The sequence below is a fragment of the Microbacterium jepli genome (genome assembly GCF_047237905.1).
Lineage (GTDB): Bacteria > Actinomycetota > Actinomycetes > Actinomycetales > Microbacteriaceae > Microbacterium.
Window position 1 is genome coordinate 1,141,389 of record NZ_JBDFLW010000005.1, and the last position, 56,328, is coordinate 1,197,716.

Annotated in this window: 53 protein-coding genes and 1 tRNA gene (2 of these 54 running past the window's edge); 31 read left to right on the top strand and 23 right to left on the bottom strand. The window is 70.5% G+C overall.

Going from position 1 to position 56,328, the window contains the following annotated elements; genetic code table 11:
• Nucleotides 1–318, top strand: partial view of an NAD(P)-dependent oxidoreductase gene (locus ABC304_RS09610; RefSeq protein ID WP_412930386.1) — the 3' end only. Its footprint begins 324 nt before the window's first position; 318 of the gene's 642 nt are visible here — the last part of the coding sequence; the start codon falls outside the window, past its left edge; its stop codon occupies nucleotides 316–318.
• On the opposite strand, the gene ABC304_RS09615 is transcribed toward ABC304_RS09610, so the two are convergent.
• On the bottom strand, nucleotides 315–1,628 hold the full coding sequence (locus tag ABC304_RS09615; RefSeq protein ID WP_412930387.1) for a DUF4032 domain-containing protein: 1,314 nt from the start codon (nucleotides 1,626–1,628) through the stop codon (nucleotides 315–317). The genes ABC304_RS09610 and ABC304_RS09615 overlap by 4 nt on opposite strands.
• Nucleotides 1,629–1,696: 68 nt before the next feature.
• The gene (locus tag ABC304_RS09620) at nucleotides 1,697–2,800 is read right to left on the bottom strand and encodes an ABC transporter ATP-binding protein (RefSeq protein ID WP_412930388.1); all 1,104 of its coding nucleotides are present in this window, start codon (nucleotides 2,798–2,800) and stop codon (nucleotides 1,697–1,699) included.
• Nucleotides 2,801–3,158: 358 nt separating this feature from the next.
• Between ABC304_RS09620 and ABC304_RS09625 the strand changes: the two genes are divergently transcribed.
• Together ABC304_RS09625 and ABC304_RS09630 are read left to right on the top strand one after the other, a co-directional pair.
• Nucleotides 3,159–4,070 carry a DsbA family protein gene (locus tag ABC304_RS09625; protein WP_412930389.1) on the top strand — a complete coding sequence of 304 codons (912 nt, stop codon included), beginning with the start codon at nucleotides 3,159–3,161 and terminating at the stop codon, nucleotides 4,068–4,070.
• Nucleotides 4,071–4,109: 39 nt separating this feature from the next.
• Nucleotides 4,110–4,185 (top strand) — tRNA-Thr (locus tag ABC304_RS09630).
• 10 nt (nucleotides 4,186–4,195) lie between these two features.
• Here ABC304_RS09630 and ABC304_RS09635 read toward each other — a convergent pair.
• Complete coding sequence (locus ABC304_RS09635; RefSeq protein ID WP_412930390.1) at nucleotides 4,196–4,546, bottom strand: DUF7882 family protein; 351 nt, start codon at nucleotides 4,544–4,546, stop codon at nucleotides 4,196–4,198.
• 162 nt (nucleotides 4,547–4,708) lie between these two features.
• Between ABC304_RS09635 and ABC304_RS09640 the strand changes: the two genes are divergently transcribed.
• Nucleotides 4,709–4,999: a hypothetical protein gene (locus ABC304_RS09640; protein ID WP_412930391.1), complete on the top strand. Its 291-nt coding sequence runs from the start codon at nucleotides 4,709–4,711 to the stop codon at nucleotides 4,997–4,999.
• A 38-nt stretch (nucleotides 5,000–5,037) separates the two neighbouring features.
• Here ABC304_RS09640 and ABC304_RS09645 read toward each other — a convergent pair whose 3' ends face one another.
• The 3 genes from ABC304_RS09645 to msrB (ABC304_RS09655) form a co-directional block, all read right to left on the bottom strand.
• On the bottom strand, nucleotides 5,038–5,391 hold the full coding sequence (locus tag ABC304_RS09645; RefSeq protein ID WP_412930392.1) for a hypothetical protein: 354 nt from the start codon (nucleotides 5,389–5,391) through the stop codon (nucleotides 5,038–5,040).
• A gap of 114 nt (nucleotides 5,392–5,505) precedes the next feature.
• The gene (locus ABC304_RS09650; RefSeq protein WP_412930393.1) at nucleotides 5,506–6,045 is read right to left on the bottom strand and encodes a nitroreductase family protein; all 540 of its coding nucleotides are present in this window, start codon (nucleotides 6,043–6,045) and stop codon (nucleotides 5,506–5,508) included.
• A complete protein-coding gene (gene msrB / locus ABC304_RS09655; RefSeq protein WP_412930394.1) occupies nucleotides 6,042–6,449 on the bottom strand; it encodes a peptide-methionine (R)-S-oxide reductase MsrB in 408 nt (135 codons plus the stop codon). The genes ABC304_RS09650 and msrB (ABC304_RS09655) overlap by 4 nt, the downstream gene beginning before the upstream one ends.
• A gap of 87 nt (nucleotides 6,450–6,536) precedes the next feature.
• Here msrB (ABC304_RS09655) and ABC304_RS09660 point away from each other — a divergent pair, with 87 nt between their 5' ends.
• From ABC304_RS09660 to groL, 5 genes are all read left to right on the top strand, one after another.
• Entirely contained in the window at nucleotides 6,537–7,520 is a 984-nt protein-coding gene (locus ABC304_RS09660; protein WP_412930395.1) for a DUF2332 family protein, read from the top strand.
• Nucleotides 7,521–7,529: 9 nt separating this feature from the next.
• A complete protein-coding gene (locus ABC304_RS09665; RefSeq protein ID WP_412930396.1) occupies nucleotides 7,530–7,778 on the top strand; it encodes a DUF3263 domain-containing protein in 249 nt (82 codons plus the stop codon).
• Nucleotides 7,779–7,822: 44 nt separating this feature from the next.
• Nucleotides 7,823–8,395 carry a LytR C-terminal domain-containing protein gene (locus ABC304_RS09670; RefSeq protein ID WP_412930397.1) on the top strand — a complete coding sequence of 191 codons (573 nt, stop codon included), beginning with the start codon at nucleotides 7,823–7,825 and terminating at the stop codon, nucleotides 8,393–8,395.
• 126 nt (nucleotides 8,396–8,521) lie between these two features.
• Nucleotides 8,522–8,725: a cold-shock protein gene (locus ABC304_RS09675; RefSeq protein WP_412930398.1), complete on the top strand. Its 204-nt coding sequence runs from the start codon at nucleotides 8,522–8,524 to the stop codon at nucleotides 8,723–8,725.
• Between the two features lie 169 nt (nucleotides 8,726–8,894).
• Nucleotides 8,895–10,514 carry a chaperonin GroEL gene (groL, locus tag ABC304_RS09680; RefSeq protein ID WP_412930399.1) on the top strand — a complete coding sequence of 540 codons (1,620 nt, stop codon included), beginning with the start codon at nucleotides 8,895–8,897 and terminating at the stop codon, nucleotides 10,512–10,514.
• Nucleotides 10,515–10,610: 96 nt separating this feature from the next.
• On the opposite strand, the gene ABC304_RS09685 is transcribed toward groL, so the two are convergent.
• The 10 genes from ABC304_RS09685 to ABC304_RS09730 form a co-directional block, all read right to left on the bottom strand.
• Nucleotides 10,611–10,898, bottom strand: coding sequence for a WXG100 family type VII secretion target (locus tag ABC304_RS09685; RefSeq protein WP_127096120.1), 288 nt, complete (start codon nucleotides 10,896–10,898; stop codon nucleotides 10,611–10,613).
• A gap of 163 nt (nucleotides 10,899–11,061) precedes the next feature.
• Nucleotides 11,062–12,753, bottom strand: a complete 1,692-nt coding sequence (locus tag ABC304_RS09690) for a sensor histidine kinase (protein WP_412930400.1) — start codon at nucleotides 12,751–12,753, stop codon at nucleotides 11,062–11,064.
• A gap of 94 nt (nucleotides 12,754–12,847) precedes the next feature.
• Nucleotides 12,848–13,540, bottom strand: a complete 693-nt coding sequence (locus ABC304_RS09695) for a response regulator transcription factor (protein ID WP_412930401.1) — start codon at nucleotides 13,538–13,540, stop codon at nucleotides 12,848–12,850.
• Between the two features lie 180 nt (nucleotides 13,541–13,720).
• Nucleotides 13,721–14,929 carry a saccharopine dehydrogenase family protein gene (locus ABC304_RS09700; RefSeq protein ID WP_412930402.1) on the bottom strand — a complete coding sequence of 403 codons (1,209 nt, stop codon included), beginning with the start codon at nucleotides 14,927–14,929 and terminating at the stop codon, nucleotides 13,721–13,723.
• A gap of 10 nt (nucleotides 14,930–14,939) precedes the next feature.
• A complete protein-coding gene (locus ABC304_RS09705; protein WP_412930403.1) occupies nucleotides 14,940–15,713 on the bottom strand; it encodes a hypothetical protein in 774 nt (257 codons plus the stop codon).
• A complete protein-coding gene (locus ABC304_RS09710; protein ID WP_412930404.1) occupies nucleotides 15,713–16,549 on the bottom strand; it encodes a class II fructose-bisphosphate aldolase in 837 nt (278 codons plus the stop codon). Before ABC304_RS09710 ends, ABC304_RS09705 begins: the two co-directional genes overlap by 1 nt.
• Nucleotides 16,546–17,502, bottom strand: coding sequence for a 1-phosphofructokinase family hexose kinase (locus ABC304_RS09715; RefSeq protein ID WP_412930405.1), 957 nt, complete (start codon nucleotides 17,500–17,502; stop codon nucleotides 16,546–16,548). The genes ABC304_RS09710 and ABC304_RS09715 overlap by 4 nt, the downstream gene beginning before the upstream one ends.
• Nucleotides 17,481–18,605 (bottom strand): N-acetylglucosamine-6-phosphate deacetylase, encoded by a 1,125-nt coding sequence (locus tag ABC304_RS09720; protein WP_412930406.1) that lies wholly within the window; start codon nucleotides 18,603–18,605, stop codon nucleotides 17,481–17,483. The genes ABC304_RS09715 and ABC304_RS09720 overlap by 22 nt, the downstream gene beginning before the upstream one ends.
• Nucleotides 18,602–19,471, bottom strand: coding sequence for an ROK family protein (locus ABC304_RS09725; RefSeq protein WP_412930407.1), 870 nt, complete (start codon nucleotides 19,469–19,471; stop codon nucleotides 18,602–18,604). The genes ABC304_RS09720 and ABC304_RS09725 overlap by 4 nt, the downstream gene beginning before the upstream one ends.
• A complete protein-coding gene (locus tag ABC304_RS09730) occupies nucleotides 19,468–20,343 on the bottom strand; it encodes an SIS domain-containing protein (RefSeq protein ID WP_412930408.1) in 876 nt (291 codons plus the stop codon). Before ABC304_RS09730 ends, ABC304_RS09725 begins: the two co-directional genes overlap by 4 nt.
• Before the next feature lie 121 nt (nucleotides 20,344–20,464).
• Here ABC304_RS09730 and ABC304_RS09735 point away from each other — a divergent pair, with 121 nt between their 5' ends.
• From ABC304_RS09735 to ABC304_RS09760, 6 genes are all read left to right on the top strand, one after another.
• The gene (locus ABC304_RS09735) at nucleotides 20,465–21,259 is read left to right on the top strand and encodes a DeoR/GlpR family DNA-binding transcription regulator (protein WP_412930409.1); all 795 of its coding nucleotides are present in this window, start codon (nucleotides 20,465–20,467) and stop codon (nucleotides 21,257–21,259) included.
• Nucleotides 21,260–21,502: 243 nt separating this feature from the next.
• Nucleotides 21,503–22,720 (top strand): Gfo/Idh/MocA family protein, encoded by a 1,218-nt coding sequence (locus ABC304_RS09740; protein ID WP_412930410.1) that lies wholly within the window; start codon nucleotides 21,503–21,505, stop codon nucleotides 22,718–22,720.
• Nucleotides 22,717–24,024 (top strand): ABC transporter substrate-binding protein, encoded by a 1,308-nt coding sequence (locus ABC304_RS09745; RefSeq protein WP_412930411.1) that lies wholly within the window; start codon nucleotides 22,717–22,719, stop codon nucleotides 24,022–24,024. Before ABC304_RS09740 ends, ABC304_RS09745 begins: the two co-directional genes overlap by 4 nt.
• A complete protein-coding gene (locus ABC304_RS09750) occupies nucleotides 24,021–24,974 on the top strand; it encodes a carbohydrate ABC transporter permease (RefSeq protein ID WP_412930412.1) in 954 nt (317 codons plus the stop codon). The genes ABC304_RS09745 and ABC304_RS09750 overlap by 4 nt, the downstream gene beginning before the upstream one ends.
• 4 nt (nucleotides 24,975–24,978) lie before the next feature.
• Nucleotides 24,979–25,869, top strand: coding sequence for a carbohydrate ABC transporter permease (locus ABC304_RS09755; RefSeq protein WP_412930413.1), 891 nt, complete (start codon nucleotides 24,979–24,981; stop codon nucleotides 25,867–25,869).
• Nucleotides 25,870–25,979: 110 nt separating this feature from the next.
• Nucleotides 25,980–27,680: a DUF4832 domain-containing protein gene (locus tag ABC304_RS09760; protein ID WP_412930414.1), complete on the top strand. Its 1,701-nt coding sequence runs from the start codon at nucleotides 25,980–25,982 to the stop codon at nucleotides 27,678–27,680.
• 129 nt (nucleotides 27,681–27,809) lie between these two features.
• Here ABC304_RS09760 and ABC304_RS09765 read toward each other — a convergent pair whose 3' ends face one another.
• The 3 genes from ABC304_RS09765 to ABC304_RS09775 all read right to left on the bottom strand — a co-directional run bounded on the left by ABC304_RS09765 (nucleotide 27,810) and on the right by ABC304_RS09775 (nucleotide 32,130).
• Nucleotides 27,810–29,462, bottom strand: a complete 1,653-nt coding sequence (locus ABC304_RS09765; RefSeq protein ID WP_412930415.1) for a DNA repair helicase XPB — start codon at nucleotides 29,460–29,462, stop codon at nucleotides 27,810–27,812.
• Between the two features lie 651 nt (nucleotides 29,463–30,113).
• The gene (locus ABC304_RS09770; RefSeq protein ID WP_412930416.1) at nucleotides 30,114–31,862 is read right to left on the bottom strand and encodes a helicase-associated domain-containing protein; all 1,749 of its coding nucleotides are present in this window, start codon (nucleotides 31,860–31,862) and stop codon (nucleotides 30,114–30,116) included.
• A 1-nt stretch (nucleotide 31,863) separates the two neighbouring features.
• On the bottom strand, nucleotides 31,864–32,130 hold the full coding sequence (locus ABC304_RS09775; protein ID WP_412930417.1) for a multidrug ABC transporter ATPase: 267 nt from the start codon (nucleotides 32,128–32,130) through the stop codon (nucleotides 31,864–31,866).
• A 106-nt stretch (nucleotides 32,131–32,236) separates the two neighbouring features.
• Here ABC304_RS09775 and ABC304_RS09780 point away from each other — a divergent pair, with 106 nt between their 5' ends.
• The gene (locus tag ABC304_RS09780; protein WP_412930418.1) at nucleotides 32,237–32,620 is read left to right on the top strand and encodes a cold-shock protein; all 384 of its coding nucleotides are present in this window, start codon (nucleotides 32,237–32,239) and stop codon (nucleotides 32,618–32,620) included.
• On the top strand, nucleotides 32,604–33,581 hold the full coding sequence (locus ABC304_RS09785; RefSeq protein ID WP_412930419.1) for a DUF3027 domain-containing protein: 978 nt from the start codon (nucleotides 32,604–32,606) through the stop codon (nucleotides 33,579–33,581). Before ABC304_RS09780 ends, ABC304_RS09785 begins: the two co-directional genes overlap by 17 nt.
• Nucleotides 33,582–33,648: 67 nt before the next feature.
• On the opposite strand, the gene serC is transcribed toward ABC304_RS09785, so the two are convergent.
• A complete protein-coding gene (gene serC, locus ABC304_RS09790) occupies nucleotides 33,649–34,761 on the bottom strand; it encodes a phosphoserine transaminase (protein WP_412930420.1) in 1,113 nt (370 codons plus the stop codon).
• A 129-nt stretch (nucleotides 34,762–34,890) separates the two neighbouring features.
• Between serC and ABC304_RS09795 the strand changes: the two genes are divergently transcribed.
• From ABC304_RS09795 to ABC304_RS09805, 3 genes are all read left to right on the top strand, one after another.
• On the top strand, nucleotides 34,891–35,592 hold the full coding sequence (locus ABC304_RS09795; RefSeq protein WP_412930421.1) for an iron-dependent transcriptional repressor DtxR: 702 nt from the start codon (nucleotides 34,891–34,893) through the stop codon (nucleotides 35,590–35,592).
• Between the two features lie 272 nt (nucleotides 35,593–35,864).
• On the top strand, nucleotides 35,865–36,797 hold the full coding sequence (locus ABC304_RS09800; protein ID WP_412930422.1) for a M23 family metallopeptidase: 933 nt from the start codon (nucleotides 35,865–35,867) through the stop codon (nucleotides 36,795–36,797).
• Between the two features lie 422 nt (nucleotides 36,798–37,219).
• Nucleotides 37,220–37,717, top strand: coding sequence for an HNH endonuclease (locus ABC304_RS09805; protein ID WP_412930423.1), 498 nt, complete (start codon nucleotides 37,220–37,222; stop codon nucleotides 37,715–37,717).
• Between the two features lie 227 nt (nucleotides 37,718–37,944).
• Here ABC304_RS09805 and msrA read toward each other — a convergent pair whose 3' ends face one another.
• On the bottom strand, nucleotides 37,945–38,505 hold the full coding sequence (msrA, locus tag ABC304_RS09810; protein WP_412930424.1) for a peptide-methionine (S)-S-oxide reductase MsrA: 561 nt from the start codon (nucleotides 38,503–38,505) through the stop codon (nucleotides 37,945–37,947).
• Nucleotides 38,505–38,984 (bottom strand): peptide-methionine (R)-S-oxide reductase MsrB, encoded by a 480-nt coding sequence (gene msrB, locus ABC304_RS09815; RefSeq protein ID WP_412930425.1) that lies wholly within the window; start codon nucleotides 38,982–38,984, stop codon nucleotides 38,505–38,507. The genes msrA and msrB (ABC304_RS09815) overlap by 1 nt, the downstream gene beginning before the upstream one ends.
• 468 nt (nucleotides 38,985–39,452) lie before the next feature.
• On the opposite strand from msrB (ABC304_RS09815), the gene ABC304_RS09820 reads away from it, so the two are divergent.
• From ABC304_RS09820 to ABC304_RS09860, 9 genes are all read left to right on the top strand, one after another.
• On the top strand, nucleotides 39,453–40,025 hold the full coding sequence (locus tag ABC304_RS09820) for a cysteine hydrolase family protein (RefSeq protein WP_412930426.1): 573 nt from the start codon (nucleotides 39,453–39,455) through the stop codon (nucleotides 40,023–40,025).
• 90 nt (nucleotides 40,026–40,115) lie between these two features.
• Nucleotides 40,116–40,874 carry a hypothetical protein gene (locus ABC304_RS09825; protein WP_412930427.1) on the top strand — a complete coding sequence of 253 codons (759 nt, stop codon included), beginning with the start codon at nucleotides 40,116–40,118 and terminating at the stop codon, nucleotides 40,872–40,874.
• A gap of 310 nt (nucleotides 40,875–41,184) precedes the next feature.
• Nucleotides 41,185–42,744 (top strand): DNA polymerase Y family protein, encoded by a 1,560-nt coding sequence (locus ABC304_RS09830; protein ID WP_412930428.1) that lies wholly within the window; start codon nucleotides 41,185–41,187, stop codon nucleotides 42,742–42,744.
• A gap of 21 nt (nucleotides 42,745–42,765) precedes the next feature.
• Complete coding sequence (locus tag ABC304_RS09835; protein ID WP_412930429.1) at nucleotides 42,766–46,470, top strand: error-prone DNA polymerase; 3,705 nt, start codon at nucleotides 42,766–42,768, stop codon at nucleotides 46,468–46,470.
• Between the two features lie 94 nt (nucleotides 46,471–46,564).
• Nucleotides 46,565–47,122, top strand: coding sequence for an SOUL family heme-binding protein (locus ABC304_RS09840; protein WP_412930430.1), 558 nt, complete (start codon nucleotides 46,565–46,567; stop codon nucleotides 47,120–47,122).
• Nucleotides 47,123–47,471: 349 nt separating this feature from the next.
• On the top strand, nucleotides 47,472–48,554 hold the full coding sequence (locus tag ABC304_RS09845; protein ID WP_412930431.1) for a LacI family DNA-binding transcriptional regulator: 1,083 nt from the start codon (nucleotides 47,472–47,474) through the stop codon (nucleotides 48,552–48,554).
• 245 nt (nucleotides 48,555–48,799) lie between these two features.
• On the top strand, nucleotides 48,800–50,116 hold the full coding sequence (locus tag ABC304_RS09850; RefSeq protein ID WP_412930432.1) for an MFS transporter: 1,317 nt from the start codon (nucleotides 48,800–48,802) through the stop codon (nucleotides 50,114–50,116).
• 41 nt (nucleotides 50,117–50,157) lie between these two features.
• Entirely contained in the window at nucleotides 50,158–50,955 is a 798-nt protein-coding gene (locus ABC304_RS09855) for an alpha/beta hydrolase family protein (protein ID WP_412930433.1), read from the top strand.
• Nucleotides 50,952–52,193 (top strand): GDSL-type esterase/lipase family protein, encoded by a 1,242-nt coding sequence (locus ABC304_RS09860; RefSeq protein ID WP_412930434.1) that lies wholly within the window; start codon nucleotides 50,952–50,954, stop codon nucleotides 52,191–52,193. The genes ABC304_RS09855 and ABC304_RS09860 overlap by 4 nt, the downstream gene beginning before the upstream one ends.
• 309 nt (nucleotides 52,194–52,502) lie before the next feature.
• On the opposite strand, the gene ABC304_RS09865 is transcribed toward ABC304_RS09860, so the two are convergent.
• The gene (locus ABC304_RS09865) at nucleotides 52,503–55,205 is read right to left on the bottom strand and encodes a hypothetical protein (protein ID WP_412930435.1); all 2,703 of its coding nucleotides are present in this window, start codon (nucleotides 55,203–55,205) and stop codon (nucleotides 52,503–52,505) included.
• A 151-nt stretch (nucleotides 55,206–55,356) separates the two neighbouring features.
• Here ABC304_RS09865 and ABC304_RS09870 point away from each other — a divergent pair, with 151 nt between their 5' ends.
• Nucleotides 55,357–55,548 carry a hypothetical protein gene (locus ABC304_RS09870; protein WP_412930436.1) on the top strand — a complete coding sequence of 64 codons (192 nt, stop codon included), beginning with the start codon at nucleotides 55,357–55,359 and terminating at the stop codon, nucleotides 55,546–55,548.
• Nucleotides 55,541–56,328 carry the 5' portion of an AraC family transcriptional regulator gene (locus tag ABC304_RS09875; protein ID WP_412930437.1) on the top strand. The gene runs 157 nt beyond the window's last position, so only the first 788 of its 945 coding nucleotides appear in the window; it begins with the start codon at nucleotides 55,541–55,543; the stop codon falls past the right edge of the window. The genes ABC304_RS09870 and ABC304_RS09875 overlap by 8 nt, the downstream gene beginning before the upstream one ends.

The following is a 56,328-nucleotide window of genomic DNA, read 5'->3' on the forward strand; positions in this document are numbered from 1 at the left end:
GCCCCCGGCGGACCGCGCCTCATCGACACCGAGGGCTTCGCCGACGAGTACAAGCCCGAGGCGTCCGAGGCCATCGGCATCCTCGAGGACCTGCAGGCGGGTCCCGCCGCCCGCGACTGGTTCTACGTGCACCCGGCCGGCGGCTTCGGCGAGTGGGCTCCGGGCGAGCGCACCGGCACCTACCGCGACGGCGGCGACGTGCTCGTCGTCGGCGAGGACGGCCAGTCGTTCATCTCCGGACCCGACCTGGCCGTCGCGGTCGTCGACGAGATCGAGGAGCCGAAGCACTCGCGCGAGCGCTTCACCGTCGGCTACTAGACCAGATCGCGCCAGTCGACCCCGTCCTCGCCGTCGCCGTCGTCGTCGGCCGGGGCGGGGTCGCTCATCACCGGCAGGGACATCGTCTCGGTCGGTGGGCCCATGACCGTGGCCTCATCGCGGCGGTGGCTCAGGACGTCCTCGATGTAGGACGTCAGCACCTCCGCGAGCGGCACGGAGCGGCTCTGCGCCTGCGACATGTACCAGCGGTGCTCCAGCACCTGGTGGAAGACCTCCGCGGGCTCGAGCTTGGCGCGCAGGTGGAACGGGATCGCCATGACGACCGGCTCGAAGACGCGCGTGAGCCACTCGTGGGCGACCATCTCCTCGTCCGATCCGAGCCGCGAGATGCGCGCGCGGAACTCGTCGAGGTCGTTGAGCAGGCGGCGGGCCTGGTTCTCCTCGACGTCGAGGCCGGTCAGGCGGATGAGGCGCCGCTGATGGTGGCCGGCGTCGACGACCTTCGGCTGGATCGACACCTTGGTGCCGTCGGCGGTCGCCTCGATGGACATCTCGCCGATGTCGAAGCCGAGGTCGTTCAGCCGGCGCACGCGCTCGGTCAGGCGCCATGACTCCGCGGCGGCGAAGCTCTCGCGATCGGTGAGCGCGGCCCACAGCGACCAGTAGGAGCTCATGATGCCGTCGGCGATCGCGATGGCGTCCACGCCGCCCTCCAGGCGTCCACCGGCCTCGAGGTCCATGATCTCGCCTGCGATGTTCGTGCGGGCGACGTCGAGGTCGTGCATGCGCTGGCCGCGGGTGAGGCCGGCCTCGTGCAGCTCACCGGTCTCGGCGTCGACGAGGTAGGCCGCGAAGGCGCCGGCGTCGCGACGGAACAGCGTGTTGGACAGCGACACGTCGCCCCAGAAGAAGCCGACGTTGTGCAGGCGGACGAGGAGCGCCGCCAGTGCGTCCACCAGACGCGTCGCCGTGTTCGGGCGCAGCACCTGGGTGAACAGGGCCCGGTAGGGGAGCGAGAACCGCAGGTGCGCGGTGACCAGGGCTGCGGGGAGCGGCTCACCCGCAGCATCCGTCCGTCCGGCGATGACGGCGACCCGGTCGACGCACGGGGCGTCGAGGCGTGTGAGGTTGCCGAGCATGTCGTACTCGCGGCGGGCCATCTCCTCCGTGGTCTCCTTGATCGCCACGACGCGTCCGGACAGGTTGGCGAAGCGCACGAGGTGCCGCGAGATGCCCTTGGGCAGCGACACGATGTACTCGTTGGGCCACTCCGCGAGCGGCGTCGACCACGGCAGGGTCAGCAGACCCGCGTCGACGGAGCTGGCGGTGATGCTGAGGGCGTGCGGCATGTGTTCCTCGGGAAATGCCGCGGCGCGGACAGGTACGAGACCTGTCCGCGCCGCGGGATGGACCGTTGTCAGGCCGAGACGACCGGCTTGTCGTTCAGGCGCTCGCCCGACTCGACGTCGAAGGCGTGCACGTGACCGGCCGTGGCCGCCAGCGTGACCGTCTCGCCGGCGTTCGGGTGCGAACGACCGTCGACGCGCGCGACGATGTCGGTGCGCTTGCCGCCGATCTCGGTGTGGCCGTAGAGGTAGCCGTCCGCGCCGAGCTCCTCGACGAGGTCGACGACGACCGGGAGGCCCCGGCCGTCGGCGGGGCCGACGACGATGTCCTCCGGACGCACGCCCACGGTGACCTGGCTGCCGTTGGCACGGCCGACGGTGTCGCGGTCGAGCGGCACGATCTCGGTGCCGAAGCGGATGCCGCCGTCGGCCAGGTCGGCCTGGAACAGGTTCATCGCGGGGGAGCCGATGAAGCCGGCGACGAACACGTTGTTCGGCTTCTCGTACAGGTCGCGGGGCGTGCCGACCTGCTGGAGGAGGCCGTCCTTCAGCACGGCGATGCGGTCGCCCATCGTGAGCGCCTCGGTCTGGTCGTGCGTGACGTAGACCGTGGTGACGCCGAGGCGGCGCTGCAGCGACGCGATCTGGGTGCGGGTCTGCACGCGCAGCTTGGCGTCGAGGTTCGACAGCGGCTCGTCCATGAGGAAGACCTGGGGCTGACGCACGATGGCACGGCCCATGGCGACGCGCTGACGCTGGCCACCCGAGAGGGCCTTCGGCTTGCGGGTCAGGTAGTCCTCGAGGTCGAGGAGCTTCGCGGCCTCGAGCACGCGGGACGCACGCTCCTCCTTGCCGACACCGGCGATCTTGAGCGCGAAGCCCATGTTCTCCGCGACGGTCATGTGGGGGTAGAGCGCGTAGTTCTGGAAGACCATCGCGATGTCGCGATCCTTCGGCGGGATGTCGGTGACATCGCGGTCGCCGATGAGGATGCGGCCGGAGTTGACCTCTTCGAGGCCGGCCAGCATGCGCAGCGAGGTGGACTTTCCGCAGCCGGAGGGGCCGACGAGGACCAGGAACTCGCCGTCGGCGATGTCGAGGTTCAGCTTGTCGACCGCGGCGCGGGTGCCGCCGGGGTAGAGGCGGGTGGCGTTGTCGAACGTGACGGAAGCCATGTGTGTTCTCCTTCACCGGCAGGTACGTGCCGGACGATCCGTAGTAAAGAAAGCGGGAATCGCACCCGCACGCCCATCGTCGGACGCGGAACCAGTATGTCAGATCCGCCTGGGAGTGCACCCGGTAGGATGCCGCGGCGCTCCGGCCAAAGCGCGCTGTTCGCACACCGCCCGAACGGGCCATGTCTGGGCATTTCCCAGACTGCCTGGTTAGCATCGGATCCGTCGCCTCACCCGTGCGGCCCCGCCGGACATCCGGCTGTCTTTCTCCATAAGAGGTTCCATGTCAGACGACCAGTCACCCCCCGTGTCTGGGCCGCGCGACCGCCGTGAGGCCGTGCGCGAAAAGGCTCAGCAGGTGCAGGCACGGCAGAGCCGTGTCCGCCTGATCCGGCGCATCGCGCTGGGGATCGGGGCCGTGGCGATCGTCGCCGTCGCCGCCGTGGTGGTGACCTGGGCCTTCACGTCGAGCGCGTCGCGCCCTCAGCTCCAGCCCGCCACCGTCGACGACGACGGATTCGTCGTCACGACCGTCACCGGCGTCTCCTCGGTTGCCGAGACCGACGCGACGGCGCCGGACGCCGGCACGGTCCCCTCGACGGAGCCGTCGGCCACCCCGACCACCGAGCCCTCGCCCGACCCGTCGGCCTCCGACCGTCCGGCCGTCGACATCCGGGTCTACGTGGACTACCTCTCCGCCAGCTCGCGCGACTTCCAGGCCGCCAACGCCCAGCAGCTGTCGAAGTGGGTCAGCCAGGACGTCGCGACGCTGACGTACTACCCCGTGGCGATGCTGACCTCGAAGTCGAACGGCACGAAGTACTCGCTGCGCGCCGCCAGTGCCGCCGCGTGCGTCGCGACGCACTCGCCGGACGCGTTCTTCACGTTCAACAACGAGCTCCTCAAGAAGCAGCCCGACGTCGACTCCGACGGCATGTCGGACTCCGACCTCGCGGCCCTCGCCGTCGCCTCCGGCGTCAAGGACCCGAAGATCGTCCGCTCCTGCATCGAGGACGAGTCGTTCTCCTCGTGGGCGAAGAACGCCACCGACCGCGCGCTCAAGTCGCTGCCGAACACCGACGGCATGTCGCTGCAGGGCACGCCCACCGTCCTCGTCAACGGCACGCCGTACGTCGGCGCCCCGACCGACTCCAAGGAGTTCGCGCAGTTCGTGCTGACCGTCGCGAGCGACGCGTACTACAGCACGCCGACGCCCACCCCCGGTGCCGCGTCCGCCACTCCGGCGGCCACACCCACCCCCGCCGGCTGATCGGCGGCGGCCCGGGCGCCTCGATAGACTGAGCGCCTTGCCGACTTGGCGCAATTGGTAGCGCACCGTACTTGTAATACGGGGGTTACGGGTTCAAGTCCCGTAGTCGGCTCCAGAGGCCCGGGTCATTCCGGGCTGGGGGCGTGGAGTGCTTCGCCTGTCAGACGGTCGACGCCTCCCTGGCTGGGCTCGGGGACGACGTGCAGGCCGCCGGGACTGTTGGCGACATACGTGAGCGCTTCGAGCCACGGCTTGCTGAGTTGTGCGATCCGGCTGCCGTGGTACTTGAACATGATGCTGGACGCGGGGGAGATCCAGACGCTGGTGCGTCCGCCGCCGACACTGGTGTCCTCGCGCCAGGTGAAGAAGAACGCTTCCCCACGTCGGAGCTTCGACCCGATGACCGTCTGCAGGTGCAGCAACAGCCGGTCCTCGAACTCCGTTCGCTGGGTCTGTTCGAAGATGAATTGGCCCACGATGACTACCGCCGTATGCCGCTACCCGGGAAAGAATGGCGAGGGCCACGGCGGCAGCGACACGGGACCGCGGCAATGTTGGGGGCCCCATCAACGTCGCATGTTTCGCCGTGCGAGGCAACCCCGGCAGTCTGACCACGGAACGTGGGTGAAAGTGCTGTCATGGTGGACACCCAGAAGTCGATGGTGCGGCACTCGATCGCCATCGACGACGTGACCTTTCTGCTCGCACAAGAACAGGACGTGCCGGCTCTCAAGACTGCAATCGAAGGCGCGGCCGGCACGTCCGGCACCTTCGTCAACTTCACCGTCGTGGGCGACCGTGGCGTCTCCGTCCTCGTGACCGGCACCTCGCGCGTCGTGATCGCGGAAGAGACGGTCGCGTTCGACGCTCGGGACACCGGCGATATAGAAGCCCTTTTCGGCGACTTCTTCGACATTCCGATGGAGTAACCTGGCGCGTCCCCAGGTGTCGGGCGCGGCGGTCGGTGCTACTCGCCCGCTCCGACGGTCCGTTCGTGATCCCTTGCAGCAGACCGTGCTTCGAGGAACGCGCAGAGGTCAGCCGCGAGGACGAGCTCGGCAGCCAGGGCACGCACTCGCTCGCTTACGAGCTGCACCGGCTCAGACCGGGCCTCAAAGGTCACCTGCCAGCGAGCCTCACCGACGTCGATTGGCTGGATGTAGACCGTGGTGGCGGCGTTCAAGAGCGGCACGATGACCAGGCCGGCGTCTGCGCCGTCGAGCTCGTCCTGGAGGGCGACCTGCGAGGAGGAGCTGGAGGGGTGGTCGGCGACGAACTCATCGACCCATTGCTGGAGGAGCGCTCGGCTGCGAGGGACCATCGGCGACCTTCCCGGGTGGTCACGACGCCAGCCCGGCTCAACGATATAGGTATACGGTGTAAGCCTCCACGCGCGGCCGGTACATGAGTCGCCAAGACCCATGGATGCTTCGTGTCAGCGCGGCATGGCGGACAGGTGCCGCGTCGCGTCGATCGTCTTGATGCGGCTCGGCCGGCCGCGGGTCGGCTTGCCGCCGACGTAGAGCCAGCCGAGCAGCTCCTCGTTCTTCTTCAGCCCGTGCGCCTTCGCCACGGCCTTCGCGCGGGTGTGCTCGCCGCTGGTGCGCCAGAACACGCCCCAGCCGGCCTCGTCGAGCAGCAGGCTGAGCATGTGCGCGACGCCCGAGGCGACGGTCTCCTGCTCCCACCGGGCGACCTTGCTCTTGCGGTAGCTGACGACGACCGCGATCAGCAGCGGGGCACGCTGTGGCTTCGTCGACGACCCCTTCTTGCCCTCCGCCTTGTGGAGCGCGCGTCCCAGCCGGTCGCGGTCGTGTCCGCGGAGCTCGATGAGGCGCCACGGCGCGAGCGCGGAGTGGTCGGCCACACGGCCCGCCGCTCCGATGAGCCGGACGAGCTCGTCATGGCTGGGCGCGGCATCCGTCACCTTCGACAGGGAACGGCGCGTGCGGGCGGCCTCGTATGCGCTCGTCACGCAGAGGCCTCGGGGGTGAACTCGAGCGACAGCGAGTTCATGCAGTAGCGGTCGCCGGTGGGGGTGCCGAAGCCGTCGGGGAAGACGTGACCCAGGTGCGAGCCGCAGGTGGCGCAGCGCACCTCGGTGCGCTCCATGCCGTGCGAGCGGTCTTCGATGAGCTCGACGGCGTCGGGGCGCACGGACTCGTAGAAGCTCGGCCATCCGCAGTGGGAGTCGAATTTGGTGCCGCTGCGGAAGAGCTCGGAGCCGCATCCGGCGCAGGTGTAGAGGCCCGCTCGGCTCTCGTCGAGCAGCTCGCCCGTCCAGGCGCGCTCCGTGCCCGCCTGGCGCAGCACGGCGTAGCGATCGGCGCCCAGCTCCTCGCGCCACTGCGCGTCGGTCTTGGTGACTTCGTAGCTCATGACCTTCTCCTCGTTGCTCCCCTCTATTCAACCCGACCCGGGCACGGCGGGGCTCCTCGCGGAGTCGTCGTGGGCGAGGATGGCCGCATGATGCAGGATTCCGCGGCCGCCGTCGCGGAGCGATACGACCGCTTCGCGCGCGAGGAGGCGCCCGGCAGATCCGCCCTCTACGAGGAGTGGGCGCGCGGGGTCGCCGGGGACCCGGCGGTGCAGGCGATCCTGAGCCGGGTCGCGGCGAACCACCGGCAGCCGCCGCTCGTCTTCGCCGTCACGCGGATGCTCGGCGCCCCGGAGGGCCGCTACGCCGCCTGGGCGCGCTGGGTTCGGACGCACGCGCACGAGGTCGTCACCGAGTGCGGTGGCCGCAGCATCCAGACCAACGAGCCGCTGCGGTGCGCGGCGCTCCTCCCTGCGCTGTCGCTCGTGCCCGGACCGATCGCCCTCCTCGAGATCGGGGCCAGCGCGGGTCTGTGCCTCTACCCCGACCGCTACTCCTACCGGTACGCGGGTGAGGAGGCGGCGCTGGATCCGGTGGACGGAGTGTCGGACGTCGTGCTGCACTCCGTGCTGCGGGGGAGTCCAGAGCTGGGGATGCCGCACGTGATCTGGCGGGCGGGCATCGACCTCAGCCCGCTCGACGCCGGCGACCCGGACGACCGGCGCTTCCTGACGGCGCTCGTGTGGCCGGGGGAGGAGGGCCGCGTGGAGCGCATCGAGGCCGCGCTCGATGTGGTCGCCGCCGATCCGCCGGTGCTCGTGGCGGGCGACGCCACCGACGAGACGCTGTTGAGGAATGTCGCGGCTCGGGCGCCCGCGGGGGCGACGCTCGTCGTGACCACTCCAGGGGTGCTGCCGCACATCCCCCGCGCCGGTCGCGACAGGCTCCTCACCGGCATCCGCGCCCTCCACGCCCGCTGGATCACCGTCGACCCCGTCGGTCTCCACGACACGTGGACCGAGCGCGTCGGCTCGGGTTTCGCACTCGCCCTCGACGGGCGGCCGCTGGCTCGCGTCGATCCATTGGGAGGTTCCGTGGAGTGGCTACCGGAGGCGACGGTGTCCGCGGTCTAGCGTGACAGCGTGCCTCTGACCGACCGCGACCGCGCTCTGCTCGACTTCGAAGCCGCGTGGAGCCGCCATGCCGGGGCGAAGGAGGAGGCCATCCGGGCCGAGTTCGGCCTGTCGCCGGCGCGTTATTATCAGCTGCTCGGGCGTCTGCTCGAGACGGCCGAGGCGCTCGCCTACGACCCGATGCTGGTGAAGCGGTTGCGGCGCATCCGCGACGCGCGCGAGAGCGCCCGTCTCTCCCGGGCCGCTGCGGCGCAGTGAGCCGCGCGGCGGTCGGTCACAGGGCTGCTGGGTAGGATCCAGGGATGCCGAGACCCTCCTTCCCCAAGGATCGCTTCGACGACCTCCCCTCGCCGCACGGCCGGGTCGGCGCGCACCGTTCCGAGAACCCCCACATGCGCGGGTGGGTCATCTTCCTCTGGGCGGCGGTGGCGACCATCGTCCTCATCGCGCTCGGCATCTTCGGCACGCTCGTCGCGTCCGGCCGCGTGACGCTCTTCCCGACGCCCACCCCCTCGGCGACACCCACGCCCGTCGTGACGCCGGTCGTCGACACGAGCTACAACGTCAGCATCCTGAACGCGACCCCGGAGGACGGACTCGCGACGCAGGTCAAGGACGTCGTGGTGCAGGCCGGCTGGGCGAGCGACGCCGTGCTGGCCGGCGGTGCGGGCAGCTCGGACTTCCCGCAGACCACGGTGTACTACCTGCTCCCCGCCGACGAGCCGGCCGCCCTGGGCCTCGCCCAGGTCATCGGAGGCGCGCGCGTCGAGCAGAGCGAGGTCTACCAGCCGCTCGAACCCGACGCCAGGCAGCTCACGGTCGTCATCGGCCTCGATCGCACCTCCACCCCGCCGACGCCCACCGACGGCCCCTGACGCGGCGGCGTGTTTCACGCCGGTAAAAAGTTCGGTGCACCCGTGTCAACAGTCGCTGGACGGCCCGGATCGCGCTGATCCCGGTGCATACGATGCTCCTGACCACCAGCAACAGGAGTGATTCGCATGACCCAGGGCACCGTCAAATGGTTCAACGCCGAGAAGGGCTTCGGCTTCATCACCGTGGCGGACGGCCAGGACGTCTTCGTCCACTACTCCAACATCGACATGTCGGGTTTCCGCGTGCTCGAGGAGGGCCAGACCGTCGAGTTCATGGTCGGAACCGGTCAGAAGGGCCCTCAGGCCGAATCGGTGCAGGTCGTCCGCTGACCCGCGGCATCCGCTCGTCGCCATAGACGACGGATGCTTCGCCATGCCGTTCCGCGCGGCTTGCACTCCCCTGGGGCGAGTGCCAGAATGGGGTTAGCACTCGGTATCTCCGAGTGCCAAAGACCATTCGCTACGTCCGGACCTCAGGTCCGGGAGGGACGACATACACATGGCAAAGATCATCGCTTTCGACGAAGAGGCCCGTCGCGGTCTCGAGCGCGGCCTGAACATCCTGGCCGACGCCGTCAAGGTGACGCTCGGCCCCCGCGGTCGCAACGTCGTGCTCGAGAAGAAGTGGGGCGCCCCCACGATCACAAACGACGGTGTCTCGATCGCCAAGGAGATCGAGCTCGACGACCCGTACGAGAAGATCGGCGCCGAGCTGGTCAAGGAGGTCGCGAAGAAGACCGACGACGTCGCCGGTGACGGCACGACGACGGCCACCGTCCTCGCACAGGCGCTCGTCAAGGAGGGCCTCCGCAACGTGGCCGCCGGCGCCGACCCCATCTCGCTGAAGCGCGGCATCGAGAAGGCCGTCGCGGCCATCTCCGACGAGCTGCTCAACAGCGCCAAGGAGGTCGAGACCAAGGAGGAGATCGCCGCCACCGCGTCCATCTCCGCCGCCGACCCCGCGATCGGCGAGCTCATCGCCGAGGCGATCGACAAGGTCGGCAAGGAGGGTGTGGTCACCGTCGAGGAGTCCAACACCTTCGGCACCGAGCTCGAGCTCACCGAGGGCATGCGCTTCGACAAGGGCTACATCAACCCCTACTTCGTCACCGACCCGGAGCGTCAGGAGGCGGTCTTCGAAGACCCGTACATCCTGATCGCGAACCAGAAGATCTCGAACATCAAGGACCTTCTGCCGATCGTCGACAAGGTGATCCAGGAGGGCAAGGAGCTCGTCATCATCGCCGAGGACGTCGAGGGTGAGGCTCTCGCGACCCTCGTGCTCAACAAGATCCGCGGCATCTTCAAGTCGGCTGCCGTCAAGGCTCCCGGCTTCGGCGACCGTCGCAAGGCGCAGCTGCAGGACATCGCGATCCTCACCGGCGGACAGGTCATCACCGAAGAGGTGGGCCTGAAGCTCGAGAACGCCACCACCGACCTGCTCGGCCACGCCCGCAAGGTCATCATCACCAAGGACGAGACCACCATCGTCGAGGGTGCCGGCGACTCGGGCCAGATCGAGGGTCGCGTGACCCAGATCCGTCGCGAGATCGAGAACACCGACAGCGACTACGACCGCGAGAAGCTCCAGGAGCGCCTCGCGAAGCTGGCCGGTGGCGTCGCCGTCATCAAGGCGGGCGCTGCGACCGAGGTCGAGCTCAAGGAGCGCAAGCACCGCATCGAGGACGCCGTCCGCAACGCGAAGGCAGCCGTCGAGGAGGGCATCGTCGCCGGAGGTGGTGTCGCGCTCATCCAGGCCGGCAAGATCGTTTTCGAGAAGCTGTCGCTCACGGGTGACGAGGCCACGGGCGCGAATATCGTCAAGGTCGCCATCGAGGCGCCTCTGAAGCAGATCGCCCTCAACGCCGGTCTCGAGCCGGGCGTCGTCTCCAACAAGGTGGCGGACCTGCCCGTCGGACACGGCCTGAACGCCGCGACCGGCGAGTACGGCGACCTGTTCGCACAGGGCATCATCGACCCGGCGAAGGTCACGCGCTCCGCGCTGCAGAACGCCGCGTCGATCGCCGGTCTGTTCCTGACGACCGAGGTCGTCGTCGCCGACAAGCCCGAGAAGGCTGCGGCGCCGATGGGTGACCCGTCGGGTGGCATGGACTTCTGATCCACGTCTGAATGACACGAGCGGCCCCGGCATCTGCCGGGGCCGCTTCGTCGTTCCCGGCAGCCGGGGCCGCTTCGTCGTTCCCGCGGTTCCGGGTCAGCGGAACAGGCCGGCGTTCAGCTGCTCGGCGTCGGCGTACTGCCGGCCAGCGGCGGCGAGGGCCGCGTTGATCTCGTTCAGGCTGTCCTCGAGGCCGCGCTGGGCGACCCGCCAACGGTCGACGACGCCCTGGAAGGCGAGGGCGGCGCTCCCGGTCCACGTCGACTGCAGCTGCGTCAGCTGCGACATCATGGCCGATGTCTCGCCCTGCAGGCGGTCGGCCGTGCCGCGCATGGCGGCGGTGGCGGTGAGCAGCTGGTCGCTGTCGACGGAGTAGGTGGCCACGGATGTGCTCCTCGGGTCGGGAATGGTGTGCTCCGACGCTAGGCGGCGGGGAACGCGGCATCCGAGGCTCGCGATGCATCCGTGGCGAGGAGGTCGCCGCTCCCAGTGGGGAGGATCGGCGGCGCCGAACATCAGCGGCGCTGAGCGCCGGGTACGGCGCCGGTCAGTCGCGGTCGCTGCGCGGCGGGTCGGTCAGACGCGGGATGGGCTGCGTCTCGATGAAGAGGTGGTCGGCCGCGTTGCGCGTCTGGGCTAGCGGGAAGGCGACCCGGAAGGTCGCCCCGCCGCCGGGGGTCTCGTCCACGCCGACGGTGCCGTGGAGGGCGTCGACGATGGAGGCGACGATGGAGAGTCCGAGCCCCGTACCTCCGGTCTCGCGCGTGCGAGACGTGTCGGCTCGCCAGAAGCGCTGGAAGATCTTGTCGCGGATCTGCTCGGGGATGCCCTCGCCGTGGTCGATGACCCCGATCCAGCCCATGCCCGCGGTGACGTCGGTGCCGATGCGCAGCTCGATGGGGGAGTCCTCCGAGGTGAACCGGCGCGCGTTGCCGAGCAGGTTCGTCACCACCTGCCGGATGCGGTTCTCGTCGCCCAGCACGATCGGCGGCACCGGCTCGGCGATGACCGGACCCTCAGTTGCGGAGTCACCCCGGCCCGCAGCATCCGTCGATCGAGGACGACGCCGCAGCAGCGAGAGGGTCGCGCCGGCGCGGGCGATCGCCGACGTCTGCGGGCCCCCGCGCCGTGGCGCGTCCTCGTCGGGAGCGTCGTCGGGGTCAGGAGGAGCGGATGCCGCGGGCTCCGCCGCCAGCGGAGGCGGGTCGTCGAGCACCGTGACCGGGCGCTGGGGCGCGGCGGCGCGGACGTCCATGGCGGCGTCGCGCGCGATGGGACGCAGGTCGACGGGGGCGATGACGACATCGCGCCGCTCGTCGAGGCGGGCGAGCGCGAGGAGGTCCTCGACGAGCACGCCCATCCGCATGGCCTCCTTCTCGATGCGCTCCATCGCCTGGGCGACGTCCTCGTCGCCGGTGATCGCACCCATGCGATAGAGCTCGGCGTAGCCGCGGACGGTGACCAGCGGCGTGCGCAGCTCGTGGCTCGCGTCGCCGATGAACCGACGCATCTGGCGGACGGTGGCGTCGCGATCCGACAGTGCACCGTCGATCCGCCCGAGCATGGTGTTGATCGCGATCTTGAGGCGGCCGACCTCCGTGCCGGGCTCGACGTCGGTCATGCGCTGGCTGAAGTCGCCGCCGGCGATCGCCATGGCGGTGGATTCCACCTGTCCGAGGTTGCGGAAGGCGAGTGTGACGAGCAGCCGGGTGAGGAAAGCGCCCGCGATGATCGTGATCGCCGCCAGGACGCCGTAGATGCCGAGGAACTGGGTCACGACGCGATCGATCGGCGAGAGCGGCAGCGCGATGAGCTGCGTGTAATAGGTCGGCACGTTCGGCACCTGGAAGACCTGCACGATGGCCTTGTAGGGCGCTCCGCCGACGGCGCTGGGCAGCTGGAAGGGATCGGTCTGGTTGCGGCTGAACTCGAGGTCGGCGTTTTCGGGGAAGACCGGCCCGTTCGTAGCGGCCGAGCGGCCGCCGGCGACGATGACGCGTTCGCCGTTGGGGTCGTAGATCGCGACGTAGTAGTCGCTGGGGTAGTCGGTCTTCCCGGCGAACTCGATGCCGTCGGCGCTGATCACCGGATCGACGACCGTCTTCCAGGCGCTCGTGTCGGCGAGCTGCCGCAGCTGGTCGTCGGTGCTCGCGATGAGGGTGTTCCGCAGGAACACGGCGGTGCCGACGCCGGCTGCGATGAGACCGAGGGCGAGGAGGGCGACGGTGACGCCCGTCACCTTGGCGCGCAGGCTCGTGCCCCGCCACCAGGAGGTGACCGAGTCCGTCTTGTCAGCCAGAGCGGCCCCCTCGGATCTGCACGGCGACCGCGCGTTACGCGGTCTTGCCCGCCTTGAGCATGTAGCCGAAGCCGCGCTTGGTCTGGATGAGCGCCTCGCTGGAGTGCGGGTCGATCTTGCGGCGCAGGTAGGAGATGTAGCTCTCCACGATGCCGGCGTCGCCGTTGAAGTCGTACTCCCAGACATGGTCGAGGATCTGCGCCTTCGACAGCACACGGTTGGGGTTGAGCATCAGGTAGCGGAGCAGCTTGAACTCGGTGGGACTCAGGTCGATCGACACGTCGCCGACCGTCACGTCGTGGGTGTCCTGGTCCATCGTCAGCTCGCCAGCGCGAATGATCGACTCCTCGTCGGCCTGCATCGTGCGACGCAGGATCGCCTGGATGCGGGCCACGATCTCGTCGAGCGAGAAGGGCTTCGTGACGTAGTCGTCGCCGCCGGCGTTGAGCCCGGCGATCTTGTCCTCGGTCTCGTCCTTCGCGGTGAGGAAGAGGATCGGTGCGGTGTACCCGGCGCCGCGGAGGCGCTTGGTGACGCTGAAGCCGTTCATGTCGGGGAGCATCACGTCGAGCACGATCAGGTCGGGCTCCTCCTCGAGCACGGCCGAGATGGTCTGCGCTCCGTTGGAGACGGCGCGGACCTGGAAACCCGCGAAACGCAGGCTCGTGATCAGCAGGTCGCGGATGTTCGGCTCATCGTCCACGACGAGAATGCGCGGTGCGGTCATAGGCCCATTATGGTGACCCGATCGATGCGGCGGCTGGTAGGCGCCGCGCGAACGGCCTGTTTCGGTCGCTCTCAGCCCCGCGATCTGGGCTTTCGGGACTGCTTTCGTCGCTCGCGGACGCTCGCGCGCCATGAAAGTCGTCCTCGACGGGCTCGATATTCGGGGCGAGCGCGCAGGGAGTCAGGGCAGGGGAGAGGTGTCGAGTGTGAAGCGGTGGGCACGCAGCCGCGCGGCGAGCGCCTGGCCCATCGCCACCATCGGCGTGAGCACGCCGGCGTGGTCGGGAAGGTCGTCCAGCGCCAGGCTGAGGGCGGATTCTCCGAGCATGACGGCGGTGCCCCGGTAGCCGGGGTCGTAGGGTGCGGCCACCCGCGTGCGCATCGGCCGGCCGTCGACGGGGTAGACGTCGACGTCGATCGAGAACCGGCCCCGCTCCATCGTCGCCTCGCTCGGGCCTTCCCCGGGTGCCGGCAGGAGACGGTCCAGCACCGCGCGCGTCGGCGGGAAGGTCAGCGCGCCTCCGAGCACGACGGGCAGCACGTCGACGGCCGCGGCCAGCGCGCGGCCGCGCACGCCCGGGAGCGTGTCGACGACCTCGCGGTAGCGCAGCAGCTGCCCGTAGCCCCACCCGGTCAGGTAGTTCGACCGCTGCACGATCTGCCGGTTGAACGCCCCCATGACGAACGGCGCCTGCCAGCGTCCGGTCGCGCGGTCGCGAGAGGTGCCGTGCGGGATGCTGCCTGCCGGAAGTCGCACGGACGGCCCGGGCGTGAGGGCGAACGGGTCGGAGATGAGGCGCCACAGGCGCGCGTCGGACTGCGCGGCGAGGAGCTGCTGCCGCAGGGAGTCGATGGTCCCGCCGCTGACGCCGCCGCGGATCGAGCGCACCTGCGCGATCGCCTCGACGAACGGACCGCCGCCCGCGGCTTCGGCCGACAGCCCGACCCCGAGGTCGGAAGGGATGGAGTCGAAGCCGCACGAGTGCACGATGCGCGCACCCGAGGCGCCGGCGATGCCGTGGTTGGCGGCGATGGACCGCGCGACGAACGCGCTTTCGCCGGTGAGGTCGGCGTACGACGTGCCCGCCCGCGCGCAGGCGGTCGCCAGCGGGAGCCCCCGCGAGAGATAGGGCCCGACGGTGGTCGCGACGACACCGGTCGACGCCGCGAGCCGCTCGACAGCCGCAGTATCGGAGCTGTCGACGACGACGGTCGGCCAGTCGACGCCGAGCTGCTTGGTCAGCTTCCGCAGCTTGTCGGGCGATCGTCCGGCGAGAGCGATGCGCGCATCCTTCGGCGCCGACGCGACGAGGTGCTCGGCGGTCAGCCTCCCGACGAAGCCGGTCGCGCCCAGCAGGACGAGGTCGTGGTCGCGGTCGGTGCGGGTCATGCCGGCGAGCCTAGGTCGCGAGTTCGGGCCGTGGCATCCCCTTGCGCTCGAGCGAACCGGCCGCGAACGTGAGCGTGCCGCTCGGTTCCGACCAGCCCGGCCCCTCCCGCAGGCGCTGGACCACCAGATGTTCCAGCCTCGTGCGCGGCGTCACCGCAGCCGGGTCGAGCACGTCGGCGAGGGGACGTCCGAACACGAATTTCGCCGCCGATCGGGCGCCCGCATCGCTCGGTGCGGTCGTATCGGCGTCGAGGGTGAAGCGACGGGCGAAGGCCGCCATGTTGGTGCCTGGCAGTGCGGCGGCGAGGGCGGGCTCGAGCAGCCAGCTCGTGCAGGTGAAGTCCGTGGCCCCGAGGAGGTCGTGCGCCCGTCCGAGAGAGGCGTCGACGGCCGCGGGGACGAGCGGACCGAGCTCGGGGATATGCAGGCCGTGTCCCTGCGACCCGGAGCGCCGCTCCACCTGCAGACGTCCGACGGAGATCACGTCGCCGCGGAGGATGCCGAGCAGCCACGGAACCTCGGTGCGCGCGCCGAAGCTGCGGTGCTTGCCGCCGATGTCGCGCAGTGTCTCGGCCGTGACCTCGGCCGGGATGCCGAGCGCCTGCTGGTGCGCGAGCGCGTCGGGCACGATCTCGGCGAAGGCGGCCAGCACGTCGTCGTCGGTGACATCACCGAGGATCACCGGCACCGCCTTATCGGCGAGGCTCGCGCGGAACATCGCGACGAGCTCTCTCCGCGCCGGCGTCGGCAGGGGCGGCACGTCGAGCAGCGCGAAGGCGTCCATCAGTCCGTGTTCAGCAGCCGGAGGAGGCGCTCGACCTCGACGGCGACGGCCTCTCGGGCGGGCGCGATGTAGCGACGCGGGTCGACGCGCGCCGGGTCCGCGGCCAGTGCCGTCCGCAGCGCCTGCGTGAACAGTGCGTTGAGATGCGTCGAGATGTTGATCTTGCTCATGCCGGCCGTGACGGCCGCGCGGAGCATGTCGTCGCTGAGACCCGACGAGCCGTGCAGGACGAGGGGGACGGATGCTGCGGCGGCGATGCGCGCGATCAGATCCGTGTCGACGGCGGCCTCCCGCCGGGTCATCGCGTGGCTGGTGCCCACGGCGACGGCGAGCCAATCGACGCCCGTCTGCTCCACGAAGCGGCGGGCGTCGGCGGGGTCGGTGCGCACGCCGGGAGCGTGGACGCCGTCCTTCCCCCCGACCTCGCCGAGCTCGGCCTCGATCCGCACGTCGTTCGCGCGGCACAGCTCGGCCATCCGGCGGGTGAGCGCCACGTTGTCTTCGTAGGGCCGCGCCGACCCGTCGAACATGACGCTGTCCAGGCCCAGTTCGACAGCCTCCGCGACCAGCTCGACGTCGTCCGCGTGATCGAGGTGCACGAGGGCCGGCACCGACATCGCCCGCGCGATGCTGAGGGTCGCTCTCGCGATCGGCGCGAGCGCGCCGTGGTAATCGACGCAGTTCTGGCTGATCTGGAGGATGACCGGCAGGCCGGCACGCTCCGCGCCCTGCGCGATCGCCTCAGCGTGTTCGAGCTGCACGACGTTGAAGGCGCCGATGCCGACGGCGCGCTCGCGCGCGTCGAGGACGGGATCGGTGAGGGTACGGGTCTTCACGAAGAACTCCAGAGGGGGTGAGAAGGAGAGAGAAGCCCTCGCACGTCGACATCGGCGCGATGGGCGAGGGTGAGCAGGTCGGCGGGATCGACGGCTCCGGCGAGCGGATGCAGCACGGCGGCCGCGCCGGCCACGGCGGCCCAGCCGGCGGCGGTGCCGATGTCGCGCCCATCGGAGAGGGCGGCGACCAGTCCCGCCGTGGCGGCGTCGCCCGCTCCGGTCGGATTGCCCGCGACCTCCGCCACGGCGGGGTGACGGCTCACGGTGCCGTCCGGATCGCGGACGAGCAAGCCGTCCGCGCCGAGCGAGACGACGACCAGTGCGCCGCGTGCCGCGAGACGCACCGCCGCGTCACGCACATCGGCGCATCCTGTGGCGGTGCGCACCTCTTCGGCGTTGGCCTTGACGACGTCCGCGCCGGCATCGGCGGCGGCCAGCAGGTGCGGACCGCTCGTGTCGACGACCACCCGCGCACCCCGTGAGCGTGCGGCGCCCACCAGCGTCGCGGTCGCGTCCGGCGGGGTGCCCGGTGGAAAGGAGCCGGCGATCACGACCCAGTCGTCCTGACCGACCACGTCGCCGACGGCGCCGCACAGCGCCTCCCATAGCGAAGTGGTCCAGGCGGGCCCGGGCTCGGCGAGAAGGGTGGGATGCGCGATGTCGTCGACGACCGCGATGGTGAAGCGCGTGTCGCCGTCGATCGGCGTCGCCCGGACGGGGATGCCGTCGGCGGTCAGCTCGCGGCCGAGGCCCTCGCCCGCGTCGCCGCCCAGCGGTGCGACGGCCACGACATCGCGGCCGAGGGCATGCAGCACGCGGGCGACGTTGACGCCCTTGCCGCCGGCGCGACGAGCCACGTCGCGCACGCGCACCGTCTCGCCGATCAGCTGCCGGTCGACGCGGTATGTCACGTCGACGGCGGGGTTGGGGGTCACCGCGACGAAGCGAGCCATGCTCCGTCTCCCATCGCACGCAGGGTGCCGCCGGTCACCGTGACGAGATCGGCGCGATCTCCGACGCGCAGCGCCGGCAGTTCGATGCCGAGCGCGCGGGCGGGAGTGAGGGATGCCGCGGCGAGGACGTCGCCCGCGTCGAGCCCGCGAGCGAGCAGACGCTCGACGACGGCCCCGAGCGGCGTGGTGCTGCCGGCGAGCGAGCTGCCGTCCGACAGACGCGCCACGCCGTCCGCGACGGTGACGTCGCTGCCCGCGAGGTCGTAGCGGCCGTCACCCAGACCGGTGGCCGACATCGCGTCGGAGACGAGGGAGACGCGACCGGATGCCGCGGCGAAGACGACCTCCACGACCGTGTCCGCGACGTGCACGCCGTCGGCGATGAGCTCGACCGTGACGTCGGAGCGCGAGAGAGCCACCCCGACGATGCCCGGCTCGCGCGACAGCAGCGGCGGCATCCCGTTGAACAGATGCGTCACGACGGAGGCGCCGGCATCCATCGCCCGCTCCGCCGTCGCGGCGTCCGCGGCGCTGTGACCGATCGCGACGATCACGCCCGCCTGCGCGAACCGCTCGACGGCCGCGAACGCGCCGGGCAGTTCCGGGGCGAGCGTCACCATGCGCAGCGTCCCGGCCGCGGTCTCGAGCACGCCATCGATCTCGTGGCTGAGCGGAGCGCGCAGAAGGTCGGCGGCATGGGCGCCCCGCCGCGCGGGGGCGAGCCACGGACCCTCGAGGTGGATCCCGGCGAGAGTGCCCGCCTCGACCAGCGGACGCAGCTCGCCGATGCGCGTCAGCAGAGCGCCCGGGGCGCGCGTGGCCACGGAGGCCAGCAGTGTCGTCGCTCCGAACGCGCGATGCAGCTCGAGCGCCGGTCCCGGATCGACGCCGGGAGAGCCGAAGTCCACGCCGCGCGCACCGTGCACGTGAGAGTCGAAGAGTCCGGGCGCCACGATGTCGACGGTCGCGCGTTCGGCGCCGTGGACCTCCGGCGCGGGGCCGGTCCCGCGGTCGCGCACGAGTCCGCCATCGACGAGGAGCCAGCTTGGCCCCATGTCGCCGCACGCGTCCTGAACGGCGGCGGCGCTGATGACGACCGTCACGCGCGGTCCTCGGCGAGAAGGGCGGCGCCGAGCGCGGCGGCGCGGTCGCCGAGGGCGGCGAGGCGCAGCTCGGGCACACGCAGGGCGCCGAGGCGCGAACCGACAGCCGTCGCGAGCGGTTCGAGCAGGGCGTCACCCGCGAGGGCGAGACCGCCGCCCACCACGATCGTGCGCGGTGCGACGACGATCGACAGGTTCGCGATCATCTCGGCGAGCACCGCCACGGTCTCGTCCCACACCTGCCGGGCGACGGCGTCTCCGGCGACCATCCGCTCGACGACCCGACGGGCATCCTTTTCGGCGGCGCGGCGGGCCGTGCCGGCGGCGGACGCGACGGCCTCCACGCGCTCACCGGTGTGCGGGCCGGACCCCACGAGCGCCTGGCCCACCTCGCCCGCCCAGCCGTCGGCGACCACGGGTCTGCCGTCGACCAGGATCGCCGCGGCGATGCCGGTGCCGATCGGCACGAAGGCGACCACCCCCGTCTCGCCGACGGCCGCGCCCCAGCGCAGCTCGGCGAGGGCGCCCGCGCGCACGTCATGACCGAAGCCGACGGGCCGTCCGGCGCTCTCCTGCAGCATCGCGGCGAGGGGGAGCTCCCGCCAGCCCAGGTTCACCGAGTGGATGGTCCGCCCGTGCCCCTCGTCCACGACGCCCGGGACGACGACGCCCACAGCGAGGTCATCGGCGTCCGGGAGGCCGCGCAGCAGCTCCGCGACCGCCGCGCACACGCGTCGTCCGTCCGGGTCGGGAGCGGGGGTCGGCACGCGCTCCTCGTGGAGCGCGCGACCATCGCGGAGGTCGGCGATGACTGCTTTGATCGACGTGCCGCCCACGTCGATGCCGATGGCTCTGGGGTCGATCACGCCAGGATGACAGAACGCGTGAGCGAGCGGGGCCGATCGGGGTCCAGTCCCTTGCCGAGGGCCAGTGCGACGGCGAAGCGCTGCGCCACGATGAGGCGGGCGAGCGGGTCGAGATCGTGCTCCACGAAGCGGGCACCCGTGGCATCCACCTCCGCCTTCAGGCCCTCGGGCGTGCCGCCGAGGCTCCAGACCAGCCGTCCGGGCTGCGCGATCGCGACGGGGCCGTGACGGTAGTCCATCGCCGGATAGGCCTCGGCCCAGAACTGCGCGGCCTCCCGGGTCTTCAGCGCCGCCTCGTTCGCCAACCCCACGGCCCAGCCGGTGGCGACGAAGGAGCACTGGTCGACATCGGTGAGAGGTGACACGTCGATGCCCAGCGCCGTCTCGGCGTCGGCGATCGCGTCGGTGAGGTCTTCGCCGAAGTGCGCGCGCAGCAGGGCGAGCACACTGGTGGCGAAGCGGGTCTGCACGACCGACTGCTCGTCGGCGAAGACAAGCGTGACGGTCTCATCAGCGTGCGCGGTGGCGGGGGAGTCGCCCACCGCGGTGATGAGAGTGGTCGGGCCGTCGACCGCGGCGAGGAGCTCGATGACCTCCGTGGTGGTGCCCGAGCGCGAGATCGCCACGACGCGGTCGTACTCGCGTCCGGCGGGAAACTCGCTGGCGGCGAAGGCGTCGCTGAGCCCGAGCCCGGCGGTCTCCCGGCGCACAGCGGCCGACATGGCGACGAACCAGCTCGTGCCGCAGCCCACGAACGCGACGCGCTCACCCGGGGAGGGCAGCGCGGATGCCACTGACGGTGCGAGCCGCGCGGCATCGCCCCAGGTGCGGGGTTGCGAGGCGATCTCGTCTTCGACGAAGGTGCGATCCATGGTCCTGCTTTCGTGTCGTCCGGCTGACCGGATCGTTGTTGATCGTTTTGACAGTATTTGAGCAGAATCGCTCACGAAGGTCAACCGCAGGTGTGGGACGATGACGCGAGGAGGTGCACGGATGCATCAGCAACAGCGGCTCAACATCGTGCTCGAGATGGTGAGCGAACGCGGCAATGTGTCGATCACCGACGTGAGCGAGCATCTCTCCATCTCGACCGCGACCGCCCGGCGCGACCTCAACACCCTTGCCGAGCAGCGCCTCGTGACACGCACGCACGGCGGAGCGGCGGCCCTCGGCTCCGGCTACGAGCTGCCTCTGCAGTACAAGATCGCGCGCCAGGCCGACGCGAAGCTCGCCATCGCGCGGGCGGTGGAGGCGCTGATCCCACCCGGAGCCACCGTGGGCATGAACGGCGGCACCACCGTCACGGAGGTCGCCCGCGCGCTGGGCCGCAGCGATCGCATGGCCTCGGCGGGCGGCGAGCCCGGGATCACGATCGTGACCAACGCGCTCAACATCGCCTTCGAATCCTCGGTGCGCGAGAACGTGAAGATCGTGGTGACGGGCGGTGTGCCGCGTCGCCAGTCGTACGAACTCATCGGGCCGCTGGTCGGCCGTTCGCTGCAGGACTTCAGCCTGGACATCGCCGTGCTGGGTGTCGACGGGCTCACGCCGGAGTTCGGCGCGACGACGCTCCATGAGGGGGAGGCCGACGCCAGCCGGCAGATCTCGGCCCTCGCCCGGCGGGTCATCGTGGCGGCCGACCAGACCAAGGTCGGACGCAGCACGTTCGCGCGCATCTGCGCGCTCGACGACGTCGACGTGTTCGTCACCGATGCTCCGCTGCCGCCGCGCGCGGCCGCGCAGTTCGACAAGGCCGGCGTCGAGGTGGTCGTCGCGGCCACGCGCTGACCGACACACCCGCTGCAGCGCGTCCGTCGAGGTGCGATCGGCGGGTCCGGACGGTGCTCCCGGAGCGGAGTGCTCACGCGCCCGATGCCGCCGTTTCGTTTCGGGCGCGTAAAAAGTCGGCCCCAGGCTTGCGTGCCCGATCCCGGTGCACCAATGTCAGAACATGCTCGATTCAGCACACATGATGACAAAAACGATCAAACCGTGCATGATGGACCCCATGCACACCGCTGTGGAACTCTCGTGACCGTCGACCCCGCCACCACGCAGCCGCGCGTCGCCGTCATCGGGACAGGCGCCCGGAGCGTCATCGCCCATCACGTGCCGGATGCGTTCGCGGGTGCCGCCGTCGTCGCGACCGTGGACCCGACTCCCGAGGGCCGTGCGCGCAGCGCGGCGCAGTTCCCGGGTGTTCCCGTGTACGACGACATCCCCGCGCTGCTGGCCGCCGATCGCGTGGATGCGGCGATCGTGACATCGCCCGACGACACGCACGCCGACATCGCCGTCGCGCTCCTCGAGGCCGGCGTCGCCGTCTATCTCGAGAAGCCGCTCGCGACGACGCTGGCCGACGCGGACCGCGTGCTCGTGGCGGCAGCGGAGGCGGGGGGCACCCTCTACGTCGGCCACAACTTCCGCCACGCCGCCGTCGTGCGCCTCATGAAGCAGATCATCGACCGAGGCGAGATCGGCGAGGTCAAGACCGTCTGGGTGCGTCACTTCGTGGGCAACGGCGGGGACTACTACTTCAAGGACTGGCACGCCGACCGGTCGCGCACGAACACCCTGCTGCTGCAGAAGGCCAGCCACGACATCGACGTCGTCCACTACCTGAGCGGCGGCTTCACCCGCCGCGTCGTGGGGATGGGCGACCTGATGGTCTACGGCGACGTCACCGACCGCCGCGACCGCCGCGGCGAGGTCATGCCCGACTGGTTCTCGTTCGAGAACTGGCCGGCTGCAGCATCCACCGGTCTGAACCCGGTCGTGGACGTCGAGGACGTGTCGATGATGATGATGACGCTCGACAACGGCGTGCTCGCGAGTTACGAGCAGTGCCACTTCACGCCCGACTACTGGCGCAACTACACCGTCATCGGCACCGAGGGCCGGCTGGAGAACGTCGGCGACACGGCCGGCGGCCGCGTGAAGGTCTGGAACCGCCGCCACGAGTGGGCGCCGGACGGCGACGCGGAGTACGCCATCGAGGGCGTGGCGAGCGGCCACGAGGACGCCGACCTGTCGACGATGCGCGAATTCCTCGAGCATGCCTTCGCCGGCGCCCCCACCGTGGTCTCGCCCGTCGCGGCTCGCGCCGCCGTGGCCGCCGGGGCCCTCGCCGCCGACTCGATGCGCGACGGCTCCCGGCCCTTCGACGTCCCGCCCCTGCCCACCCACGTCGCGGAATACTTCTCCGCGTCCCACCTGCCCTCGCAGTCCCTTGGAAGGATCGACCGATGACACACACCCGACCCGGCCGTCGCATGCTCGGAGTGCTGGCGCTGACCGGCACCCTGGCGCTCGCCGCCACCGCCTGCAGCGCCGGCGGATCCGGTTCGACGGCGCCCGCCGACTACGCCAAGCCGGCATCAGACCTGAGTGCGACCATCACCTACGGTCTCTGGGACCAGGCTCAGGTCGAGGCGATCGAATCGAGCCTCGCCGGCTTCAAGGAGCAGTACCCGAACATCGAGGTGAACCTCAGCGTCACCCCGTTCAGCGAGTACTGGACGAAGCTGCAGACGCAGGCATCCAGCGACACTCTGCCCGACGTGTTCTGGATGAACGGCCCCAACATCCAGCTCTACGCGCTCAACGGTCAGCTGGAGCCGATCACCGGCGCGATCGACGCCGGCGACATCGACCAGTCCGACTACCCGGAGGCGCTCGCCGACCTCTACACGGTCAAGGACGTCGCGTACGGCGTCCCCAAGGACATGGACACCATCGGCGTCTGGGTCAACAAGCAGCTCTTCCAGCAGGCCGGCGTCGAGCTCCCCGGCCCCGACGACACCTGGGCCGACTTCCAGGCGACGGCGAAGGAGCTGTCCACCGCCCTCGCCGGTCAGGGCGCCTTCGGCGCTGCCGGCGGCATGGACGGTCAGACCACGTACTACAACACCATCATGCAGGCCGGCGGCGAGGTGCTGGAGGACGGCACCTCGGGCTACAACACCCCTGAGGCGCAGGAGGGCGTGAAGTTCTGGACCGACCTCATCGCCTCGGGTGCGTCGCCCACCATCGCCCAGCTGACCGACACCTCGGCCGACCAGTGGTTCACCTCCGGCAAGCTCGCCATGTACTGGGGCGGCAGCTGGTTCCGTTCCGCGCTGACCGATGTGCCGTTCGCGGCCGACGTGGACGTGCTGCCCCTTCCGAAGGGCAAGGAGCAGGCCACCGTCATCCACGGTGTCGCCAACGTGGTCGCGGCGTCGTCGAAGAACAAGCAGGCCGCCCAGGCGCTGCAGGTGTACCTCGCCGGCGAGGAGGCGCAGAAGGCGCAGGGGTCGTTCGGTTCGATCATCCCGGCTTACCAGGGCACGCAGGACGCCTTCGTCGAGTCCATGCCGCAGGCCGACCTGCAGGTCTTCCTCGACGCGGTCTCCTACGCGCAGCCGCTGCCCGTCAGCGCCAACAGCGCGGCGTGGAACACCTTCGAGGCCGAGCTGCTCCCGCAGGCCTTCTCGGGCGACCGCCCGGTCGACGAGGTGACCGCCGAGCTGGCTCAGAAGATGGACGACGCGCTGCAGAAGGAGACGCGTTGAGCGTTCTCGAGCGCACCGACACCGCCCCCGCCGTCTCCGGCGGCGGGGGCGGTCGTCCGCGACAGCGACGGACCGCGCGCGACGGCCTGTGGGCCGCCGTGTTCGTCGGTCCGCTGCTGCTCGGCATCACGGTGTTCTACCTCTGGCCGATCGTGCAGACGGCCGGGTTCTCGTTCACGAGCTTCGGGGTCTTCGGAGACGTCGCCTTCGCCGGGCTCGACAACTTCACGCGGCTCTTCTCGGAGCCCAACTTCTACCTCTCCCTGGGCAACACGCTCCTCTACACCGCGATCGTCCTCCTGGGCGTCCCGATCGCCGTCCTGCTCGCGAGCCTGCTGAACCTGCCCGGGCTGCGCTTCGCGTCGCTCTACCGCGTGCTGTTCTTCCTGCCGTACGTCGCGATGCCGACGGCCATCGCCTTCGTCTGGCGCATCATCTTCAACGGCGACTTCGGGCTGCTCAACTACCTGCTGTCGTTCGTCGGCATCGACGGGCCCTACTGGGTGAGCACTCCCGGGTTCGCCATCGTCGCGGTCGCCATCGTGGGCCTGTGGAGCTCGCTCGGCTTCTCGATGATCGTCCTCGCCGCCGGGCTCAAGACGATCCCGCCCGAGCTCTACGAGGCCGCCGCGCTCGACGGGGCGGACGCCTGGAAGCAGTTCCGCAGCATCACCGTGCCGCTGCTCACGCCCAGCATCTTCTTCGTGACGATCATCACGGTCATCTCGTCGTTCCAGCTCTTCGACCTGCTCTACGCGATCCTCGGCACGACGGCCACGAACTCCTCGCTGCCGCGCAGCATGTCGCTCGTCTACTACTTCTACCAAGCCGGCTTCGTCAGCAATGAGAAGGGCTACGCCGCCGCCGTGGCGATGATCATCTTCGTGATCATCGGCTTCGTGACGGTCCTGCAGTTCCGATTCCAGAAGCGGTGGGTGCACAATGGCTGACTCGGTGACGACCACGCGCACCCTCGTCGTGCCGCGGGCCCTCGCACGACCGTCGCGACGACCGGCGGGTACGCGCCCGCGGGGCGGACGCGCGCACGCCGTCGCTCACCTGGTGCTGGGTATCGGGGCCGTCATCATGGCCTTCCCGTTCCTGTGGCAGATCATCATGTCGCTGTCCACGAACGCCCAGGTGCAGAGCGTGACGCCGGTTTTCTGGCCGGGCGAGCTGCAGTGGGGCAACTACGTCGAGGTCTTCCAGCGTCTGCCGTTCTTCTCGCAGTTCGGCACGTCCGTGCTCATCACCGTCGTGCGCACGGTGGCCCAGCTGATCCTGTGCACGATGGCCGGCTACGCCTTCGCCCGGCTGCGCTTCCGCGGACGCGGTCTGCTGCTGGGCGTGGTGCTGTCCATCCTGATGGTGCCGTCGCAGGTGTACCTGCTGTCGCAGTACCAGATCGTCCAGAACCTGGGCCTGCTCAACTCCGTGGGCGGGCTCGTGCTGCCGGGGCTGTTCAGCGCCTTCGGCACCTTCCTCATGCGGACGGCCTTCCTCTCGATGCCCGACGAGTTGGAGGAGGCCGCCCGTCTCGACGGGGCGAACACCTGGCAGATCTTCTGGCGCATCATGCTGCCGCTGGCCACACCCTCCATGAGCGTGCTGGCCATCACCACCGTGCTGTGGTCGTGGAACGAGCTGCTCTGGCCGCTCGTGGTCACCAGCTACAGCAGCCAGATGCCGCTGTCGGCGGGGCTCGCCACCCTGCTCAGCGACCGGACGACCGATTACCCCGTGGCGATGGCCGCAAGCCTGCTGGCCATGGCTCCGGTGCTGATCATGTTCATCGTGCTGCAGCGGCGGGTCATCGACGGCCTGGCGTCGTCGGGCCTGAAGTGAACCACGCGGCCGCCCCGCCGACGGGGCGGCCGCATCCATCCCGCGGACCGCTCGCCCGTCCGCACGCCGGGTCGAACACGGCTCGGCACCGAGGTCGAGGAGGACCGCACATGAGGAAAGACGCCCGACGACGAGGATCGGTGGCGCTGATCGCGCTGGGAGCGGGGGTCGCGCTGGCCGCGACGGCCTTCGTGCCCGCGAACGCCGCGACCGACGAGAGCGTGGTGACGTACGAGGAGGACACGTCCGTCATCACCAACCCCGCGCGCGGTTTCTACGCGCACACGGAGACGCATTCGCGCGCCGACGGCTCGGGGTGGACGCCACTGGACGGTGCGGCGCTGACCGCGCTGCGCGACGAGGGGATCAGCCAGATCCTCCGCGTGGTCTACCTCGAGCGCTACGTCGACGCCGATCTCGACCAGGCCGTGCTCGACGCCGTCGATGCCGACCTGGCGACGGCCCGCGCTGCGGGGATCTCGGTGATCCTGCGCTTCGCGTACGTGCAGGGCGGCGACTGGCCGTATTCGCCTCCCTACGGCGACGCGACGCCCGAGCGGGTGCGCGCGCACATCGCGCAGCTGACCCCGGTGCTGCGGGACAACGCGGATGTCATCGCGGTCATGCAGCAGGGCTTCGTAGGGCTGTGGGGCGAGGGGTACTACACCGACCACTTCGTCGCCGATCCGGCGAACCCGGGCGTGGTGACCGACGCCGACTGGGCCGAGCGGACGAGCGTCGTCGACGCGCTGCTGGAGGCGCTTCCGGAGAGTCGGATGGTCCAGGTGCGCACCATGCTGTCGAAGCAGGAGGCCTTCGACCGCCCCAGCGGTGTCGAGGGCGCGCTCACCGACGACGAGGGCTTCGACGGATCCGACGTGGCACGGGTGGGTCACCACAACGACTGCTTCCTCGCGTCGCCCGACGACTACGGCACCTTCCTGACCGACCCGCTGTCGCTCGACCAGGACTACCTCGCGCAGGAGACGCGGTACGTGCCGATGGGCGGCGAGACGTGCGCGGTGAACCCGCCGCGCTCGGAGTGGGAGTCGGCCTCCAGCGAGATGGCCCGCTACCACTTCAGCTACCTCAACCGGGACTACAACCGCGACGTCCTCGGCTCGTGGGGTCAGGACAACCTCGACGAGGTCGCTCGTCGTCTCGGGTACCGCTTCGTGCTCGAGAGCTCGCGCGTGACGGGCGGCGACGACCCGTCGATCTCGATCGATCTGCGCAACGGCGGCTGGGCGTCGCCGTACAACCCCCGTCCCGTGACGGTGGTGCTCGAGGGCGACGACCAGACCATCACGGTCGCGCTTCCGCAGGATGCCCGCACCTGGGCTCCGGGTGAGGAGGTCACCCTCGACGTGCCGCTCGAGGGCGTGCCCGACGGCGAGTACCGCGTGCATCTGGCGCTGCCGGCGCCGGAGGCGACGGTCGCGGCCGACCCGCGCTACGCGATCCGCACGGCGAACCTCGGCACGTGGGAGGCGGAGACGGGCTGGAACGACCTCGGTCGGACGCTCGAGGTCGGGACCGCCGCCGTCGAGCCGAGCCCGACGCCGACGGTCACGGCCGAGCCGACCGCCGAGCCCACGACGGAGCCCACCGCGGCTCCTGCAACGCAGCCGACGGCCACGCCCAGTGTGTCGGCGACCGCCGCTGCTTCGACGGGCCGCGGAACGGGTGGACAGCGGTTGGCCACGACCGGCTCCGATGCGCCGATCGCTGCGGGGCTCGTGTCCGCGGGCCTGCTGCTGGCGGGTGCCGGCGCACTTCTGCTGCACCGTCGTCGCCGCGCCACGCGCTGAGGATGAGCGAGGGGCGTGAGGGCGAGAACTTTCACGCCCCCTCGTGCGCGCGCTCGGGGCTCAGGTGATCCGAGCGCGCGAGCCGCAGCATCCGCTCGCCGTTCTGCTCTTGCGGCGAGTCGGTGCCGGTCAGGCGGCGATCGCGTCGGCGTCGAGGATCGTGTAGCTGTAGCCCTGCTCGGCGAGGAAGCGCTGACGGTTCTGCGCGAAGTCCTGGTCGACGGTGTCGCGCGCGATCAGCGTGTAGAAGCTCGCGGTGTGACCCGACTCCTTGGGCCGCAGCAGGCGTCCGAGGCGCTGGGCCTCCTCCTGGCGAGAGCCGAACGATCCCGAGACCTGGATGGCGACGGATGCCTCGGGCAGATCGATCGAGAAGTTCGCCACCTTCGACACCACGAGCAGGGAGATCTCGCCCACGCGGAACGCCTGGTACAGCCGCTCGCGCTCGTCGACCGGCGTCGCGCCGGTGATCTGCGGGGCGTCGAGCGCCTGCGCGAGCTCGTCGATCTGGTCGAGGTACTGGCCGATCACCAGGATGCGCTCTCCGGCGTGCCGTTGCACGAGGTCGCGGACGACGTCGATCTTCGCCTCGGCGGTCGCCGCGAGGCGGTAGCGCTCGTCGTCGGCGGCCGCGGCGTACTCCATGCGCTCGCCGTCGGGGAGGTCGACGCGCACTTCGTAGCAGGCGGCGGGGGAGATGAAGCCCTGGGCTTCGATCTCCTTCCACGGGGCGTCGAACCGCTTGGGTCCGATCAGGCTGAACACGTCGCCCTCGCGGCCGTCCTCGCGCACGAGGGTCGCCGTCAGGCCGAGCCGGCGCCGAGCCTGCAGGTCGGCGGTGAGCTTGAACACCGGCGCGGGCAGCAGGTGCACCTCGTCGTAGACGATGAGTCCCCAGTCGAGGGCGTCGAGGAGCGCGAGGTGCGCGTAATGGCCTTTCCGCTTCGCCGTGAGGATCTGGTAGGTCGCGATCGTGACCGGCTTGACCTCCTTGGCCTGGCCGGAGTATTCGCCGATCTCCTCGGGCGTGAGGCTGGTGCGCTTCAGCAGCTCGTCGCGCCACTGCCGCGCGCTCACGGTGTTCGTCACGAGGATGAGCGTGGTCGTCTTGGTGTCGGCCATCGCGGCCGCGCCGACGAGCGTCTTGCCCGCGCCGCAGGGGAGCACGACGACCCCCGAGCCGCCCTCGGTGAAGATGTCGACGGCCTTCCGCTGGTACGGGCGGAGCGTCCAGCCGTCCTCGGCCAGCTCGATGTCGTGCGGCGTACCGGGCGTGTATCCGGCGCGGTCTTCTGCGGGCCAGCCGATCTTCAGGAGCTCCTGCTTGATCTGACCTCGGGCCCAGGCATCCACCACGTAGGTGTCAGGGGAGGGATGCCCGACGAGCAGCGGCGAGATCCGCTTGTTGCGGGCCATCTCGGTCAGCACGGCGGAGTCGCTCGAGCGGAGCACCAGCGTGCCCTCCTGCCCGTCGATCGTGTCGCGCTCGATGACGAGTCGCCCGTAGCGGCCCACCGTCTCGCGGATGTCGAGCGACACCGACGGCGGCACCGGGAAGCGCGACCACCGGTCGAGCGTGGAGAGCATGTCCTCCGCCGTGTGCCCGGCGGCGCGCGCGTTCCACAGGCCGAGCCGGGTCACGCGATACGTGTGGATGTGCTCGGGCGCGCGCTCGAGCTCAGCGAAGATCGCGAGCTCGTGCCGTGCGCTCTCGGCGTCGGGATGAGCGACTTCGAGCAGCACGGTGCGGTCGCTCTGCACGATGAGGGGTCCGTCAGCCATAGCCTTCGATTCTATCCGCGCCCGCATGGTGCGGGATGCGGGGCCGGATGCCGCGGCCTCCCTCCGTGAACAGATGACGGATGCTGCGGCCCGCGGCGCATGCGGATCGCTCACGTCGCCCGCTGTTGGTCTCGTCTGGCTCGTTCCCTCCGGAGAGACATTTCTGTGGGAGCGATGAACTTCACGCTCACACAGCAGATGGGGTGGGGACTGCGTGAGACGGTGTCCCTTATGCGCACCCCTCGAGGAGCTGATCGCACGTAGCCGGGTGTGTGAGCGGGAAATTCAACGGCCGTGAGCGCGCTCGCCTCGGATGTGTGAGCGGGAAGTTCAACGGCCGTGCGCACACCCGCCTGGGTGTGTGAGCGCGAGCTTCAACGGCTCTCAGCGCTCTCAGGGCGTGTGAGCAGCAAGTTGATCCGCCGGAAGCGCACTCGCCCTGGGTATGTGAGCGCCAGGTTGAACGGCCCTGAGCGCACGCTCTGAGGTGCGTGAGCGGAAAGTTCACGGTCCTGAACGCAATCGTTCGGGTGTGTGAGCGAGAAGTTCAACGGCTCCCACGGCATGTCTTTGCGCCAGAGCGTCGACGGCCACCACGCGAGACGCGCGTCCGGACGATCCGCGATGCGACACGGCGAGTCAGCAATGACGTCAGGAGGCGGGGCGCACGCTCACGATGCTCGACAACGGCAGGGTGCGCTCGACGTCGGCGGCCTTGTCGCGGCCGCGCAGGCGCCCGCCGCCGAGGCCGGATGCCTCGAGGGTGAAGGAGCGCTCCGTGCCGTCGGGGAGGCGCACGTCGACGACGATGATCCCGCGGGAGCGGACGGCGAGGTCCAGCTCGCGCTCGAGCCAGGCCGCGTCCGCGTCTCCGCCGCCTCCGCCCGAGCGCAGGGTCGCCAGGAGCCGGGCGTAATCGGCGGCGGGGGGCGCAGCATCCGCTCCCGCTCGTCGTCCGCGGCGGAGGGGCAAGGCGTCTCCCGCTCCGTCGACGGCCATCACCGGGTAGCGGGCGTCGGCGAGGGCCCAGTAGACGGCGTCGCGCGAGACGCGGGTGACGAGGCCGCCGTCGTCGGCGACGAGTCCGAGCGGGCGCAGCGACTGGTCGACCTCGATCGTGGCGAGCATCGCCTCGTCGTCGCTCGCGACGAGGGTGTGGCCGGTCGCGGCATCCTGGCGGACCGTCACGCGCCCGTGGCGAGCGGCGGCGGAGTCGATCAGGTAGGCGAGGGGCTGCGGGATGCCGGTCAGCGATAGGGCGGAGAGGAACTCCTTCAGCGACGCGGCCGTCTCGCCGCCCGTCATGGCGCCGGCGACCGTGTCGGCGTCGAAGCGGTACGTCGAGGCCTGCGCGCGCGACTCGCGACGGGCGACCGTGCGCAGCCGCAGGTCGAGCTCGGGGGCGAGCGGTCCGGGCGCGATGGCGGTGAGGTCGGCTTGGAGGTAGACGCGGTCGATCTCCGCGGGGAGCTCGGCGGCCAGGGGAGCAGGCGTCGCCGATTCGCCGAGCCGCAGAGGCGTCGCCCACACCGGTTCGATGGACAGCCCGGTCGGGTCGTCGCCGCCGACGAGTCCCCATGCGACGGCGGTCCGCTGCAGCTGCTGCGCGCGGGCCGGCCAGTCGGAGTCGAGCGGGAAGGCGTCGAGCCATCCGGCGACGGGTGAGTACCCGCCGTCGGAGGTGCGCAGCGCCTCGGGGAGAGCGGCGCGGAATCCTTCGACGACGGCTGCCCACCGCGCGGCGCTGGTGAGCCGGAGCCACGCGTCGCCGTCGTCCGTCGCGGCCCATTCCCGGTCGACACCGCTCAGCAGGCCGGCGCTCGCCGCGACGGCCGCCAGGTCTTCCAGCTGCTCGGCGGACTCGACGATCTCCGCCTCGACGAGCCGCCGCCGGTCGACGGCGCTGATGCCGCCGGCTCCGGTGCGGGCGAGAGGGGAGACGGTCGCGGCCAGCACGACATCGGCCAGCGCGCTGAGGGTGCGGAATACCCGCTCCGCGATGGCGGCGGTCGCTGCGGCGTCCGCCGCACCGGGGGCCGCGACCTCCTGTGTCGCGGCGAAGACCTCGGGGCGCGTGTCGGCGAGCGCCGCGGCCCGCTCGCGCACGATGCCGTAGGCGACACCGTCCTCGCCGGCGAGCAGCAGCGCGGAGAGCTCGGCTGCGCCGCCGTCAGCGGACTCGCCGACGTCCCCCGAGACAGCCCGCAGCGCGGCCCGCGGAAGCCGGGTCAAAGCGCGGTCGATGTATGCAGCATCCAGCAGTCCTTCTGCGGCGTCGAACCAGTCATGCCAGGATGCCGCGGTCGAGACGCCACGGCGACGGAAGGCGATCGACAGCTGGTCGTCGCTCAGGCCGGACAGCCGCGTCGCGAGGGCGCGCTCGTCGGACGATTCGGCCATCTCAGCGACCCTTGTTCGCCCGGCCCCTTCGCGCGAAGCTCATGAAGAGCACCGCGAGCAGCAGCGCGAAGGCGACGATCGGAGCCACGTAGACCAGGAGTCCGATCAGCGGCCAGACGCCCGTGCGCATGTCGGCGCCGGCGGGGGTGCCGATGATGATCGCGAAGAAGCACACCACCGACAGGGCGAGCAGTCCCAGCGACATGAACGCCAGGATGCGATCGATACGGCGGACCGGAACATCGCCGCCGGGGGTGCTCTTGCTCATCCGCATCAGCTTACCGGCTCGGCCCATTGGCGTAGGCTGGAGCCAGAGGCCAAACGGCCTTGTTTTCGTTATGCCCGCGCGGCGGGCCCGTTCTGCGAGGTTCAGCATGCCCACCGGCAAGGTCAGGTTCTATGACGAGGAGAAGGGCTTCGGCTTCGTCACCACCGATGACGGCCAGGACGTCTTCCTGCACGCCACGGCCCTCCCGGCGGGTACCGCTGCTCCCAAGGCCGGCACCCGGCTCGAGTTCGGCGTCGCCGATGGCAAGCGCGGCCTGCAGGCGCTCTCGGTGCGCGTGCTCGAGGCTCCCGTCAGTCTCTCGAAGCGCTCACGCAAACCCGCGGACGACATGGCGATCATCGTCGAAGACCTCGTGAAGCTCCTCGACGGCATCGGCGGCGACCTGCGCCGCGGACGCTACCCCAGCGGCGCCCACGCCCAGAAGATCGCCGCGGTGCTGCGCAAGGTCGCCGATGACTTCGACGCCTGACTCGGGCGCCGAGTCGGGCCAGGACGCTCCGGTCGACGAGACCGGAGCGGTCGACGCCGGTGCGTCCGACGAGGCTGTCTCGTCTGACGAGGCTGTCTCTTCTGACCAGGAAGCGCTGTCGGATCAGGATGCTGCGGCCGCCCACGCGGCTGCGGTCGCCGTCGCCGCGGCTGTGACGACGCCCGATGCCGTCGTCGACGAGTCTTCGGCTTCGGATGAGGCGCCGGTCTCGGACGAGGCGTCGGTCGCGGAAGAGCACGCCGCGGACGAGCCCGAGGCCGGCTCGACCCCCGCGGTCATCCAGCTGCCCGATGAGGAGCTGCTTGCCGGACACGACCTGGCCCGCGCTGCGCTGAACGAGATCACGCCGGCGAACACCGTCGGCGAGCCCGCCGGGTACAGCGTGGAGCCCGACGGCGTGGTGTCGCTGCGCTTCGAGAACCGCCTGCCCGGATACCCGGGCTGGTACTGGACCGTCAGCCTCGCCCGCGTGCCCGACGAGGCGCCCACCGTGCTCGAAGTGGAACTGCTCCCCGGCGACGCCGCACTGCTCGCGCCCGAGTGGACGCCGTGGGACGTGCGGCTCGCCGACTACCAGGCGGCGCAGCAGGCGCTCGCCGAGACGGCGGGCGAAGACGTCGAAGGCTTCGAGGACGACGCCGACGATCTCGAAGAGGACGATGACCTCGAGGACGACGACGAGGACGGCGCGGACGAGCTGGACGCGGATGACGCCGACGACGAGTCCGACGATGACGTCACGCCCGTGCTCCACGCCGGCGACGTCGACGGCGTCGACATCGACCAGCTGGACGACACCGGCGATACCGACGACGAGGACGACGAAGACGACCTCGATGAGGACGACGACGACCTCGATGAGGACGACGACGACGACGATGATGACCTCGACGAGGACGACGACGACGACCTTGACGACGAGAACGACGACCGCGCCTGACCCGCGAGGCTCAAGCTGACCCGCGAGGATCGGGCCGCAGCCGTCAGGCCGCGAACCGCCAACAGGCTCAGAGCCGGTCGAGCACGTACTCGATCGAGCGGATGAGCCGGCGCACGTCGTCGGGCTCGATCGAGACGAAGGTCGCGATGCGCAGCTGGTTGCGGCCGAGCTTGCGGTAGGGCTCGGTGTCGACGATCCCGTTGGCACGGAGCGCGGAGGCGATCGCCGCAGCATCCACTCCCTCGGCGAAGTCGATGGTGACCACGACCGGCGAGCGGTCGGCGGGGTCCGCGACGAACGGCGTCGCGACCGACGACGCCTCAGCCCACTCGTAGAGGGCGCCCGACGATTCGGCGGTGCGCGCGGCGGCCCAGGAGAGTCCGCCGTTCTCGTCGATCCAGCGGAGCTGGCTGTCGAGCAGGTGCAGGGTGGCGAGCGCCGGCGTGTTCAGCGTCTGCTGCAGCCGCGAGTTGTCGACCGCGTTCTTGAGGCTGAGGAACTCGGGGATGTAGCGATCGGATGCCGCGATCCGCTCGACGCGCTCGAGAGCCGCCGGCGAGAACAGCGCGAACCACAGACCGCCGTCCGAGCCGAGGTTCTTCTGCGGAGCGAAGTAGTAGACGTCCGTCTCGGCGATGTCGACGTCGATGCCGCCGGCGGCGCTCGTCGCGTCGACGACGGTCAGCGCGCCGTCGTCGCCGTGCACGCGGGCGACCGGGGCGGCGACGCCCGTCGAGGTCTCGTTGTGCGGCCAGGCATACACGTCGACGCCCTCGACCGGCTCGGCGACCGCGCGGGTGCCGGGCTCGGCCTTCCGCACATCCGGCGCCTCGAGCCACGGGGTCTTCGCCGCCGCGGCGAACTTGCCGCCGAACTCGCCGAAGACGAGGTTCTGGCTGCGGCGTTCGATGAGACCGAAGGCCGCGGCGTCCCAGAAGGCGGTCGATCCGCCGTTGCCGAGGATGACCTCGTAGCCGTCCGGAAGGCGGAAGAGCGAACCCAGGCCGTCCCGCACCGCGCGGACGAGCTCCTTGACCGGCGCCTGCCGGTGCGAGGTGCCCAGCAGCGAGGCACCGGCGGAGGCGAGGGCCTCGAGCTGCTCGGGGCGCACCTTGGACGGGCCGCAGCCGAATCGTCCGTCGCTGGGCAGGAGGTCGCTCGGGATCACGGGGTGCGCCATGGCTCGATTCTAGAGTCGGCGCCTGGTCGCGCCCGACCCCGTGACGACGTGTGACGCCCCGCCGTCGAGCCCCGCCATAGCCCTGTTCGATAGGCTGGAAGGTACTGTTTCGCGGCTGCTGAGGAACCCATGACCGATCTCATCGACACCACTGAGATGTATCTGCGCACGATCCTCGAGCTCGAGGAGGAGAACATCCAGCCGCTGCGCGCGCGCATCTCCGAGCGGCTCGGTCATTCCGGCCCCACCGTGTCGCAGACGGTCGGTCGGATGGAGCGCGACGGGCTCGTCGTCGTCTCCGACGACCGCACCCTGCAGCTCACCGACGCCGGCCGGCAGAAGGCCGTCGACGTGATGCGCAAGCACCGCCTGGCTGAGCGCCTCCTCAGCGACGTGATCGGGCTCGACTGGGCATACGTCCACGAAGAGGCATGCCGCTGGGAGCACGTGATGAGCGAGCAGGTCGAGCGCCGCCTCGTCGAGCTGCTCGGGCACCCCACGGAGTCGCCCTACGGCAACCCGATCCCCGGGCTCGACCAGCTCGGCGACGTCGCCACCAACACCTTCGAAGAGGGTGTCGTGGGCCTCGTCCGCAAGCTCAACGACGCGGGGGAGCCCATCGAGGGAACCGTCCGCCGCCTGGCCGAGCCCGCCCAGGTCGACCCCGAGCTGCTGCAGCAGCTGAAGGCCGCGGGAGTGGTCCCCGGGGCCCGCGGCGACTACCGCTACAACGAGGGCTACGTGCTCCTCCGCATGGACGGCAGCGACGAAGGTCTCGAGCTCCCGGTCGAAGTCGCCTCCCACATCTTCCTGGTCGACGAGCGCCGCTGAGCGGGCTTCGATCGGGGGAGAACGGATGCTGCGCCTCGCGTGCAGCGATTCCTTCACACCCTCGGGGTGCTGGTGCGCAACCCCTTGCACAGCCCGGTCAGCGTGACATATTCGTTACCTTCGGGTACCGTGGGGGAGTCCCACGGCGAGAAGCACGCCGCGGGACGCCGCGTGGATTGCCTCTCTGGCTCGTCATTCGCGCGGCACATACCCGCCCCTGACAGACATGTCGACGAGTCAGCGCCTTCGGCGCGCAGGCGCCGGAGGACAGTTTGGCTGAAGAGATCGATTCGTCGGCGACCACGCCCGAGGACGACACGACGAGTCTCACGCGCAGATCCCGCGATCGTGCCGCCGTCGCGCCCCGCCGCAAGGCCGGACGCGTCACGCGAACGACCGCCGCGGTCGACCGGCCCGCGGCATCCCGCCCCGCCAAGCCGCGTCGCACGGGCACTCCCGTCCGCAGCCTCGTGATCTTCACGATGGTCGCCGGCCTCGTCGCCACGGTCGCCCTGCCCGCCTACGGCGCCTGGCGTCCGGCGGCCGAGACGATGACGCTGCAGCAGGCCGCCGTCGACGACGCGCAGACACTGGTCGTCGGCTCCGACGCCACCGCCGCGACGATCACCCGCGACAGCTACGCGGCCACCACCTCCGAGGAGATCGAGAAGAAGAAGGCAGAGGAGGCCGCCGCTGAGCGCGCCCGCCTCGCCGCCGAAGCCACCGCGGCGGCTGCTGCCGCCGCCTCGGCGAGCCGGTCGTCCGGCGCGGCGTCCGTGCCGGTGAACATCTCGATGACCTCGCCCGGAAGCGGCGAGGTGCGCTGGCCGCTCCTCAACTTCACCAAGGGCCGCGGCCTCTGGGACTCCGGCTACCACCAGGGCGTCGACCTCCTCGCTCCCGCGATGACCCCGATCTACGCGGCTGCCGCCGGCGTGGTCAGCGTCTCCTCCGAGGGCTACTACGGCTACGGCGTCGCCATCGAGATCCAGCACGTCATCGGCGGGCAGAACGTCGCCACGCTTTACGGGCACATGACCTACGGCACCCGCCAGGTGCAGGTCGGCGACTACGTCACCGCCGGGCAGCTCATCGGCTTCGTCGGCTCCACCGGAAGCTCCACGGCCAATCACACCCACTTCGAGGTGCACATCAACGGGTCGGTCGTCGACCCGTGGGCCTGGCTCGAGGCCAACGCCGGCTGATCCTGCCACACAGCACCTGCGGCCGCCGTCCTCTGGGACGGCGGCCGCGGTGCGTTGCGGCGGGGTTTGCGCCGCGAGCCGCGCTCACGATCGACTCACGAGCGAGCGGATGCCGCAGCATCCGTTCGTCGACACGCCCCTGTGCGTTCACCCTCGGCGACCCGTGGTGTCGGGAGTGTGGTTTACCCTGGTCCCGGACGCTGAGAGAAGCGGAGGGCGCCGATGGGCAGCACACCACGCATCCGAACCATGGATGCGCTCGGCCTGCTGGTCCTTCGGCATCGTGCGGAGAACTGTCACGGTCATGCCGTGGCGCTGAGGCGCTGTCTGTAGACAGCGTCTTTTTTCATACCCCTGCGCAGCTCGAATCGTCCGACGTCGAATCCCGGGAAGCCGTCCCGGCCGTTTCGAGAGGATGAGGAATGCGCACTCTGGTGCTCAACGCGGGCTACGAACCGCTCGCCGTCGTGTCGTTCAAGCGAGCTCTCGTGCTCGTGATGAACGAGAAGGCCACCGTCGTGGAAAACGTCGACGGCGAACCGATCTGGAGCGCGCAGGGCTCCTGGGAACGTCCGGCCGTGATCCTGCTCACGCGGTACGTGCGGGTTCCGGGGGGCAGGCACATCCCCGTGACGCGACGCGGCGTGCTGCGACGCGACGGAAACCGTTGCGGATACTGCGGCAAGACCGCCTCAACCATCGACCACATCCTGCCGCGCTCGCGGGGCGGCGCGGACTCGTGGGAGAACCTGGTCGCGTGCTGCCTGCGCTGCAACAACATCAAGGGCGACCGCACGCCGCAGGAGATGCACTGGGAGCTGAGGCTCATCCCGCGGCCGCCGCGCGGCGCGCAGTGGACCGTGCGGGGCACCGAGAAGGCCGACCCGCGTTGGAGCCCCTACCTCGAGCTGGCTGCGTAGGCGCGTTTCGTCTCGGTCGCTGCGCTCCCTCGCTCAACGACCGGTCCCGCTCGTTGAGCGAGCGAAGCGAGCCGAAACGCCGGTCCCGCTCGTTGAGCGAGCGAAGCGAGTCGAAACGCCGGTCCCGCTCGTTGAGCGAGCGAAGCGAGTCGAAACGCCCGCGCCCCGCCCGAACACAGCGAAGCCGCCCCGACTCTCGTCGGGACGGCTCCGTGAAGCTGTGCGGATCAGACGGCGGTGGCCGCAGCATCCCGCTTCGGGAGCACCCATCCCTTGCGCGGGAAGTGGCAGGTGTATCCGTTCGGGTAGACCTGCAGGTAGTCCTGGTGCTCGGGCTCGGCCTCCCAGAACGGACCGGCGGGCTCGATCGTGGTGACGGCCTTGCCGGGCCAGAGTCCGGACGCGTCGACGTCGGCGATCGTGTCGCGGGCGACCTGCTCCTGCTCGGGGGTGAGCGGGAAGATGGCCGACCGGTAGCTCGTGCCGATGTCGTTGCCCTGGCGGTTCAGGGTGGACGGGTCGTGGATCTGGAAGAAGTACGCCAGGATGTCGCGGTACGACGTCTTGGTCGGGTCGAACACGATCTCCAGCGCCTCGGCGTGGCCGGGGTGGTTGCGGTAGGTGGCGTGGTCGTTCTGGCCGCCGGTGTAGCCGACACGCGTCTTCAGCACGCCGGGCTCCTTGCGGATCAGGTCCTCCATGCCCCAGAAGCAGCCGCCCGCGAGGACGGCGGTCTCGGTGCCGGGGGTGCGGGTGATCTCGCCGGTGTCGGTGGGTCCACTGGTCATCAGGCGTTCTCCTTCGAGGTCGTGTCGGTGCTGTCGGGGAAGAGGGCGCGGTACTCACCGTAGCCCTGCTCCTCCAGCTGCGAGGCGGGGATGAACCGCATCGCGGCGGAGTTCATGCAGTAGCGCAGGCCGCCTGCGTCGGCGGGTCCGTCGTCGAAGACGTGGCCGAGGTGGCTGTCGGCGCCGGCGGAGCGCACCTCGGTGCGCTTCATCCAGAGGGTCCGGTCGGTCTTCTCGGTGACGGCGGACGGCTCGATCGGCTTGGTGAAGCTCGGCCATCCGGAGCGGCTGTCGTACTTGTCGGTCGAGGAGAACAGGGGCTGTCCCGACACGACATCTACGTAGATGCCGGGCTCGTGGTTGTCCCAGTACTCGTTGCGGAACGCCGGCTCGGTGGCGTCCTCCTGCGTCACGCGGTACTGGTTCGGGGTGAGGCGGGCGAGGGCCTCGGGGGTCTTGCTGTAGTCGGTGGTGGTCACGATTCCTCCTGTCGCCGCGGCCGGCTGCCGCGTCTTGTATCCAGAACGCACGAGCCGGTCGGATTGGTCCCGCGAAGCTGGGAGCGGGGTGTGAGTTCGTGGGTGTGCGGTAGCGGTCGCGGGTTCAGGTGACGCGTGGTGCGGGGATGCGGCGGGCGTAGCCGCAGCTGGCGTCAGGTGGAGTTGAGGCGGCGGGGGCAGTCGTGGCTCGGGCGACGCGAACTGCGGGAATGCTGCGGTCATAACGGCAGCTGGCGTCAGGTGAGTGGATGCTGCGGGCCGGCATCACTGCGGGTCGGCGTCGGGCCGCAGGGAGTGGATGCTGCGGGCCGGCGTCGCCGCGGGCGACCTCGTGCCGCGGGCCGAACTCCACGGATCCCCCTGGAATGGCAGGCATCCGCCGGAGGACGGCGGCTGCAGCATCCGATCCGTGGAGTTCTGCGCGTGGTCGCGTGATGGGATGAGGCCATGACCGCAGCACTCCTGGTGATCGACATGCAGCGCGGGTTCGACGACCTCGACTACTGGGGTCCGACGGCCAATCCCGCGTGCGAGGACAACGTCGCGGCGCTCGTCGCCGGCTGGGACGGGCGCGGGCCGATCGTGGTCGTGCGGCACGACTCCGTCGACCCCACCTCGCCGCTCCGGCCCGGGTCCGACGGCAATGCCCTCGTGGAGGCGGTGGGCGCAGCATCCGCTGATCTCCTCATCACCAAGAGCGTCAACTCGGCCTTCTACGGCGATCCCGATCTGCACGCGTGGCTGGGGGAGCGGGGGATCCGGGAGGTGGTGCTCTGCGGGATCCAGACCAACATGTGCGTCGAGACGACCGCGCGGATGGCCGGCAATCTCGGGTACGACGTGACGGTGGTGCTCGACGCCACGCGCACGTTCGATCTGACCGCCGACATCGCCGGCGTCGGCACGGTGACCCGGACGGCCGCAGAGCTCATGGCCACGACCGCCCTCGTGCTGCAGGAGGGCGGGTTCGCGCGGGTGGCGACGACGTCCGCGCTGCTCGCGGATGTGTATCGAACATAAGCTCGGAATAGCGCCGAAAGGCGATGTCGGAGCGCCGTTGTAGCCTCGCATCAGGTGGAAGTCATAGAACATCTGTTCTAGTCTTGCCAGATGGAGGTCGTCATGCGGGACAGCACGATTCTGAGCGACGTGCGCGCCGACCTGGAGGCCGTCCATCGGCTCCGCGCGCAGATGGAGAAGGCGCAGGGCCTCCGGCTCGACGCTCCGGTGCTGCCCACCCATCCTGCCCTGGCCGAGCTGCTGCCGGGCGGCGGGCTGCGTCCCGGGGCGGCGTATTCGCTGCCCTCCTCGACCTCCCTGCTGCTCGCCCTGCTGGCCCGGCCCTCGCAGGAGGGATCGTGGTGCGGCGTCATCGGCATGCCCGAGCTGGGCGCCGAAGCGGCCGAGCGCATCGGCGTCGACCTCGAACGGCTCGTGATGGTGCCCGATCCGGGCGAGCGGTGGCTCGCCGTGGCGGCAACCGTGGCCGATGTGCTGCCGATCGTGGCGGTGCGTCCGCAAGGGCGTCCGATGGGCACCGAGGTGTCACGCCTCGCCGCGCGACTGCGCGATCGGGGAGCGGTGCTGCTCGTCCAGGGTCCGTGGCCGCAGGCCGAGGCGACGCTCAAGGTCAGCGAGCCCGAGTGGTCGGGCCTCGGTGACGGCTACGGCTACCTCGCCGGGCGCGCGCTGACGGTCACCGCGTCGAGTCGTCGCTGGCCGGTGCCGCGGAAGTCCCGGATGCTGCTCCCCGCCGCCGACGGCACGGTGTCGACTCTGCGCGAGTCCGACCGGCAGAGCGCGCCGATCACCTCGATCGACCGGTCCGGCACGGAGCGGGAGCACCACGAGGTGAGGGCGGCGGGCTGACATGGCAGACGCACGCTCCACCCAGATGCTCGACTTCCGGTCGCTGCACGACACGGCGACGAGGGAGACGGATGCTGCGGCTGCGGCTGCGGCTGCGGCTGCGGCTGCGGCTGCGGCTGCGGCTCCGGCGCCCGCGCGCGCTGCTCCTGCGCGGCGAGCGGCACCGGCTGCTGCGCCCGCCGTTCCTTCAGCTCGAACCGCTGCGCCAGCGGCTCCTTCGCGCCCGGCAGCCCGCCCAGCCCCACCACCCAGCCCTGCCCCACCCGCCGTCGCGCCACCCCCCGGCACGGCCCAGCCAGTCCGGAGCCTGGTGCTGTGGTTCCCCGACTGGCCGGTCACCGCGCTGCTGCGCGACACCGGCACCGGTCCGTCCGCGTATGCGCCCGACGAGCCGATCGCCGTCGTCGAGCGCAACCTGGTCGTCGCATGCTCGACCGCGGCGCGGGCCGAGGGCGTGCGCCGCGGCCAGCGCCGCCGTGACGCTCAGGCGGCATGCCCCGGGCTGACCATCGTGCCGTCCGACCCGGCGCGCGACGCCCGGGCCTTCAGCCCGGTCGTCTCCGCCGTCGAGGAGCAGGCACCCGGCGTGCAGATCGTGCGGCCCGGCCTCTGCGCGCTCCGCGCACGCGGACCGGCGCGCTACTACGGGGGAGAGGCCAGCGCGGCGCAGGTGCTGAGGCAGGTCCTCGCCGCGCACGGACTCGCGAGCGTCCGCGCGGGCGTCGCCGACGGACCCTTCACCGCCGAGCAGGCCGCCCGCTTCGCCACCGGCCCCGACGACCCGGTCAGTGTGATCGATCCGGGGGCCGCGGCATCCTTCCTCTCCCGCCTCCCCGTCACGGTGCTCGGTGACGTGTGGGCGGCGTGGGGCGCGACAGACGACCTCGTCGGGCTCCTCGCCCGCCTCGGCGTGCAGACCCTCGGCGACTTCGCCGGCCTCGAGCGCGACCGCGTGCGCGAGCGGTTCGGCGACCGCGGACTCCGTCTGCACGCCCTCGCCGCCGGCCAGGACTCCCACCCCGTCCAGCCCCGCACCCCGCCGCCCGAGCTGCACCGCGAGGTGGCGTTCGAGCCGCCGCTCGAGATCGCCGACCAGGTCGCATTCGGCATGCGCATCGCCGCGGAGGAGTTCCTCACCCGCCTCGGCGCGCACGACCTCGTCTGCACCGAGCTGCGCGTCGAGCTCACCGGCGACCGTGGAGAGCGATCGGAGCGCGTGTGGCTGCACCCCGCGTCCTTCGACGCCGCAGCCGTCGTCGACCGGGTGCGCTGGCAGCTGGGCGAGGCCCAGGGCGAGGGTGGTCTCGCGAGCGGGGTCGCGCTGGTGCGCATCGAGCCGGAGGCGGTGGATGCCGCGTCCCACCACACTCCGGCGATCTTCGGCTCCGGACCGGAGGAGCGCGTGCACCACGCCCTCTCGCGCGTGCAGGCGATGCTCGGCCATCGCGGTGTCGTCACCTCCGCGATCGGCGGCGGCCGCTGGCTCGCCGAGCGGCAGGTGCAGGTGCCGTGGGGCGATCGGGTCGTGCTCGCCAAGGAGCGCGCGCGCCCCTGGCCGGGGAGCCTGCCCGACCCGCTGCCGACGACGGTGTTCCCCGATCCGCGCGACGTGCGGGTCACCGGCGCCGACGGCCTGCCCATCGGCGTCGACGAGCGCGGGCAGCTCAGCGACGCCCCGGCGATGTTCGTCGAAAGCGGGCGACGCCGCGGGGTGACGGCGTGGGCGGGTCCGTGGCCGGTGATGGAGAGGGGATGGGATGCTGCGCGCTCCCGTCGCGCGCATCGATTCCAGGTCGTCGACACCGACCAGATCGCCTGGCTGCTCGTGTGGGAAGACGACCGGTGGCAGGCGGAGGCGCGCTATGACTGAGTCCGCGACGGGAGCCCGCTGATGGGCTTCAACAACCCGAGCGTCCCGTGGTCGGAGATGGAGCGGCTGCTCAGCGACCGCCGCCGTCCGGGCATCGTTCCCGCCGGGGCCGACGGCGGCGACAGTCCGGCGTGGTCGCGCAAGCGCGGGGCGTACATCGCACCCGAGATCCCGCGTCCCGAAGAGGTCGTGCCCTACGCCGAGCTGCACGCGCACTCCTCCTACTCCTTCCTCGACGGCGCCTCTTCTCCGGAGGACCTCGCCGAAGAGGCCGAGCGCCTCGGCCTGCACGCTCTGGCCGTCACCGATCACGACGGCTTCTACGGCATCGTCCGCTTCGCCGAAGCGGCTGAGGCGCTGCAGCTGAAGACGGTGTTCGGCGCCGAGCTGTCGCTCGAGCTGCCCGCCCCGCAGAACGGCGAGGCCGACCCGGTCGGCGCGCACCTGCTCGTACTCGCCCGCGGTGAGGAGGGCTATCACCGCCTCGCTGGAGCCATCACGCACGCCCAGCTGCAGGGCGCCGAGAAGGGACGCCCGCGCTACGACCTGGAGGAGCTCGCCGCCCAGGCGGGCGGACCCGCCGATCCGCACTGGGCGGTGCTGACCGGATGCCGCAAGGGAGCCGTCCGCCGCGCCCTGGCCGGCACGGGCCGAGGCATCGTGGCATCCGGAATCGAAGCCGCCGCGCGCGAGCTCGACCATCTCGTCGACCTCTTCGGACGCGACGCCGTGCACGTCGAGCTCATCGACCACGGCGATCCGCTCGACTCCCGCGCCAACGACGTGCTGGCCGCGCTCGCCGCCGAGCGACGGCTCCCGATCATCGCGACGAACAACGTCCACTACGCCGCGCCCGAGCGCCAGCACCTCGCCGCCGCCGTCGCCGCGGTGCGCGCCAATCGCGGACTCGACGAGCTCGACGGCTGGCTCCCCGTCCACGCCGGCGCGCACCTGCGCTCCGGCGCCGAGATGCAGGCCCGCTTCGCCCGCTATCCCGGAGCCGTCGCCCGCACGGTCACCCTCGCCGACGAGCTGGCCTTCCCGCTCCGCCGCGCCCGCCCCGCTCTGCCGAAGCAGGAGGTTCCCGAGGGGCACACGCCGATGTCGTACCTTCGCCAGATCGTGTGGGAGGCGGTGCCCCGCAAGTATCCCGACGCCACCGACGACGACCGCGCCCGCATCGAGAAGGAGCTGGGCGTCATCGAGATGAAGGACTTCCCGGGCTACTTCCTGATCGTCTACGACATCGTCCAGGAGGCCCGGCGCCGCGGCATCCTGTGTCAGGGTCGCGGGTCCGCGGCCAACAGCGCCGTCTGCTACCTGCTCGACATCACGGCGGTCGACTCGATCGCCTACCAGCTGCCGTTCGAGCGGTTCCTGTCGAGTCTGCGCGACGAGGAGCCCGACATCGACGTCGACTTCGACTCCGACCGGCGCGAGGAGATCATCCAGTGGGTCTACCGCCGCTACGGACGCGAGCGGGCGGCTCAGGTCGCGAACGTCATCCAGTACCGGCCGAAGAACGCCGTCCGCGACATGGCCAAGGCTCTCGGACACTCGCCCGGGCAGCAGGACGCCTGGTCGAAGCAGATCGAGGGCTGGGGGGCGAAGCTCGAGTCGGGCCCCGACCACAACATCCCCGATCAGGTGATCGAGTACGCCAGCGAGCTGCTGAAGGCTCCGCGGCACCTCGGCATCCACTCCGGGGGGATGGTGCTCACCGACCGCCCGGTGGGGGAGGTCGTGCCGATCGAACACGCCCGCATGGACGAGCGCACCGTCATCCAGTGGGACAAAGACGACGCCGCCTGGATGGGCCTGGTGAAATTCGACCTCCTCGGACTCGGGATGCTGGCGGCCCTGCAGTACTGCTTCGATCTCATCCGCGGCGCGACGGGGGAGGAGTGGGAGCTATCGACGCTGCCGAAGGAGGAGAAGGCGGTCTACGACATGCTGTGCCGGGCGGACTCGATCGGCGTGTTCCAGGTCGAGTCGCGCGCGCAGATGGGGTTGCTGCCGCGCCTGCAGCCGCGGAAGTACTACGACCTCGTCGTGGAGATCGCGCTGATCCGTCCCGGTCCGATCCAGGGCGGCGCGGTGCATCCGTTCGTGCGCCGCAAGCTCGGGCAGGAGGAGGTGACCTACCCCCACCCGAAGCTGAAACCGGTGCTGGAGCGCACCCTCGGCGTGCCGGTGTTCCAGGAGCAGCTGATGCAGATGGCCGTCGCCGTCGGGGGAGTGACCGGAGAGGATGCCGACCTCCTCCGTCGCGCGATGGGCTCGAAGCGGGGCATCGAGCGCATCGACTCGCTCAAGAAGAAGCTGTACGAGGGGATGGCCACGCACGGCCTCGTCGGCGAGGACGCCGACGCGATCTACACGAAGATCAAGGCGTTCGCGAACTTCGGCTTCGCGGAGTCGCACTCCCTGTCGTTCGGGCTGCTCGTCTACGCCAGCTCGTGGATCAAGCTGCACTACCCGGCGGCGTTCCTCGCCGGACTGCTGCGCGCGCAGCCGATGGGGTTCTACTCTCCGGCGACGCTCACCGCCGACGCCCGCCGCCACGGCGTGGAGGTGCGCCGCCCCGACCTGCACGCGTCTTCCGTCGAGCCCTCCCTCGAGCCGGTCGAAGCGTCCGCCCCTTCTCGCCCGTTGAGCGAGCGCAGCGAGTCGAAACGCCCCGACCCCGCCAGCGCCTCATCCCGCCCGTTGAGCGAGCGCAGCGAGTCGAAACGCCCCGACCCTTCCCGCCCATTGAGCGAGCGCAGCGAGTCGAAACGCCCCGACCCCACCGCCGACCCTTCTCGCCCGTTGAGCGAGCGCAGCGAGTCGAAACGCCCCGACCCCGCCAGCGCCTCATCCCGCCCGTTGAGCGAGCGCAGCGAGTCGAAACGCCCCGCCACCGCCCACACCCTCCCCCCGACCGGCCTCGACGCCTGCACCCACCGCCGCCAGCCGCCCACGGGCGAGTTCGACATCACCGAGCCGGACGAGTCCGAGGCCCACCGCCGCGACGGACACTTCGCCGTGCGCCTCGGCCTCGCCGCGATCAAGGGCATCGGCGAGACGATCGCCACCCGCATCGTCACCGAGCGCCGGGCCAACGGTGACTACCGCGACCTGCGCGACCTCGTCCGCCGCACCGGGGTCACGACCGCACACATCGAGGCGCTCGCCACCGCCGGAGTGTTCGACAGCCTCGGCATCAGCCGCCGCGAGGCGATTTGGCTCGCGGGCTCCGCCTCGCAGGACCGCGTCGAGTTCCTCCCCGACTCGATGGTCTCGGTGCAGCCGCCGCTGTTCGCCGACCCCACGAGCTACGAGCGTCTCGCCGCCGACCTCTGGGCGACCGGCGTCTCCACCGACGACCACCCGATGACGCACTACCGCTCCGGACTCGACGCCCGCGGCGTGCTCGTCTCCCGCGAGCTGCGCTCCCACGAGCCCGGCCGCAGGGTCGAGGTCGCCGGACTTGTCACCCACCGGCAGCGTCCGGCAACGGCATCCGGGCTCACCTTCCTCAACCTCGAAGACGAGCAGGGTCTCATGAACGTCATCTGCTCGGTCGGCGTGTGGACCCGCTACCGCCGGGTCGTCCGCGATTCGCCCGCACTCATCGTGCGGGGCATTCTCGAGCGCTCCGTCGAGGGGGTGATCAACATCGTCGCCGACCAGATCGATGACCTCCGGGTGGGGCTGACGCATCAGTCCCGCGATTTCCGATGACGGACGCCGCGGCCACCGCAGATCCAGAGAGAACGGATGCTGCATCCTCAGCATGACCGGAGCCTGCCCGTGGCAGCGGGCGTAGCCTCATGCCATGACCGAGCAGCAACCGTACGAGGTGGTCCGCGCAGAGGACGGGTGGGAGCTGCGTCGATACCCGGAGCACGTCGTCGCGGAGACGATCGTGAAGAACGTGGACTTCGAGGATGCCGGAAACCGTGCGTTCCGGCCGCTGTTCGGGTACATCAGCGGCGCCAACCGTGTGAAGCAGAAGATCGCCATGACCGCGCCGGTCGTGCAGTCATCGTCGTCGCAGAAGATCGCGATGACCGCCCCTGTGGTGCAGTCGAGCGGCGCAGACGGCTATGCCGTGGCGTTCGTACTGCCCGCCGGCATGACCGAGGCCGACGCGCCGGAACCGACCGCGCCCGAGGTGAAGATCCGCACCGTGCCTGCGCAGCTCGTCGCCGCCACCAGGTTCTCCGGCCGGTGGAAGGAAGAGTCGTGGCGCGAGCACCGCGCGGAGCTGCTCGCCGCCGTGCGCAAGGCCGGTCTCACGGTCATCGGCGAGCCGCGCTTCGCCCGCTTCGATCCGCCGTACAAGCCCTGGTTCCTCCGCCGCAACGAGGTCCTGGCCGACGTCGCCGAGTAGTCTCGCCTCCGCTGGGTGACACGCGTTTCGACTCGCTTCGCTCGCTCAACGACCGACCCCCGCTCGTTGAGCGACGAGCGCAGCGACGAGACGAAACGCCACCGACACGCGTTTCGACTCGCTCCGCTCGCTCAACGACCGACCCCCGCTCGTTGAGCGAGGAGCGCAGCGACGAGTCGAAACGCCACGTCACTCACGCGTTTCGACTCGCTTCGCTCGCTCAACGACCGAACCGGCCCGCTCAGTGAGCGAGGAGCGCAGCGACGAGACGAAACGCCACCACTCCAGGTCGGAACGCACCGAGCGCTCCCCGGCCACGACACGTCTTCGCCGTAGGGTGGGTCACGACATGGCCAGGGATGCGGGGGACCGCGCCGGTTCGACCGGCAAGCGGGTGACGCTCACTCAGGTCGCCGAGCGCGCCGGAGTGTCCGTCTCGGCGGTGTCCTTCGTGATGAACGGCCGAACCGATCAGCGCCTCTCAAGCGAGACGCAGGAGAAGGTGCGGCGGGCCGCCGCCGACCTCGGCTATCGGCCGAACCGCATGGCGCGCGCTCTGCGCACGGGACAGTCCGGCACTGTCGCGTTCGTGTCCGACTTCGTCAGCAGCACGTCCTTCGCCAACACGATGGTCCGCGGTGCCATCACCGAGCTGCGCGAGCGCGACCAGCTGCTCTTCGCCGTCGACACGCAGGGCGATGCGGAGCTGGAGAAGCGACTGCTGCAGAACCTCCTCGACCGCCAGGTCGACGGCGTGATTTACGCCTCGATGTTCACGCGGCAGCTCTCCGTCCCCCCGGTGCTTCGGCAGCTCCCGTACGTCCTTCTCAATTGCATCGATGACCCGTTAAGCGCCCCGGCGGTCGTGCCCGACGAGGTCGAGGCCGGTCGCACCGCGGCCCGCTTGCTGCTGGATGCCGGCCATGGCGACCGCGTTGTCTTCGTGGGCACCTTCCGCCGGGGTCAGGTCGGCGGCGCCGCGTGGCACGGGTGGGCGCCTATCGCCCTCACCGATCGCCTGTCCGGCATTCGCGCCGAGATGTCGGATGCCGGCCGGAGCCTGGCTGCGACCGTAGATGTCGAGGTCGATTGGGACATCGAGCACGGCCGCGAGGCGGTCGGCCGATTGATCGCGGAGGGTCCGTTGCCGACCGCCCTTGTCTGCGTCAATGACGCCGTCGCGCTCGGGGCCGTTCAGGCCCTGCACGCCGCGGGTCACCGAGTACCGGAGGACGTGTCGATCGTCTCTTTCGACGGCAGCGTCCTGACGGACGTCGGCGAGCCGTCCATCACCTCCGTTGCTCTCCCACACGCCGAGCTGGGCGCGATCGCCGTCCGCCTCCTCCGGGACGACACGGCGGCACCGGGGGAGACGCGCGTGTCGATGCCCGTCAAGCCAGGCCACTCGATCACGGCACCGCGCGCCGACTGATGTCGTCGCGCCCATAACGGCGCACGCCGTCACCGCGCCGCGCACCGGCTGAGGTCCTACCGCCGCTCAGCGACCCACCCCGCGACGGGCTCACCGCGGCGTGCCCACACCCGTTTTCCCGGCAACCAAGGAGCATCACCGTAAAACCCTTGTACTCCTCAACGTTTAGCTATAACGTTTTAGCACGCACTCCAATGCGCCTCTCTGCACTGCCGCAGCCACCCGAATTCGAAGGAGAATCAGGCATGACGAACACAACCACCTCTCGCACCCCCCACGCCTGGTGGGTGGGATTCGTCTGCGGAATGGCGACGTTCGTCGACGCCGCCGCCACGACCGGCGTGGGCATCGCGCTGGTGCTCTTCCAGTCGATGGCTCCCGGAGCGCCGGGCCTCACCATCGATCAGGTCGGCCTGCTCACCGGCATCCTCACCGCCGGCGTGGCGATCGGCTCGCTCGTCGGAGGACGACTCGGCGACCGCTTCGGCCGCCGTTCGGTGTTCCTTGTCACGATGACACTCATCGTCATCGGCTCGCTCACGCCGTTCCTCGGCGTGTCCTTCGCGGCACTGCTCCCCGGAATAGCCCTGATCGGGCTGGGCGTCGGTGCCGACCTCCCCGTCGCGCTGGCGACGATCTCCGAGGCGGCGACCGATCGCAACCGTGGCAAGATCCTCGTCTTCTCCAACCTCCTCGGCGGCTTCGGCATCCTCCTCTCGGTGCTGATCGGCATCAATTTCGGCGCCCTCGGCCCGGTCGGCGGCCAGATCATGTTCGGAGCCTTCGGCGCGGTCGGGCTCGTCGTACTGCTGCTCCGCCTCACCATCCCCGAGTCCGCCCTGTGGCGGCTCGCTCGCGCAGAGCGCCGCGAGGGCGCGCAGACCGTGCGAGCGCAGCGCACCCGCATCCGCGACTTCGGGCGCGCCCCGTTCCGCCGGCCCTTCGTGACCCTGCTCGTCTACTACACGCTGGCGTCGCTCGCTATCAGCGTCGCGGGCAGCTTCGGCACCTTCGTCGCCGTGAACGTCGCCGGAATCCCTGTCAACGAGTACCAGGGCTGGACGATTCTGGCCATGCCGGCCGCGATCTTCGGTGCCATCTGGTTCATGTCGGTCGCCGACACGCGCTTCCGCATGTCGTACTTCATCGCCGGTGCCATCGCCGTCGCCCTCGCCAATCTCATCCCCGTCGTCTTCGGCTTCACGCTGCCCGCGCTGATCGCGTCGGTCGTGATCACCACCTTCGCCGGTGCGTTCTGCTTCGAAACGATCATGAAGGTGTGGACGCAGGAATCGTTCCCGACGATGCTGCGCTCCACCGCCCAGGGCACGATCTACTTCGTCGCCCGCCTCGCGACGGCCGGGCTCAACATCGTCACCCCGGCGCTCCTGGTCCTCAACCCCAGCGCTGTCTACGTCGGTGTCTCGGTTCTCGCCGCGGCGGGCTTCCTCGTCGGCTGGATCGGCTTCCGCCGGAACGTCCGCAATCAGTTCGATGTCGAGAGCCAGCCAGCGACGGAGGCCACCCCGATCGCCGCCGGCGCTCCCGCTACCGCGCACTGATCGCGCCGCAGCATCCGATTCCACGACTCGAAAGCGAACCCATGGCACACATCGACATCCGACCGTTTGAGACGAAGATAGGGGGCAGGGTGCTGCGCGGCACTCTTTACGGAGTGGATGCTGAGGCCCCGCGTCCGACGGTGGTGCTGTTCCACGGGTTCGGCGGGTCGCGCGTGGAGACGACCGGAGTCTTCGTGCAGCTGGCACGCGCGCTGGCCGACGCCGGGCTCGCTGTGCTCGCCTATGACCGCGCCGGCCACGGTGAGAGCGACGGCGAGTTCTTCGACACGACCGCATCGGGCGACATCCGAGATGCGCTTCGCATTCTCGACATCGTCCGCGGCATCCCGGGGGTCGACGGCGACGACCTGCACCTCGTGGGTATGAGCCTGGGCGCGGTGGTCGCTTCCGTCGTCGCGGCCGAATCGGATGCCGCAGTTCGATCGCTCACCATGTGGTCGAGCGCCGCCGTCTTCGTCGACGACATCCGCAGCGGGCAGATTCAGGGCCGATCGCTGGACACGCTCGACACCGACGGGTGGTTCGACTTCCTCGGAATGCGCATGGGACCGGCGATGCGCGAGGACGCTCTCACCTTCGACGCCTACGGCCGTGCCGCCGCCTATAAAGGACCGGTGCTGCTTCTCCACGGCAGTGAGGACTTCGTGCCGGTCTCCTACGCCCAGCGCTACGCGAACGACGACGTCTTCGGCGACCGCGCCGAGGTCGTCGTGGTCGAGGGCGCAGATCACGGGTGGGCGCAGCTGCCCCAGCGCGACCTGCTCATCGCGCGGACCACCCGCTTCGTCGTGTCGCACACCCGAGGAGGTCGCTCGTGAACACCCCCGTCGCCACCGCCCCGTCTCGCCCGGCGCTGGGTGAGGTCGTCCAGCTGCCCGGTGGCAGCGTGCGCGTCCAAGGACATCTCGAGCTCGTGGCCGAGCCGCTGGGCGGCGGTGTCACGGGCATCCGTCCCGTGCGTCTGCCCCGGTCCGCGCGCGAGCACTTTCCCCGCAAGGGGTACACGCTTGCGGCGATCACGGATAACGCTGCCGGTGTCCGTCTCGTGTTCGAGACGGACGCGACGAGCGTCCGGCTGCGGACGCGCACGACCCAGCTCTTCTTCGAGGAGCTTCCGGGCCCGCGGAACGCCTATGTCGCTCGCATCGACGGAGCGGATGCTGCGCAGGCACCGGCTCCGGTGGACGCGGTGCTGCGACTGACGTTCGCAGGCGATGCCGCAGAGACCCGCGTGGTCCAGCCGTCTTCCGTGGTGATCCTCGGCGATCTGCCGTCCGGATCGAAGACCGTGACAGTCTGGCTGCCGCAGGGGATGATCGTCGACCTGATTGATGTCGAGGCGGATGCTCCCATCGTCGCTGCCACGCCGCCGGCTCTTCCGGTGTGGGTGCATCACGGCAGTTCCATCAGTCACTGCGTCGAGACGCCCCTGCCGACCGGGGCCTGGCCGGTCGTCGCGGCCGACCTCGCAGGTCTCGACCTCATCAATCTGGGCTTCGGCGGACAGTGCATGCTCGACCCATTCGTGGCCGACGCGATCGCTCGCGCGCCCGCCGACGTCATCTCGATCAAGGTCGGCGTGAACATCGTCGGCGCACGGGCGATGGACCAGCGCACCTTCGGCCCGGCACTGCACGGGTTCCTGGATCGAATCCGTGTCGGTCACCCCGACACGCCCGTTGTGCTGGCGTCGTCGATCCTCTGGCCGGGCAGCGAAGACACGCCGGGGCCGGCGGACGTCAAATTCCTTCCGGACGGGGGAGTTCGCTGCTTCACCGCGGGTGATGTGGCCGATGTGGCACGCGGGGCGCTCACCCTCAGCGAGTCCCGCGAGCTCGTCGAAGACGTGGTGCGGCGACGCGCGGCGAGCGGCGAGGCGATCTCCTACGTGGACGGACACGCGCTCTATGGCCCCGCCGACACAGCGGAGTTCGTTCTGCCGGACAGCCTGCACCCCGACGCGACGCTCTATGCCGAGATGGGGCGTCGCTTCCACGCGGCGGTGTTCGCCGAGGGTGGGCTCGTCCCGAGCTCCAGCCTCGGGGCTGCGGACTGAGGCGTTTCGACTCGCTTCGCTCGCTCAACGACCGATCCGACCCCGCTCTTTGAGGGAAGAGCGCAGCGACGAGACGAAACGCCCCGGCCCCCGCTCGTTGAGCGAGGAGCGCAGCGACGAGACGAAACGCCACCGGCACGCGTTTCGACTCGCTTCGCTCGCTCAACGACCGAGCCTCCCGCTCGTTGAGCGAGGAGCGCAGCGACGAGACGAAACGCCCGGACACCCGCGTTTCGACTCGCTCCGCTCGCTCAACGACCGACCCCTAGCTCAACGCCCGAGCCGCCGCTCAACGACCGGCGGCGAACCTCACCGGACGAAGGAGTAGCGGATTTCTACCTGGATCTCCGTCATCCCCGACAGGTCGATGCCGGCGTTCTCGCGGGTGCCGACGACCGACACGCCCCACTCGCCGCCGACGCCGCGGCCCCAGAACCGCAGCGACAGCGGCGCGGTCAGCGGCACGTCCGCAATCGCGTCGTTCTCGGCGGTGAGCCGGGTGAACTGCGCGCGCCGCGTGCTGATCTGCGGCTCGAGCAGCTGCACGTCGATCTCACCGTTCTGCCGCCTCTGCGAGTACGCCCCGCCGTGCCGCACCTCGCAGGAGATGCCCCCGCTGGGGTGGTCAGCCCCGACGAGCGCCAGGCGCACGCTGCGCGTCTTGGCGTCGGCACGTCCGGTCGGGATGGCTGCAGCATCCACCTCGAAAGTGAGACGCCCCGTCGACAGCAGCGACTGGAACTCGGGATCGCCCACACGGAAGATCCGGGTCAGCACGTCCTGGTCGTGGCGCTGCTGGAAGTAGGCGAGGTAGTCCTGCTGGATGCCGATCGGCTGGAGCATGCGACCCCAGGATGCCGTCAGCAGGCCGGCCAGCTCGGTGTGGGTGATCGCGTTCTCGGAGTAGCGCTGCCAGACCTCGGGGCTGAGCATGCCGGCGTCGAGCGCGATGTTCTTCGCCTGAGGCTCGAGGGTGAGGATCTCGACCGCGCGCGCCGCGCGGAAGGCCATGCTGTTGAGCGCATCTGCGCTCGCGCCCGCGATGCTGATGGCGAGCAGTCCGACCTTGCGCACCGCGGCCGCGTCGAGCTGCACGCCGTCGGCGAGGGCTCCCGCCTGCTGCACGAGCTCCGCGGCGCGGGCCGCCTGCGAGCGCGACGCGGCGATCCGCTGGTCGGCGAGCGCCACGCGATTCTGCGCGATGAGCAGCTGGTGGGCGAGCTCTGCGCCACGGCGCACGAGCGCGATCTGCTCGGCGTTGTCGGCTCCCGGCGGGGTGGTCAGGTTCTGCACCAGGGTGACGAAGTTGACGATCGTCTTGCCGGCGCCGATGACGGCGTCGACGCTCTTGCCCACCTTCTTGTAGGCGTCCTCGACCTGCTTCGTGTCGGCGGGCGTTCCCGCCAGCAGCGCCTTCGCGATCGGCTCGGCCTGCGCCGTCACCGTGCTGACGAGACTCACCATCGCTGGCACCGCGGCGACCAGGCTCGCCCCGAGCGTCGGGATCGCCGCGATGACACCGGCGACGGCTCCCGCCACGGCCGCGACCGTGCCGATGATGTCGCCGAAGCTGAACGGCGTGTCCTTCATCTTCGCCATCGCATCCTTGATGTCGGCGGTCGCCTGGTCGAGCTGCTGCTGGACGAACTCCGCCTCCTTCGCGGCGATGTCCTTCTCCGACATGCCGATGCTCAGGTCCTTCTCGAACCGGTCGCGGGCGAGGTCGACCGCCTTCTGCTGCTCGCGCACCATTCCGGCGAGCGCCTCCTTCGTGCTCGCCTGGAGCACGTCGTCGATGCCCGAGAAGAGGAACGCGGATGCCAGGGGTGCGAAGCCCTGGAAGGCATCGATGTACGTCTGGAAGTCGGGCAGGATGTCGAGCTGCGGTGACAGACCGACCGCGTTCGCCCCGCCGCCGACCCACGCGCGCGCACCGTCGGCGCCGTCGCGGGGGACGCCGACCAGCTGGTCGCGCAGCTGCAGGGCGACGCCGTTGTCAGGCTGCAGCTCGAGGCCGCGCTGCAATTCGAGCGCGGCCAGCTCTCCGGCATCTCCGGGCTCGGAAGCGCTCGGGTTGAAGCGGTGATAGTGCCAGGCGCCCATCGCGATGCGGAACGGCGCCCAGTAGTTGGCCCACGACGGTCCGGTCGAGTCGAGCAGCGGGCGCAGGCCGGCGACGAAGTCCTCCTCCGATACGGTCGTGCGCGCGATCGCGCCTTCGGCGCCCCACGAGCCGGCGCTGCCGTCCTGACCGGGGGATGCTGCGGCCTCGCTCAGCGCACCGTCCGGGCCGGCGGCACCGCCGAAGCCGCCGCCGCCCGGCGCGCCGCCGGCGACCGCGAACACCGGCTCAGTGTCGTCCGACATCGACGTCAGCACGATCGTGCCGCCGTTCCCGCCCGAGCCGCCGTTGCCTCCCCAGCCGCCGTTGCCGCCGGGAGTCCCCGGGATGATCTGCTCGGGGATCACGACCTCCTCGAACTCGAAGTCGTACGGGTCGCCGGGAGTGAGGTCGCGCAGCTCGGTGTGCTCGGCGATCGCCGCTCCGCTCGCGCCGGCGGTGCCGTTGCCGCCGCTGCCGCCGTTCGAGGCGGCTCCGCCCGCGGTCGACACGCTGACGTTCGCCGTGCGGCGCGCGTAGATGGTGACGCTCTGTCCGTCGCCGCCGTTCCGCCCGTTGGCGCCGCCCTGACCCGACGAGCCGCCGGCGATCGGGCGGCCGTCCTTGGAGTACATCTGCGACATCGGCAGCGAGAAGCCATCGGGCCCGGGCGCACCGTCGGCGCCGCCGGCATCGCCGGATGCATCGATCGTGAAGCCGGCGCCGTCGAACACGTCGGCGACGATGACAAGGGGACACTTCGTGATCCGCAGGTTCTGCACGAGACGCACCTCCCGCGCGAGGAGGAAAACCGGTCCGTCGCCTCCATACGTCCTGCAGATCCGCTCCACCTCCGCATCGACGACGATCAGGTCTCGGATGAGGGGCGAGGTGTAGACGAGGTCGGACATGACGTTCCTTTGCCTGGGAGCGAGGTATCGGTCGTGAGCCAGGAGGACGAGCCGCCGCCGGTGATACACGCCGCCCCGGGGATGGCGCAGCATCCGCTCTTCTGCGTCGCCCGATGACGTCTCGACGAGAACCGCGATTTATGCTGGAGGAGTGCCGCAGCCCGCTGACCCGCTCGACCATTTCCGGGTGGAGACGCAGGAGGAGCGCGCGCTGCGAGCGTTGGAAGCCATCAAGAACGGCGGCGACGTGACCGCCGAAGCGTTCCGGCTCTCCAACGAGTTCACTGACCGTCACACCGCCCGCCTCGCCGACTGGATGCGAACGCTCTTGCGTCGTGGCTGAGGTCCTGCGCCTCCACGCCACAGGTGCGCAGGCGGTGGAGGAGACCTGGCGGAAGTTCGTGCCTTCGGCGCGCCTGCAGCGTGTGGATCCGCGCACGTTCTCGTTCTCGTGGGCGTCGGCCTCGATGCCCGGTTTCTCGCTCGTCGGGTACGAGCTCACCGCGACCGTGCACTCGGAGGTCGTGCCGTCCGACCAGCTTATGGCCTGCCGCGTCGACACCCCCGACGGACGCGTCTGGTCGACCCGCAAGAACCTCGACGCTGCGCAGCCGTGGCTCTTCGCCGACCGTCCGATCGCGGCGACGTGGAACGGCGCCGCCCAGGTGCGCGCTTTCGTCTTCGATCGGGATGCTGCGGCCACCACCGCACGCACACTGACTGGCGATGACCGGCTCGTGCTGCGCGTCGACGACCCAGAGGTGCGCAGCGGAGCGTGGGCGGCGCACTGGGAGAACACCTACCGGTACGTGCGCTCGAGTCTTGCGACGGCCGCAGCGACCGAGGGGGAGACGTCGCTCGTGGAGGCCGAGCTGCGCAGGACGGCGCTCGTCTCGACGCTCATGGCCTTCTCGACCTCGTTCCTGCACGCCGGGGACCACGTCGCGCAGACCCGTGCCGCGCCCGTCGCGGTCCGGCGCGCTGTCGCGTTCATCACCGACAACGCGGACGCGCCGATCACCGTCGACGACGTCGCGCAGGCTGCCGGTATCTCGACGCGCGGGCTGCAGCTCGCCTTCCGTCGCGCCCTGGGGATGACGCCGACCGCCTACCTCCGCAAGGT

Bases quoted from the DNA above. Each gene is read 5' to 3' on its own strand.
- ABC304_RS09615 (WP_412930387.1), bottom strand. From the start codon at position 1,628: ATGCCGCACGCCCTCAGCATCACCGCCAGCTCCGTCGACGCGGGTCTG.
- ABC304_RS09620 (WP_412930388.1), bottom strand. From the start codon at position 2,800: ATGGCTTCCGTCACGTTCGACAACGCCACCCGCCTCTACCCCGGCGGC.
- ABC304_RS09640 (WP_412930391.1), top strand. From the start codon at position 4,709: ATGGTGGACACCCAGAAGTCGATGGTGCGGCACTCGATCGCCATCGAC.
- ABC304_RS09645 (WP_412930392.1), bottom strand. From the start codon at position 5,391: ATGGTCCCTCGCAGCCGAGCGCTCCTCCAGCAATGGGTCGATGAGTTC.
- msrB (WP_412930394.1), bottom strand. From the start codon at position 6,449: ATGAGCTACGAAGTCACCAAGACCGACGCGCAGTGGCGCGAGGAGCTG.
- ABC304_RS09660 (WP_412930395.1), top strand. From the start codon at position 6,537: ATGATGCAGGATTCCGCGGCCGCCGTCGCGGAGCGATACGACCGCTTC.
- ABC304_RS09670 (WP_412930397.1), top strand. From the start codon at position 7,823: ATGCCGAGACCCTCCTTCCCCAAGGATCGCTTCGACGACCTCCCCTCG.
- ABC304_RS09675 (WP_412930398.1), top strand. From the start codon at position 8,522: ATGACCCAGGGCACCGTCAAATGGTTCAACGCCGAGAAGGGCTTCGGC.
- groL (WP_412930399.1), top strand. From the start codon at position 8,895: ATGGCAAAGATCATCGCTTTCGACGAAGAGGCCCGTCGCGGTCTCGAG.
- ABC304_RS09695 (WP_412930401.1), bottom strand. From the start codon at position 13,540: ATGACCGCACCGCGCATTCTCGTCGTGGACGATGAGCCGAACATCCGC.
- ABC304_RS09700 (WP_412930402.1), bottom strand. From the start codon at position 14,929: ATGACCCGCACCGACCGCGACCACGACCTCGTCCTGCTGGGCGCGACC.
- ABC304_RS09705 (WP_412930403.1), bottom strand. From the start codon at position 15,713: ATGGACGCCTTCGCGCTGCTCGACGTGCCGCCCCTGCCGACGCCGGCG.
- ABC304_RS09715 (WP_412930405.1), bottom strand. From the start codon at position 17,502: ATGGCTCGCTTCGTCGCGGTGACCCCCAACCCCGCCGTCGACGTGACA.
- ABC304_RS09730 (WP_412930408.1), bottom strand. From the start codon at position 20,343: ATGGATCGCACCTTCGTCGAAGACGAGATCGCCTCGCAACCCCGCACC.
- ABC304_RS09735 (WP_412930409.1), top strand. From the start codon at position 20,465: ATGCATCAGCAACAGCGGCTCAACATCGTGCTCGAGATGGTGAGCGAA.
- ABC304_RS09745 (WP_412930411.1), top strand. From the start codon at position 22,717: ATGACACACACCCGACCCGGCCGTCGCATGCTCGGAGTGCTGGCGCTG.
- ABC304_RS09760 (WP_412930414.1), top strand. From the start codon at position 25,980: ATGAGGAAAGACGCCCGACGACGAGGATCGGTGGCGCTGATCGCGCTG.
- ABC304_RS09765 (WP_412930415.1), bottom strand. From the start codon at position 29,462: ATGGCTGACGGACCCCTCATCGTGCAGAGCGACCGCACCGTGCTGCTC.
- ABC304_RS09770 (WP_412930416.1), bottom strand. From the start codon at position 31,862: ATGGCCGAATCGTCCGACGAGCGCGCCCTCGCGACGCGGCTGTCCGGC.
- ABC304_RS09775 (WP_412930417.1), bottom strand. From the start codon at position 32,130: ATGAGCAAGAGCACCCCCGGCGGCGATGTTCCGGTCCGCCGTATCGAT.
- ABC304_RS09780 (WP_412930418.1), top strand. From the start codon at position 32,237: ATGCCCACCGGCAAGGTCAGGTTCTATGACGAGGAGAAGGGCTTCGGC.
- ABC304_RS09785 (WP_412930419.1), top strand. From the start codon at position 32,604: ATGACTTCGACGCCTGACTCGGGCGCCGAGTCGGGCCAGGACGCTCCG.
- serC (WP_412930420.1), bottom strand. From the start codon at position 34,761: ATGGCGCACCCCGTGATCCCGAGCGACCTCCTGCCCAGCGACGGACGA.
- ABC304_RS09795 (WP_412930421.1), top strand. From the start codon at position 34,891: ATGACCGATCTCATCGACACCACTGAGATGTATCTGCGCACGATCCTC.
- ABC304_RS09805 (WP_412930423.1), top strand. From the start codon at position 37,220: ATGCGCACTCTGGTGCTCAACGCGGGCTACGAACCGCTCGCCGTCGTG.
- msrA (WP_412930424.1), bottom strand. From the start codon at position 38,505: ATGACCAGTGGACCCACCGACACCGGCGAGATCACCCGCACCCCCGGC.
- ABC304_RS09820 (WP_412930426.1), top strand. From the start codon at position 39,453: ATGACCGCAGCACTCCTGGTGATCGACATGCAGCGCGGGTTCGACGAC.
- ABC304_RS09825 (WP_412930427.1), top strand. From the start codon at position 40,116: ATGGAGGTCGTCATGCGGGACAGCACGATTCTGAGCGACGTGCGCGCC.
- ABC304_RS09835 (WP_412930429.1), top strand. From the start codon at position 42,766: ATGGGCTTCAACAACCCGAGCGTCCCGTGGTCGGAGATGGAGCGGCTG.
- ABC304_RS09840 (WP_412930430.1), top strand. From the start codon at position 46,565: ATGACCGAGCAGCAACCGTACGAGGTGGTCCGCGCAGAGGACGGGTGG.
- ABC304_RS09845 (WP_412930431.1), top strand. From the start codon at position 47,472: ATGGCCAGGGATGCGGGGGACCGCGCCGGTTCGACCGGCAAGCGGGTG.
- ABC304_RS09850 (WP_412930432.1), top strand. From the start codon at position 48,800: ATGACGAACACAACCACCTCTCGCACCCCCCACGCCTGGTGGGTGGGA.
- ABC304_RS09855 (WP_412930433.1), top strand. From the start codon at position 50,158: ATGGCACACATCGACATCCGACCGTTTGAGACGAAGATAGGGGGCAGG.
- ABC304_RS09865 (WP_412930435.1), bottom strand. From the start codon at position 55,205: ATGTCCGACCTCGTCTACACCTCGCCCCTCATCCGAGACCTGATCGTC.